We start from the raw sequence: 55,810 nt of genomic DNA, 5'->3' as shown, positions 1-55,810 counted from the left end.
GTCGCCGAGGACGCCGTGCCCACCGAGGTCCGCCGACGGGCGCTGCTCACCCAGGTGCAGGCGTACGTCCACCGGCACCTCGGTGACGCGACGCTCGGCCCACAGGTCCTCGCCGACGCCCACCACATCTCGGTGCGGTCGCTGCACCGGCTGTTCGAGGCCGAGCACACCACCGTGGCGTCGTACGTCCGGGGTCTGCGACTGGCCCGGTGCCGGCGTGACCTGTCCGACCCGGCGCTGCGCAACCAACCCGTACAGACCATCGCGGCGCGTTGGGGGTTCTCCGACAAAGCTCATTTCAGCCGGGCGTTCCGGGCGGCATACGGGGTGAGCCCGCAGGAACACCGCGACGGAGGCTCGCATCCGGCGCGGATCGTCAACCGGCCGGCATCAACGGTCAACTCACTGCCGGCAGACTGACACCAGCGCGTCCACCGTTCGATCGGTGGGCCGCCAACGGGGGCCGTGGCGCGGCGCCCGCCGCGAAAACGCGGCGGGCGGCCGCCCGGTGCACCCCTCATGCCTGAGGCCCCGGTCCCGCCACCTCCCCCCAGGATCGTTGGCGGGGCCGGTCAGGTCTTCTCCAGCAGCTCCAGGACCACCCGCTCGGCCTCCTCGCGTGGCGCCTGCGGGTCCACCGATGCCACCACCCCGTCGTGGTAAAGGTCAACGACCCGCGGATCCACGTAGGACGTCCTCGCCACCGTCGGGGTGTTGCCCAGCAACTCGGCCACCTCGCGCATCACCGCGACCACCGCCTTGCGCCGGGCGGTGACCGAGCGGGCCGGGCCGGCGGTGGCCAACTCGGTGGCGGCGAGCACTGTGGCGTGCCAGGTGCGGAAGTCCTTCGCGGTCATCTCCCCGCCACTGGCGTCACGCAGGTACCCGTTGACCTCGTCGCTGCGCACGTCGCGCCATTCCCGGCCGTCCCAGTAGCCGAACAGCCGGTCCGCCCACCGCCGACGACGGCGCAGATTGACCAGCACCTGGCACAACTCGGGGTCCTCGATCCGGCGTACCTGCTCGATGCCACCCTTCGCGGGGAACACGAAGACCACGCAGCCGCCCCGGGACCGGGCATGCTCGGGACGCAGGGTGGACACCCCGTACGTCGGGTCGTCGCCGGCCGCGTACTGGTCGCTGCCGACCCGGAACATCCCCATGTCCAGCAGTCGGGCCACCGTCGCCAGCACCCGGTCCCGGCCCAGCCCTCGGCCGTCCAGGTCACGCCCCACCCGCTCGCGCAGCACCGGCAGCCGGCGTGCCACCTCCAGCATGTGGTCGAACTTCGCCTCGTCCTGCTTCTCCCGCCAGCGGGGGTGGTAGACGTACTGCTTGCGCCCGGCCGCGTCGATCCCGATCGCCTGGATGTGCCCGTTCGCGTGCGGCGAGATCCAGACGTTCTGCCAGGCCGGAGGAATGACCAGCTCCCGCAGCCGGGCCAGGACCTCCGGGTCACGGACGGGATCGCCGGCCGGGTCGACGAAGGCCCAGCCCCGTCCACGTCGACGCCGCCCGTACCCCGGTCGACCCGGGTCGCTACGCCGCAACCGCACCGGAGACACGCACCAGCCTTTCCACCTCAGCCACGGCGGCCAGCACCGCGTCGAGACGCAGGGCCGCCATCGTCGGGTGGCTTCCTACCCCGTCCCACCTGGGCCAATCCCCGTCGCCGGCCCAGAGCACCCGGTGCCGGGGCCGGTCCGGTGGCGGCCCCCAGTGCGCCGGCGGGACCGGCCCGAAGAGCACGACCGAGGCGGTGCCGTACGCGGTGGCCAGGTGGGCGACCCCGGTGTCCCCGCTGACCACCAGCCGGGCGTGCGCCACCAGCGTGGCGAGCGCGCCGAGATCGGTGCGGCCGGCCAGCACGGCGTCGGACGGCAGGCCGGCCGCCTCGGCCACCCGTCCTGCCAGTGCCCCCTCGTCGGCCGATCCGGTGAGCAGCACCCGGTGCCCCTGCTCGCTGAGCGCCCGGGCCAGCGCGGCGAACCGCTCGGCGGGCCACCGCTTGGCGGGGACCTTGCTGCCGGGATGCAGCACTGTGACACCCGTGGGCAATCCTGCCGCCGCGGGCCGGCGCAGGTCGAGGTCGGAGCGGTCAGCCGCGATGTCGTACCAGGACAGCAGCCGGCACCACCGGTCCACCTCGTGCTCGTCGGCGGACCACCGCGGACCGTCGGTGTGGTCAGCCTCCGGGTTGGCGAAGGCGAACAGCCGGCCGGGCCGGGTGGCCGCGAGCAACCGGTGCGACTGCGGGCCGCGCCCGTGCAGGTTGACCGCGACCTGCGGGGCCGCCCCGACCCGGATGGGCCGGTCCAGCCCGGCCGTGTCCACCAGCCGGTCGACGCCGCCGACCAGGTCGACCAGCGGGGCCAACCAGGCGGGCGCGGCGAGCGCCAGTTCCCGGGACGGGTACGCGGCCCGCAGCGCCCGCAGCGCGGGCACGGCGGTAACCAGGTCGCCGACGCCGAGGGCGCGCAGCACGAGGATCACGGGTACGACGTCTCCTGCTCGGCGCAGACCACCAGCTCACGAACCGCGCAGCCGGGCGGCTGGTTGAGCGCGAACATGACGGCGGCGGCGGTGTCGGCGGGATCGTTGAGGATCGCGTCCGGCCCCGGCTTGTACTGCGGGTCGCGTTCGTCGAAGAACGCGGTGCGCATCCCACCCGGGATGAGCAGCGTGACACCGACCTGCCCGGCGAGCTCGGCGGCGAGGGCGCGGGTGAAGCCGACCACGCCGAACTTGGCCGCGCAGTACGCGGTGGCGTCGCTGACCGCCTTGACGCCCAGGGTGGAGGCGACAGTGACGATGCGCCCCCGGGACGTCAGCAGGAACGGCAGCGCGGCCCGGATCACCGCCGCCGTGGCCAGCAGGTCCACCGCGACGATCCGGTCCCAGGTCTCCCCCGGGACGTCCGCGAGTCGACCCGGCACGTCCGTGCCGGCCGCCGTCACCACCGCGTCCAGGCCGCCGGCCTGCTCGGCGAGGTGCTGGGTGGCCACCTCGGCGGCCCGCGTGTCGGCCAGGTCGCACTCGGTCCAGGACACCCCGTCGGCCGGCGGCTGCCGGTCCAGCACGATCGGTCGGCCACCGGACGCGGCCACCGCCGCGACCACCGCCGCGCCGAGCCCGCTCGCGCCGCCGGTAACCAGGACGGTGGGCCCGGCTCCGGGCCGCGTGGCGGTCATCGGACCCGCTCCGCGAGCGTCCGGACGATCATGTCGGTGGTGGAACGACCGTCCAGATAGGGCACCACCACCGTGTTTCCGCCCCACCGGCGCAGAACCTCCGCCTCCGGCAGGGTGGCCGAGGCGTCACCGCCGCCGGTGGCGTAGTCGCCACCCTTGACCCAGACGTCGGGCCGTATCCAGGACAGCGCCGCGTCCGGGGTCGGCTCGTCGAAGACGAGGACCGCGTCGACACAGCTCAGAGCGGCCAGCAGCCGACTGCGGTCACCCTCGGACATCACCGGCCGCTCCGGGCCCTTCAACCCGGCCACGCTGGCGTCGGAGTTCAGGCAGACGATCAGGCAGTCGCCGAGCTGCCGGGCGGCCTCCAGGGTGGCCACGTGCCCGGCGTGCAGCAGGTCGAAGCAACCACCGGTCGCCACCACCGTGCCACCTGCGGCCCGTACCTCACCCAGGAGCGTGGCGACCGCCGCGACTCCGACCCGGTCCCCACCGGGGCTGACCAGGGTGGCGTTCGCAGGGCCACCCCTCGTTCGCGACTGCGCGGATCGCAACCCGGACTCCCTCCTCGCGTTCGCCGCCGGAAGCGCCGCGGCCACTCCTCCACCCGCCACGAACCGGGACGCCTCGGCGACCGCCGCCTGCACCGCCTCGGAGACCAGGGCGCCCTGAGCCAACGCGAGGCTGGCAGCGGCCGCGAAGCGGTCGCCAGCTCCGCAGGTGTCCCCCTCCGCGCTGCCGGGGGTCGGCACCACCAGCGGCGTCGATCCGGCGTGGCAGAGCAGCGCGCCGTCACCGCCCAGCGTCACCGCGACCGCGCCGGCCCGCCAGCGCCGGCGGAGCCCCTGCGCACCACGCGAAGCGGTGGCCAGCCGGGAGGCACCGGGCAGCGCGGGAACCAGCTCCCGCACCTCCGACTCGTTCGGGGTGGCCAGGTGGACGCCGGGCACCGCCGCCGGACCGCGCGGATGCGGGTCCCACACCACCGGCGCGCGGGTCGCGGCCAACGCGTCACGAAGCGCGGGCTGCCGGGCCACCCCACGGCCGTAGTCGCTGACCAGCACCGCCGACGCTCCGGCGATCACCCGCAGCACCTCGTCGGAGGGCTGACCCGGCTCCCCGGACGCGCCACCGCGGTCGTGGCGCAGCAGCACCCGACCCCGAGCCCGTAGCCGGATCTTCTCCGGCGTCGCGCCGGAGAGAGCCAGGGGATACACCTGCACACCGGCGGCGGCGAGCAGCGTGCTCAGTCGGGCTCCGCCGGCGTCGTCGGCGAGCGCGGTCACCAGCACCACCTCGGCGCCCTGCGCGGCGGCGAACACCGCCGCCAGACCGGCGCCACCGGGTCGGTCGGTGGCCGCGGTCTCGTCGAGCACCGGCACCGGGGAGTCCGGGCAGAGCCGGTTCACCACCCCTTCCACGTCCCGGTCGAGCAGGGTGTCGCCGAGCACCACCACGGGTCCTCTCACGCTTGCCTCCTCATCCTCACGCGTCGACCTGCTGTCCGGTCCCACCGTCGAGCACCACTTCGACCCCGGTACGCACCGACCGGGCCGGCGGAGCGGGCTCGGTCGGGTCGTGGTGGACCGCCGCCGGGTCGGCGACCGCGGCCAGGGCGGCGGGCAGTTCCTGTTCGAGGTACTCACAGAGCAGGTGGCTGGTCACGAGGTGCAGTTCCTGGACGACCTGGGTGTCGGGGGACGCGACAGCCAGCACCTCGTCACAGGCGTCGGCGAGGGGATTGGGCGTCGCCCCGGTGAGCGCCCAGCTCGTCAGGCCGGCCTCCCGGGCGGCCAGCGCGGCGGTGATCAGGTTGGCGCTGCTGCCGCTGGTGCTCAGCAGCAGCAGGACGTCACCGGGACGACCATGCGCGCGCACCTGGCGGGCGTAGACGTCGGTGTAGCCGTAGTCGTTGGCGATGGCGGTGAGCGCGCTCGTCTCGGCGTGCAGCGCGATCGCGGACAACGGCTGCCGGTCGTGGTGCAGCTTGCCGACCAGCTCGGCGGTGAGGTGCTGGGCCTCGGCGGCACTACCGCCGTTGCCGGCGACCAGCAGACGACCCCCGCCGGCCAGCCGGTGGGCCAGGTCCGCACCCCAGCGGGCCAGCTGCGACTCACACCGCCGGTACGAGACCAGCGCCGCGGCGAGGTTCGTCAGGTGGGTGTCGAGCAGGCTTCCCGCCGGCATCAGGCCACCACCCGGGTCGGGCGACGCACGGCGGCCACCTCGCTGTAGACCTCGACCAGCCGCTCGGCGGTGGCCGCCCACGAGTACCGCGTCCGGGCCCGCTCGCGCGCCGCCGTCGCGTACGCGAAGCGCCTGATCCGGTCGTCGAGCAACCCCTGGATCGCGGCGGCCAGCGCCTGCGGGTCCCGCGCCGGCACGAGGTCACCGGTCGTCCCGTCGACGACGGTGTCCCGGATGCCGCCGACGGCGGTGCCGACAACCGGCACCCCACAGGCCATCGCCTCCAGCGGGGTCAACCCGAACGGCTCGTACCAGGGCGCGGCGACCAGCAGGTCCGCCGAGCGGTACCAGCGGCCCATCTCCTCCCGGGGCACCGCGCCGACCAGGTGCACCCGGTCGGCCACCCCGCACGACTCGGCCAGTGCCCGAAGCCGCCGGGCGTACGTGTCGGTCTCCAGCAGCCCCTCGGGCGGGCCGCCGACCACCACGCACTCGGCGTCCGGGACCAGGGCCATCGCACGGACCACGGTCTGGAAGCCCTTGCGTTCGACCAGTCGACCCACGGTCAGGATCCGGGCCCGACCCGACTCGCGGTCGGCGGCCGGCCCGAGCGGGGCGAACGTGGCGAGGTTGACTCCGGAGGGCACGACGGTCATCCGGGACCGGGGCACGCCCATCCGGACCAGTTCGCCCACCTCGTCACGGCACTGGGCGACGATCCGGTCCACCGAGCGGCCCAGCTCGCGCTCGTAGGACACCCGGCGGGCCGGGCTGGTGTCCTGCACGCCCTGGTAGCGGCGCTTCACAGTGCCCAACGCGTGGTACGTCTGCACCACCGGCACCCCGGTCTGCCGGCCGGCGGTCAACGCCGCCAGGCCGCTCATCCAGAAGTGCGCGTGGATCACCTCGGGCACCCAGTCCCCGCCCCGCCAGCGCTCGATCAGCCAGGCACTGAACTCCCGCATGTGCGGCAGCAGCGCGTCCTTGGCCACCGGCTCGGCCGGCCCGGCGGAGACGTGCACCACGTCGTACCCGTCCGGGCTTCGGACGGTCACCGGCAGGTCCGGCGCGTCCCGCCGGGTGTAGACCCGTACCTCGTGCCCGGCGGCGGCGAGCGCGGCGGACAGCTCCGCGACGTGCGTGTTCTGGCCGCCGGCGTCCTCCCCTCCGAGGACGGCGAGCGGGCTGGCGTGCTCCGAGATCATCGCGATCCGCATACTTCCTCCTCCAGCAGCCGGTCCCAGTCAGCGAGGAAACGGTCGAGGCCGTACCTGTCGCGTGCGGCCGTTCGCGCCGCCGCGCCGGCCTGGCGCGCGGTCGCCGGTTCGGCGATGAACCGGCGGGCGGCGTCGAGCAGGGTGTCCGTCCGGGTGGCGAGGGCGCCCGCCTCCGGGGGTACCGCCATCACCGCCTCGGTGGTGGCGAGCGCGACGACCGGCATGCCGATCGCCATCGCCTCGATGAGGCTGAGCCCGAGCGAGGTCCACCGGCACAGGTGCAGGTACGCGCGCCGCCGGGCCAGCTCGGCGTGCATCCGGTGCTGGGGTACGTCGTCGTGGCTGGTAAGCCGGTCGGCGGGCAGCCCGAGGTGGTCGGCCAGGCCGGCGACGCCCATGCCGAAGACGTCCAGCGGCGCGATCTCGGCGAACTGGGGCAGCAGGTCGGTGCCCGTGACCCGTCCTCGCCGGATCGGCTCGTTGATCACCACGGCGAGCCGGTCGAGTTCGCCGGTGTAGGAGACGGTGGGGGCGACGATGCCGTGGTCGACCACTGTGGTGCGGGTGGCACCGGTGTCCCAGAAGATCTGGTTGAACCCGGTGACGTGGGCGATGAGCAGGTCGTCGCGGTCGGCCATGGGGTGCCGTGTGTTGGGCACGTCGCCCTTCGGGGTGTTGTGTTCGACGTAGATCGCCGGGAGGTCGCGGCCGGGGCGGCGGCGCAGCCACGCCTCGGCCCGGTCGATCTCCTCCGGCCGTTGCAGGATGACCAGGTCGATGTCGGCGCCCGGCAGGTCCTCCGGGGCGACCTCGACCGCACTGTCCGGCCAGGGGTAGGTGCGGGCCCGGCCGAGGCCGTAGGGGCCGCGGTCGGGTGTGGTGGGGATCAGGTAGCGATGGCTGCCGTGCACGAACGACGTGGTCCACGAGCCGTGCACGTGCCAGAGCAGGATGTTCATCGGCCGCCACCACCACTGACGGCGAGCATCCGCAGCGCGTCGACCACCTCGTCCGGGTCGATGCCACTGAGGCAGGGGTGCCCGGGGACCGGGCAGCTGGCGGCACGGGTGTCCCGGCAGGGCGCGGCGGCGTCGCCGAGCCGAACGGTGGGCACCCGGTACGGCCCCCACTGACCGAACGGGACGGTCGGCGCGAAGAGACTCACCACCGGCACTCCGCTCGCGGCGGCCAGGTGCGCGGGCCCGGTGTTGCCGACCACTACCGCGCTGGCGTCCGCCACGATCCCGGCCAGCCCGGCCAGGTCGGTTCGCCCACCCAGGTCGGTGCCGCCGGCCGCCGCGACCCGGGCGGTGACGTCACGCTCGTCGGAGCTGCCGGTGACCAGCACCCGGTGCCCGGCGGCGGTCAGCGCCCCGGCGATCCGGGTCGCCACCTCGGGCGGGCAGGCCCGGCTCGACGCGGCCGAGCCGGGGTGCAGCACCACGTACCCCGGGTCGCCGAGGTCGGCCGGGCGCGGCGGCACGGCGTCCCGTCGGAGCCGGAGCACAGGTTCGTCGCCGTCGGGCAGCCGGTGACCGGCGGCGACGGCGAGGGAGAGGGCACGTTCCGGTTCGGGGACGCCCACCGGCACCCGGTGCCGGACGTCCAGCAGCGAGCCCGGGTAGTCGTCGCTGATCGCCGCGATCCGGCCGACACCCGCCATCCGCAGCAGCAGCGCCAGCGGCAGGGCGGACTGGTGGAACGAGGTGAACACCACCGCCTGGTCCGCGCCGATGGCGCTGAGGCGGGCGGTGAGGCTCCGCACCGCCTCCGGGTCGACCGGCCCCGGCGTGGGGTCGATCCAGGGCAGCGGATGCTCGATGATCTCGTCGACGCCGGGCAGCAGGTCGGCGGCGGCGCGGCCACGCGGCCCGCACAGCAGCACCACCCGCTGTGCCCCCGCCGCGACGGCACGGATCGCCGGCCCGGTGACCAGCACGTCCCCGGCCGAGTCCGACCGGACCACGAGCGCCGTGCGCACCGGGTCACCGGTCGGGGTCGCCGGTCGTACGGCCTGTTGGCGGCGCAGGATCTCGTCCACCGCCGCCGGCAGGTCGGTGGCCACCCACCCGGCGGCCGCGATCTCCTCCGGTCGGGTCACCGGGGTCGGCACCAGCACCCCTGCCGCCCCCGCAGCCAGGGCGGCACCGACGTCCCGGCCGATGTCGCCCACCAGCACACACCTCGACGCGGTGGTGCCCAGTTCCCGAGCGGCGGCGTACACAAGGCCGGGCGCCGGCTTGCGGCAGCCGCAGCCGTCGGCGTCGTCGTGCGGGCAGACCAGCCACGCGTCGAACCGACCCAGCAACTCCTCGACGCGGGCGTGCACCGCCCGCATCTGCTCCCCGGTGAAGTAGCCCCGGGCCAGCCCCGACTGGTTCGTCACGACCGCCAGGCGCAGCCCGGCCGCCCGCAGCCGGTCCAGCGCCGCCCGCGCCCCCGGCACCGGCCGCACCTTCTCCGGGTCGCCGTTGTACGGCACGTCCTCGATCAGGGTGCCGTCGCGGTCCAGCAGCACCGCGTCGTACAGGACGGGTCGGGGGCTTCCGATAGTTGTGCGACTGGACCCGGCGGAACCGGCGCGGTCAGCAGCGGCGTAAACCGGGGCTGACCTGCGCTGATACGGATCCTCCTGGTCCTGTCGCACAGCCGGCGGGTTCCCTGCGCCCCGAGGAGTAAACGTCGTCGTCGAGGGGGTGGGCCAGCGCCGCCAGCGGTGCCCCGCGTCGGCCTTACCCGCCGTGCCGGAGAAGCTAACCCGCCGGCCGTTAGCCGGTGCCTGCCGGGGGTATGAAAGCCCAGTGGCGATTGTGGAGAAAGTGATCGACGCTCCCCCGCAGCAGGTGTTCGACGTGCTCGCCGACGGGTGGACGTACAGCGACTGGGTGGTCGGGACGACACACGTACGCGACGTGGACGACGCCTGGCCCCGGGTGGGCAGCCAACTGCACCACAAGGCCGGGCCGTGGCCGTTCTCCCTGCAGGACGCGTCGACGGTGCTGGTCTGCGAACCACCGCACCGGCTCGTGCTCAAGGCCGGTCTCTGGCCGGCCGGGGAGGCGATCGTGGCCTTCACGCTGCAGCCGGTCGGCGACAACGCCACCCGGGTACGCCTCGGGGAGGACTTCGCCGCCGGCCCGCTGCGCTGGGTCCGCAACAAGGTCAACGATCTGGTGCTGCACCTGCGTAACCGGGAGACGCTGGACCGGCTCGCCGACATCGCCACCCGGCAGAAGGCGTCCCCGTGACGCAGACCGTGGTGGTGACCGGGGCGAGCGCCGGTGTCGGTCGGGCCGTCGCCCATGCGTACGCGGACCGGGGCGCCCGGCTGGCGCTGCTGGCGCGGGGCGAGGCGGGCCTTGCCGCCGCCGAGCGGGAGTGCCGGCTCCGGGGTGCGACCGACGTGCGCGCGTACCGGGTCGACGTGGCCGACGCGGGCGCGGTGCAGCAGGCCGCCGACGACGTGGTGCACCGGTGGGGCGGCATCGACGTGTGGGTCAACAACGCCATGGCGTCGGTGTTCGCGCCGGCCTGGGAGATCCCGGCCCGCGAGTTCCGCCGGGTCACCGAGGTCACCTACCTGGGCACGGTGCACGGCACCCTGGCGGCGCTGCGGCACATGCGGGCGCACGGGCGGGGCACGATCGTGCAGGTGGGCTCCGCGTTGGCCTACCGGGGGATCCCGTTGCAGTCGGCGTACTGCGCCAGCAAGCACGCCGTCCAGGGTTTCAACGACTCGTTACGCGCCGAGCTGCTGCACGACTGCCCGGGGGTGAAGCTGTCGATGGTGCAGCTGCCCGCCGTCAACACGCCACAGTTCTCCTGGGTCCGCACCCGGCTGCCCCGGCATCCGCAGCCGGTGCCGCCGATCTTCACGCCGGAGTTGGCCGCCCGGGCCATCGTGTGGGCCGCCGACCGTGGCACCAGGGAGCTGAACGTGGGCGGCCCGACGTGGCGGGCCCGGCTGGGCGACATCCTGTTCCCCGGCCTGCTGGACCGGAAGTTGGCCCGCGACGGTTACGACAGCCAGCAGACCGGGGAGAAGATCGACCCGGCCACCTGGCGGGACAATCTCGACCATCCCGGCGACGAGGACACGGACCAGGGCACCGCGGGCGTGTTCCACGACCGGGCACGCGACCGCTCGGCCGCGCTCTGGGTGGGCACCCACAAACCGGCCCTGTCCGGTGTCGCGCTCGCCGCTGCGGGACTGACCCTCGCGGCCGTGGCGCGTCGCTGGCGCTGACCGACCCCGGAAACGCTGGCCGGCCCTCTCGGGCGCTGAGCTGGCAACGCCGCGACCGGCGAATCGATGGGCGGACAACGGCCGGGCGGCGCCATCCGCAACGCCCGGAAGGGGTGCCTCTTCAAACCGAATGTGCCAACTGGATACCCTCTTCGGTAAGCCCTGTCCGCGAACCGAGGATGTCCCGCATGATCGAGCCTGTGCAGCTGCCGTCGCCGTGGCAGGACGCACGTCTGACCGTCGTCGTGCCCACCTACAACGAGGCGGGCAACCTGCCCACGCTGGTGGAGCGACTTCTCGCACTGCCGCTGCCTGGTCTGCGCATCCTCGTCGCCGACGACAACTCCCCCGACGGCACCGGCGACGTGGCCGACAAGCTGGCCATCGAGCATCCGGACCGGATCGAGGTCGTGCACCGCGCCGGCAAGGAGGGCCTCGGCCGCGCGTACGTCGACGGGATGGGACGGGCGATCGAGGGCGGCGCCGAGTACGTGGCGCAGATGGACGCCGACCTGTCGCACCCGCCGGAGGCTCTGCCGGGCATGCTGGGCGCGCTGCTCTCCACCCAGGCCAGCGTGGTGATCGGCTCCCGCTACGTGCCCGGTGGCGAGCTGGACGAGAACTGGCCGTTGTACCGCCGGGCCCTCAGCGGCTGGGCGAACCTCTACGTGCACACCCTGCTGCGGGTGCGCATCCGGGACCTGACCGCTGGCTTCAAGGTCTGGCGTGCCGACGCGCTGCGCGACATCGACCTGAACCGGGTGCAGTCCAACGGATACAGCTTCCAGGTGGAGATGCACTACCTCGCCACCAAGCTGGGGCACACCATCCTGGAGGTGCCGATCCGCTTCGAGGAGCGGCAGGAAGGCCTCTCCAAGATGACCACCGCGACCAAGGTGGAGAGCGCCCTGATGCCGTTCCGCCTGCGCAGCAAGCACCGCAACATCACCCGCTGACCCCCCATCCCCACCTCGGGGAGGCTGTGGGCGGGGTCCGGGCGGGGGTTAGTCGGGATAGACGGCGCGGTGGGCCGTCGCGATGGCCGCGGCGTAGGCACGCCCGGTGAGGGCGCGGTCGCGGGCCAACGCCGCGCGGGCGGCGTTCGCACCGGGAGCGCCGTGCACGCCGCCGCCGGGATGCGCTGACGCGCTGGCCAGGAAGAGCCGGTCCACCGGAGTGTCCGCCCGGCCCAGGCCGGGGATCGGACGCAGGAAGAGCTGTTGGTACGCGGCAGCGGTGCCGCCGCCGAGGGTGCCGCCGACCAGGCTCGGGTTTCCCTTCTCCAGCTCGGCCGGCCCGGCCACGTGCCGGCCGACGATGAGCTGCTTGAAACCCGGGGCCGCCTCCTCCAGCACGTCCTCCATGCGCTGCACGTGCCCGGCGACGTCCTCGGCCCGCCAGTCCCGGCGGAACGGCAGATGGGTGTACGACCAGAGCGACTCGGTGCCCGGCGGGGAGTGACTCCGGTCGGCCACGGACATCTGCCCGACCAGCAGAAACGGGTCCCGGGGCAGTTCACCTCGGGCCAGCTCGCCCGCGTAGTGGGTCAGCCCGTTCAGGTCCGCGCCAAGGTGCACGGTGCCGGCCCCGGCCAGCTGCTGGTTCGTCCAGGGCATCGGCGCGGACAGCGCCCAGTCGACCTTGAGTGTCGAACCGTCCCAGCGGAAGTGCGCCAGGTCCTCCACCAGCCGCGACGGCAACGCTGCCGCGCCGACGAGGTCGAGGTAGAGCGCTGGCGCCGGCACGTCGGCGAGCACGGCCCGGCGAGCACGCCACAGCGTGCCGCCCCGCGTGCGTACGCCCATCGCCCGGCCCCGGGCGGTGAGCACCCGGTCGACGTGGGCGCCGTAGAGGATCGCGCCGCCGCGCTGTTGCAGCCGCGCCACCAGCGCGTTGGTGATCTGCTGCGCGCCGCCGGCGGGCACCGGCCAGCCGACCTGCTGGCCGAGCATGGCCAGCAACCAGCCGTACACCCCGGAGCCGGCCTCCTCCGGGGACAGGTCGGTGTGCAGGGCGCAGCCGGCCAGCAGGGCCGGCCCGCCGGGGCCGTCGAAGAGTTCGTCGCCGAGCTTGCGCACCGGCACCACGAGGCGCCGGGCCAGCCGCAGCGCGCCGGCGACGCGCAACTGACGCAGTAGACCGAGCCCTCCGCGGACCGGCGGGAACGGCGTGGTGATGGTCTCCAGCATCGGCTCGGCCACGTCGAGCCAGTCGGTGTACGCGTTGAGCCAGCGCTTGCCGTCACCCGGGGCGAACTGCTCCAGCGAGGCGGCTGTGACGTCCGGGTCCCGGTTGATCACCGCGGCCCGGCCGTCCGGCAGCAGGTGCGCCAGCACGTCGGGCGAGTGCCGCCAGGACAGCCCCTGCTGACCCAGGTCCAGGCCGGCGAGCACCGGTGAGGCGTACCCGAGGGGGTAGAAGGAGCTGTAGAGGTCGCTCAGATAGCCGGGCGCGGTCACCTCGGCGGAGCGGACCGCGCCGCCGGGTGTCGCGGTGGCCTCCAGCACCACCACCTCCCAGCCGGCGTCCGCCAGCAGGTTCGCCGCCACCAGGCCGTTGTGACCGGCACCGATGACGACGGCGTCCGCGCTCTGCGCGACGGTGGTAGTCATCCGATCCGCCTACCCTGCGCGCAACCGGGCGAAACGCGTTTGCCTCGGCGAGGCCGGGGCATCCAGCGCCGCATGTACACGGTTGCGCAGTTGGTGGGTGGGGTGTGGGGCGCTGGCGGCGACGGCGGTGAACTGGTGGTGCGTGACCCGGCGGACGACTCGCCGGTCAGCACCGTGCCGGTGGCCACCGCCGACGAGGTCGGCAAGGCGACCCAGGCGGCCCGCAACGCGGCGGCCCAGTGGGCGGCGACCGCTCCGGCCGAGCGGGCGGCGGCGCTGCACCGGGCCGCGGACGCGGTCGCGGCGGCCACCGAGGAGCTGGCGGAGGCGGTCACCGCGGAGATGGGCAAGCCGTTGGCGGACGCCCGCGGCGGCGTCGAGGCGGGCGTCGGCACCCTGCGACAGTACGCGGAGCTGGCCCCGCTGCGCGGCGGGCGGACGCTGAACGGCGAAGCCGACGCGCTGGACTTCCTCACCCCGCAGCCGCGCGGTGTGGTCGCCGCGATCACCCCCTGGAACGACCCGGTTGCGGTCTCCTGTGGGCTGCTCGGCGCGGCCCTGGTGACCGGAAACGTGGTGCTGTACAAGCCGAGCGAACGGACGCCGGCGACGGGTTGGCTGCTGGCGCGTGCGCTGGACCAGGCGCTGCCGGCCGGTGTGCTGTCACTGCTCACCGGTGGCCCGGAGGTCGGTGCGGCGCTGGCGGCGCAGGACGTCGACGTGGTGGCTCACGTCGGGTCCACCGCGACCGGGCGGGCGATCGCCGCCGCCGCGGCCCGCACCGGCGCCAAGGTGCTCCTGGAGAACGGGGGCAGCGACCCGTTGATCGTCGACGCGGGCGTCGACCCGGAGTGGGCGGCCGGTCAGGCCGCGATGGGCGCGTTCGCCAACGCCGGGCAGATCTGTGTGGCGGTGGAGCGGATCTACGTGCACCGGGAGGTAGCCGGGGACTTCGTGGCCGCGCTCGCGCGTCACGCCGAGGCGCTGCGCGTCGGGCCGGGTCGGGACCCGGGCACCGAGCTGGGCCCGCTGGTCGACCGACGGCACCGCGACCACGTGCACGGGCAGGTAGCGGCGGCGGTTGCGGCCGGCGCTCGGGCGCTGGTCGGCGGCGAGGTGCCGGACGGGCCGGGGGCGTTCTACCCGGCCACTGTGGTCACGGACTGCCGGCACGACATGCCGCTGGTGCGGGAGGAGACGTTCGGGCCGGTCGCGCCGGTGGTGGTCGTCGACTCGTTCGACGAGGCGCTGCGCTGTGCCGCGGACTCCCCGTACGGGTTGGCCGCCACGGTGCTGACCGCGTCGATGAGTCACGCGCAGCGGGCCTGGCGCGAGCTGCCGGTGGGCACTGTGAAGGTCAACGCGGTGTTCGGGGGCGCGCCGGGTGGCGCCGCGCACCCGCGCCGGGCCAGTGGGCAGGGCTTCGGGTACGGCCCGGAACTGCTGGACGAGTTCACCGCCACGAAGGCGGTGCACATCGAGGCGCCGGGCGGCGGGCACTGGTGAACGGCACGGACGGACGCAGGGGTGGTGCGTCCGCCCGTGCCGTCGTCTGTGCGGTCAGTCGCCGCGAGCCTTGCGGGTGGCCCGGTCGTTGGCCTTCTCGATGGCCTTGACCAGGTCCGGCTTGGTCATGCTGGACCGACCGGGTACGTCCAGTTTGCGGGCCACCGACATCAGGTGGTCCTTGGTGGCGTTGGCGTCCACCCCACCGGCGGTGGGTGCTCGCCGTTCCGGCCCGCCGCCAGCGGCCTGCTGGTCGCTCGGGCCCTTGCGGCCCTTCGGCTCCCAGTGGTCGCCCACCTTCTCGAACTGGTGCTTCACCGCAGCGAAGGCGGTGCGGTGCGACCGCTGCCCCTCGCCGTAGGTCTCTACCGCCGAGTCGTGCGTCTTCTCCCACGTGCGCTGCGCCTTCTCCGGGGAGCGCCGCAGCGTGCTGGGCAGGTCTTCGCGCCCGGGCATCTCGTCCTCCTCCGTGTCGACAGGGTCACCATGACCGTTCCCCGGTGCCGCGGCGGCAAACCATAGGCGCTACTGGCGGGGCGCCGGGTGAGTTTCTCGATTTCCCGATCCGGGTATCGGGGGCCAGGCCCGACCGGACGACCGGTCATCCGGTGGCCGGGGCGCAGGGAGCGGGCATGACGACCACGGAGCCCGGTACGACGCGCGAGGGCGCACACGGCACGCGGGTTCCCCGCCGGATGCGGCAGCTGAGCTGGCGGACCTGGCGCGGGGTGCTGGTCCGCAGCGTGCAGAACTTCGTCAACGACAACTGCTCGGACTGGGCCGCCGCACTGACCTACTACGGGGTCCTGGCGGTCTTTCCGTCCGCCATCGTGATCGTGGCCCTGGTCGGTCTGGTCTCCAGCGGCGAGCAGACCGTCGACACCATCGTCGAGCTGGCCGGTCAGGTGGGCGCCGGGTCGGTGCTCAGCGACGACGAGGACGGCGTGGTCGGGGTGATCCGCACGGTGGTGCTCGACCAGAGCAACCCCAAGCTGCTGCTGAGCTTCGGCCTGCTCGGTGCGCTGTGGTCCGCGTCGGGTTTCATCGGCGCGTTCACCCGGGCCTCCAACGCCATCTACGGGGTGGACGAGGGCCGGCCGGTCTGGAAGCTGCGGCCGTTGCAGATCGGTCTGGCCGCGATCACCCTGGTGCTGCTCGCGGTGGTCGCCCTCGGGTTGATCGTGAGCGGCCCGGTCACCGACGCGGTCGGCGATCTGATCAACGCCGGTGGTCTGGCGCGCACGGTGTGGAGCGTGGCGAAGTGGCCGGTGCTCGCCATGATCATGATGTCGCTGCTGTCGCTGCTGTTCTGGATCGCGCCGAACGTGCGTCAGCCCCGGTTCCGCTGGCTCACCCCGGGTGGGGCGGTGGCACTGGTCTCCTGGGCGGTGGCCTCCTTCGGTTTCGGCCTCTACGTGACCAACTTCAGCTCGTACGACACCACCTACGGCAGTCTCGGGGCCGCCATCGCGTTCCTGGTCTGGCTCTACCTGTCCAATTCCGCGCTGATGCTGGGCGTGCAGATCAACGCCGAGGTGCAGCGCGGTCGGCAGTTGCAGGCCGGCGACCAGGACCCGGAGGAGCCGGTGCTACCGCCCCGAAAGCCCGCCGACGACTGAGCCGGTTCGGGACCGGTCGTCCGGTTCTGGGCCGGACCATGGGCCCGTTCGTGGCCCGGTGCCGGTTTAGCGGGCGGGGTGCCGGGTAGCGCAGAAGGCATGGAGCGTGGCAACAGCAAGCACGGACCGAGGATCGACGAACAGATGAGCCAGGAGGTCAGCGGCCTCGTGCAGGGGCCGGGGACCGGTGGCTCTCGGGTCGATGAGGCGCGGGTGCCGGAACCGGCTGGCGAGGACCAGCCGGAGGTCACCACCGCGCCGGCCGGCGAGACACGCACGGGCGCCCCGAAGGGGATGAGCTCCACGGACGTCGAGCAGCGCAGCCGGCTCGGCCGGTTCATCTCGATGAGCGCGCTGCCGGGCGACCGCCTGGTGCTCATTGCCAGCGCCCGGGAGAACGAGGCGCCCGACGACATCGTGGCGGCGCTGGAACGGCTGCCCGAGGGCACCGTCTACCAGACGGTCTCCGAGGTGTGGGCCGCGCTCGGCAACAAGAACGAGACAACTCGCTGGTGAGAAGGATCGCCCCCCGATCCGACAACCATTGGCGACTGAAGGAGGTTCTCTGATGAGTGGCGTAACCGAACATGTCGACGTTGCCGTGCCCGTACGCACCGCGTACGACCAGTGGACGCAGTTCGAGGAGTTCCCGCAGTTCATGGAGGGCGTGCAGGAGGTCCGGCAGCTCTCCGACACGATGACCCACTGGACGGTGGACATCGCCGGGGTGAAGCGTGAGTTCGACGCCGAGATCACCGAGCAGCTCCCCGACGAGCGGGTCGCCTGGCGCTCGACCGGTGGCACCCAGCAGGCCGGTGTGGTGACCTTCCACCGGCTCGACGAGGACAAGACCCGCGTCACCCTCCAGCTCGAGTTCGAGCCGCACGGGGTGGTCGAGCAGGCCGGTGACAAGCTCGGCATCGTCGACCGGCGCGCCAAGGGCGACCTGGAGCGGTTCAAGACCTTCATCGAGCGGCGCGGTCAGGAGACCGGCGCCTGGCGTGGGTCGGTGGACCGTCCCCAGCCGTGACCCTGAGCAGTGACCCTGAGCAGTGACAGCGATGGCCGCCAGAATCCTGGCGGCCATCGCCGTGTCCGAGCCTTGTCGCACACCACCGTTTGCGATCATCGCGCCCGGGTACGGCTGAAGACATGACCGACGACAACATCAGGGTGTGGCGGGACGAGGAACGGCTTCCGTTGGAAGAGCTGGAGCAGGCCGTGGCCGGCTCCAGCATCGACGGGCAGGCCGACGACGTGACCGGCAACGACGCGGGGGAAGAGGCGACGTTCGGCCACGGGCCGGCAGCGGACGACCGTAAGGGACAGGCCCAGGGCAACAGCCGCGAGGACACCGATCCGGAGCGCCGCTACCGCCCGTCCACCACCGGACGGACCGGCCCCGACGTCGGCTGACCCTCCCCGCCGGTCTGCACGGGCACCGGGTGTGCGGTGGGCCGGCCGGTCGAGCGACGAGCGCCCCACTCGTACAGCACGATCAACGCCAGCGCGAGCACCAGCAGGGCCGAGCCCAGCACCTGCACCGACGTGTTGCCGATCAGGACACCGAGGCCGGCCGGGACGAGCGCGGCGCCGATGCCGGACGCGCCGATCTGGAGCCCGATGGCCCGGTCCGCGTGCGCCGCGCCGACCCGGTCGGCGGTGGTGAGGGTGAGCAGTGGGAACACCGGCGCGGCGGCGAACCCGACCACGACCAGGCCGGCCACCGCCAGCACGGCCGGCCCGGGAACGGCGATCAGCAACGCGCCCACGGCCATCCCGGCCAGGCTGGCGCGCAACACCAGGCCGGCCCCCAACCGCTCGGCCACCACCCCCTGCACGACCCGGCCGACGAAGAGGCTGCCCCAGTACGCGGAGACGCAGCCGCCGGCCACCGCGGCGCTCAGCCCACGCCCCTCGGTGAGCAGCAGGAACGCCCAGAGGCCGGCGGACACCTCGATGGCCACGTACAGCGCGAAGGCGACCGTCCCCGACCAGACCGCCGGCAGTCGCAGCGTCGCCCGGACCGGAAGCCGGACGATCGCCGGAGTCTCGGCGGGTGTGGCGTCGGCCGCCTCCGTGCTGGCAGGTACGCGACGTTGCCAGGCTCGCACGGTGAGCGCGAAGGCGATGGCGAGGAGGATCTGGGCTCCGGCCACGATGCCGTAACCCCAGCGCCAGGCCAGGCCGCCGCTCAGCACCGCGGTCATGATCAGCGGACCGATCGCCACGCCCAGGCCGAAGAAGGCGTGCAGCCAGTTCATGTGGCGCGGCCCGAAGGCCCCGGCGGCGTACGCGTTGAGCCCGGAGTCGACCGCGCCGGACCCGAGACCGAGCAGCAGCGCACAGCCCACCAGCACGGCCAGCACGGGGCTCACGGAATAGCCGGTCAGCGCCAGGCTGGCCAGCAGGGTGCTCCCGGCGAGCAGCGCGCCCACGCCGACCCGGGCCAGTGTGAACCCGGCCAGGACGCTGGAGGTGAGATAGCCGACGGTGCCGGCGGTCAGCACCCACCCGACCGCCTCGGTCGGGACACCGAAGTCGCCCCGGATCGATGGCCAGGCGACGCCGAGCAGGCCGTCGGGCAGGCCGAGGCTGACGAACGCGAGGTAGGCCAGCAGGAGCAGCGAGGCACGGGGCCGCGGAGGCGTGGTGGACACGAGACACCATCCTGCCGCAGGGGCACCTTAACGCCGTCGGCACCCGAGCGCCCCCGGCGCAAAGAAGTCGTGTCCGGACGGTCGAGAAAACGGACAGCTCATCCAGAATCGGCCGATCGGAGGACGGCAACCCGGCGTGTTCGCGTAAGAATTTCGGGATGCATCAAGGCTCCGGAATCCTCTCCACGCGTCAGCGCCGGCTCGCCTGGCTCGGCTTCATGCTCGCCGCGCTGCAGGCACCCGTGTCCGCCTGGCTCGTCGCTGACGAGTCGTGGCTGTTCAGCCTCTGCGTCGCGTTGATGGTGGCCATCGTGATCATCGCTGACGACGCGGCGCGGCGACGCCCCGCCAACGCGACCGGCGATTAGCCCCCGGTGACCGGTCGGGCCTCGTGCCCCGGCCGGCCCCGACTGCGGCGGCGCTCCTTCATCTCCGCCTCGTAGAGGTGGCGTCGCCCGCCCACCAGCTCGTCACGGGCCTGTTGGTCCACCTCGCGGAACAGCGCGTGGTAGCCGTCGTCGAAGTCCTCGACGACCTGGAACGTCCACCGCCCGGCGATGACGTTACGACCCAGCAACTCGGTGTCGATCCGCTCGGCGAGCTGCTGATGCCCGGCGGCGCGAAACTGCTCCACCGCGTCGTCGAGCATCAGGTCGGCGTGCCCGATCAACTGGTGCAGGGAGTACAGGTGCCCCCGGGCCCGCTCCACACACTCCAGCGCCTCGCTGAGCTTGCCGAGCGCGGCGACCGTCTCGTCGCTCACCCCCGGTGGCCGCTGGTGCTGCTCGTCCGGTCCGTCCGCCTGCTGTCCCATCCGTGCCTCCGTGCCGTGTCCCGTGATCCGTGGGTGTTCTCCTGCTGCCCCGTCTGTGCCAGATCAACCCCCGCGGTCAGCACTGGTCGCCCCAGTGGCGCAGCCGACATCCGCCGAGCGGCCGAGGTCGACCCGGTCACCGGTCGGTTAGCCTCGGTCACCATGCGTGTGCCGTTCAACCGGGTCGCCTCCCGTACCGCCGTCGACTCGGCGCGGTCCACCCTGGCCGCCCTCACCGTCTCCATCGGCACTGTCGGGCTGACCGCCGCCGCGGCGCGACCGGGGCTGCTGGCCCTCGTCGACCAGCACGCGGCCGCCGTCCGGGACAGCCTCGACGGGGACCGTCAACCGCTGACCGCCGCGGCGCTCGCCGGCTATGCCGAGGGGGTCCGCGAGGCTGCCCTGGAGCACGGGTGGACGCCGCCGGGTGGGCCGGTCGACTGGAGCGAGCCGGAATGGCTGCTCACCCGACTGCTCGCGGTCTGCGCGATGGCCCGCTCGCTCGACGGGGCCTGACGCGCGCGGGGAGGGCACCCCGCGCCGTACGCGGAACACCCTCCCCACCGCCGTACCGTTACGAACCCTTACGAGCGGTACTGCTGGGCTTCGTCCACCCGAGGCATCGCCTGGGTGCGGTCGCCCCCGCGGTCGGCCATCTGCCGCTCCACGTCGCTCCGTCCGGCCGCCGTGGCCTGACGCTGCTGCTGCACCGCCCGGGCCTCCTGGGCGGCCCGGTCCAGCCAGCCGTCCCAGCGCTTCTGCATCGGCTTCACGAGGCCGCCACCGACGCCGACGATCAGGATGCCAGCCACAGTGGCGAGCACCGCGATCAGCACCGGAGTGGTCACCGTGGTGGCGATACCCACCTGGTTCAGCGCGGCGATCACGCCGAGAGCGATGATGAAGATCGCCGTCAGGTCGGCCAGGACCTTGCCGTACGAGAGCCCGCCCAGCGCCCCGGTGACCAGATCCCGGACAGCGTTGGCGATCGCAGCCGCCACCACCACGATGACGATCGCGATGAACGCACGTGGCAGCCAGGACACCACGCCGCTGATCAGGTCACTGATCGCGTTGGGCCCCCAGACTCCGAAGGCGAACTGCAGCGTGAACAGCAGTACGGCGTAGTACGCCAGTCTGGCCAGAATGTCGCTGGCGTCGTACTTCGTTCTCTCCAGGGCCCGTTTGATGCCGCCACGTTCGACGGCCTGGTCGAAGTGCACCCGTTCCAGCACCGTATCCACGATCTTGAGGACGGCTCTGGCGATGAGCCAGCCGACCACGAGGATGACGATGAAGGCCACTGCCTTCGGGATGAAGAGCAGCACCGACCTCCAGGTGTCGGCGATGGCATCGCCGATGTCGGCCTGCCGGACCGCGAGGGTTTTCAGCATGATGTCCCTCCTGTCGCATGGACTGCGCCGGGCGCATACCCGGCTACCGGTGCGGCACTCCGCGCAGAGCGCCGCGTTTTTTGCGACAAGCTGCCGAACAGGGGCCCTGAACTGCCCGAACGGCCACCGCGACCTGGGGCGTGACAGCCCACGGCCATGATCGGATGCCTTTTCCGGTCGGCCGACTAGGCTGCGGACATGCCAGGAACGGTCGGGCGAGTCCCCATGCCAGCAACCCCGGGCCCGGGTGCACCCACCGGCTCCGGTGCGGCCGCTGCCGTGCTCGCCCACGACTGGGCCGACACCCCGCTGGGCCCGCCCGAGAGCTGGGACATGGCGATCCGGGTCGTGGTCGAGCTGATCCTCGCCTCGCCGATGCCGATGGCGCTGGCGTACGGCGACGACCTCGTGCTGCTCTACAACGCCGGTTACGCCGAGTTGCTGGGCACCAAGCACCCGAGCGCCCTCGGCCGCCCGGCAGCGGAGGTGTTCGCGGAGATCTGGGCGCTGCCCGGCGTGGGTGAGGTGATCGAGCGCAGCTACCGGCAGGGCGAGCCGTTCCTGGAGAAGGAGTCCACCCTGCCGTTGGTTCGTGGGTATTCCCCGACCGTGGAGCAGGCGGTCTTCACCCGGGGCTACTCGCCGGTGCGCGACAGCGCCGGGCAGATCGTCGGCGTGTTGGCGGTCGCGGCCGAGACCACCCACGTCACCGAGCAGTTGCAGAGCCTCAGCGAGGTGGCTGCGGCGCTCGCCGGCACGCTCACCCTCGACGACGTGGCCCGGGTGGCGCTGCGCTACGCGATCACCACGTTCGACCCCGACCAGGTCTCGTTCGCGGTCGACGAGGGCGGTGGCGGTTGGCGCATGGTGCGCCGGGTCCGTGGCGAGTTGCTGGACGAGGCCGACGAGCGACTTCCCCCGCTCTGGCGACGCGCTCCGGCGGACTGGTCGGCCCCGGTGGTGCAGGCGGCGCGCTCCGGCGGCCCGTCGTTCGTTCGGGACGGGCAACCGCTGCGGGAGACCGCTGTGGACCGCCACGACCAGAAGATCCGCTCGATGGCGGCCCTGCCCCTGGGCACCTCGGTGGTGCGCGGCGGGCTGGCGGTCGGCTACCAGGTCCCGCACACCTGGTCGCCCGCCGAGCGGGCACTGCTGGCCGCCTCGGCCGAGCTGATCGGCCAAGCCGCGGAGCGGGCCCGCCGCTTCGAGACCCAGCACGGCACGGCCCAGTTGTTGCAGCGCAGCATGTTGCCGGAGCACCTGCCAGACCTGCCCCGGCTGCGGATCGCGGCCCGTTACGACCCGGGGGTCGACGGCAACGCGGCCGGCGGCGACTTCTACGACGCGTTCCTGCTGCCCGACGGCACGCTGGGCGTGGTGCTGGGCGACGTCGCCGGGCACGACGTGCAGGCCGCCGCGCGGATGGGGCAGGTCCGGGCCGCGCTGCGCGCGCTGGCCCTGTCCGACCCGGCACCGGACGCGGTGCTGGCCGGGCTGGACCGGCTGGTGACCAGCCTGGGCGTGGAGGCCGGCACCCACGAGCTGTTCGTCACCGTCGTGTTCGGGGTGATCGACGCGGAGCGGCGGCAGCTGACCCTGGCCAGCGCCGGCCACCCCGCCCCGCTCATCCGCCGGGGCGACCCGGAGGGCCGCTCCCACGCCGAGTACGTGGACGTCCCCGCCGGGCCCCCGCTCGGTCTGGGCGGCCGGCCGGGCACCACGACTGTCGAGTTCCGCCCGGGCGACACCCTGCTGCTGTTCAGCGACGGGGTGGTGGAACGTCGCCGGCAGAGCCTGACCGCCGGGCTGACCACCCTCAGTGACGCCGTCGCGAAGGCCGGCAGTGGCGACCCACGCGCCCTCTGCGCGGTGGCCACCGCCGCGGTTCCGGGCGGCACCGAGGACGACGTGGCCGTGCTGGCGGTCGAGCACGCACTCAAGCCGAGTCGCTCGGCGAGCATGGAGGTGCCCGCGGAGCCGACCGCCCCCAGCCGGGTCCGGCACTGGATGACCGGCCAGCTCACCGAGTGGCAGGTGCCCGAGTCGGTGATCGGTGCGGCGGTGCTGTGCACCAGCGAGCTGACGACCAACGCGCTGCTGCACGCCGGCACCGCCGCCCGGGTGGAGATCGACCTCAGCCCCGAGCGGCTGCTGGTCTCGGTCGCCGATTCCGGCACCCGGGGCACCGTGACCCGGGCCCGCACCGACACGTTGAGCAGTCGTGGGCGCGGGCTCGGTCTGATCGAGGAGCTCAGCGACGCCTGGGGCACCGACCCGTCGGTCCGCGGCTCCACGGTCTGGTTCGAGATCCTCACGCCGCCAGCCGCGCATTCCTGAGAGCCCGAAGGGTAGGAGGACGCCCATGCGTACCGACGAGCCCGCCGGAGTCTTCTTCGACGTCGATGGCACCCTGGTAGACACCACCTATTTGCACACCGTGAGCTGGTGGGAGGCACTGCGGCAGACCGATCAGCCGGTGCCGATGGCGATGGTGCACCGGTCGATCGGGATGGGTTCCGACAAACTCCTGGATCACCTGCTCGGCCCGGAGCGGGACCGCGACGCCGACACGAAGCTGCGCGACGCGCACGACACCCTCTATGCCGAGTACTGGGAACGACTCACGCCGCTGCCCGGGGCGGCGGACCTGCTGCGCGCCTGCGCCGAGCGAGGGCTGCGGGTGGTGCTCGCCACCTCCGCCTCGGAGCCCGAGGTCGGCGCGCTCCGTCGGGCACTGGGCGTTGACGACGTGATCGACACTGTCACCTCCTCGGCGGACGCGAAGCAGAGCAAGCCCGCACCGGACATCCTGGTCGCCGCGTTGGAGCAGTCCGGGTTGGCCGCGGAGCGGGTGGTCTTCGTCGGCGACTCGGTGTGGGACGTCGTCGCGGCCGGCAAGTTGAACATCCCCTGCGTGGGGTTGACCTGCGGCGGCACCAGTCGGGGCGAGCTGGCCGGCGCCGGCGCGGTGGCGGTGTACGACGACCCGGCCGCCCTGCTGGGCGAGTTGGCGGACTCGCCGCTCACCCGACCCCGGTGAGGATCACTCGGGTTCACCCACCCGTCCGCGCATAGCGACCGGCCCTGCGGGGCATGGTCTGTCACCACCTGCCCGCACCTCGCGGGTGCGGGCTGAAAGGTGGTGCCGTGGAGCCGGTAGATGTGGCGTTCGCGCTGGTGGGCCTCGGCGCTCTGCTCGCGGGCATCCTCCCGCGGGTCTTGGAGCAGCGTCCACTGTCCATGCCGATCGCCTTCCTCGCCCTCGGCATGCTGGTGTTCCTGCTGCCGGTGGGGCTACCGACACCGGATCCGCTGGCCCACCCGGAGTTGACGACCCACCTCACCGAGATCGGGGTGATCGTCGCGCTGATGGGCGCCGGGCTCAAGATTGACCGGCCGTTGAGTTGGCGACGGTGGTCGTCCACCTGGCGGCTGTTGGCGATCGCGATGCCACTGTGCATCGCGGCGGTGGCCCTGCTCGGCTGGTGGTGGGCGGGGTTGGTGCCGGCCGCCGCACTCCTGTTGGGTGCCGCGTTGGCCCCGACCGACCCGGTGCTCGCCGCCGACGTGCAGGTGGGCGAACCGACCGACGTGGAGGATTCCGAGGACGAGGTCCGCTTCGCGTTGACCTCCGAGGCCGGTCTCAACGACGGCCTGGCGTTTCCGTTCGTGTACGCCGCGATCGCCATCGCCTCGACGAGTCTCGCCCCGAGCGACTGGTTCGCCGAGTGGTTCACGGTGGACGTGCTCTGGAAGGTGGGCGTCGGCGTCGGCGGTGGGCTTCTCATCGGTTGGCTGCTGGGCAAGTTGTTCTTCCGCGCGCCCAGCGAGTTGCGGCTGGCCCGCCACGCCGAGGGCTTCCTGGCGCTGGCCGCCACGTTCCTGGCGTACGGGCTGGTGGAGGTGGTCGGCGGGTACGGCTTCCTGGCGGTGTTCGTGGCCGCCCGGGCGATCCGGGCCGCCGAGCGGACCCACGAGTTCCACTCGGTGCTGCACGACTTCGCCGAGCAGGTCGAACGGCTGCTCACCCTCGTGCTGTTGCTGCTGCTCGGCGGCGCGATCGTGGGCGGTCTGCTGACCCCGCTGACCTGGCCGGCGGCCGCCGTCGGGCTGGCACTGGTGTTCCTGATCCGACCGCTGATCGGCTGGTTGTCGCTGCGCGGTGCGCCAGGACGGCCGGCCGAGCACTGGGTCATCTCGTTGTTCGGCATCCGCGGCGTCGGCTCGTTCTACTACCTCGCGTACGCCACCACGAAGGCCGACTTCCCGCAGGCCGAGCTGCTCTGGGCAACCGTCGGGCTGGTGGTGCTCGTCTCCGTGGTGGTGCACGGCATCACGGCGACTCCGGTCATGCAACTGCTGGACCGGGAGGGCGAGCGGACCTCCGACCCCGCCGAACGGCACACCGACGACCCCCGGCCGGTCGCGGCGGCGGGGCACGCCTAGCCCTGCGTCAACGCCCCGGGGCCAGTGTCCTACGACAGCGGCCCCGGGGCCCGGGCATGCCGCTCAGGTCAGGCGGGCGACCAGGGCACGACCGAGGTCCCGGCCGGAGCGCCAGGCGCTCTGCACCCGGGGCTTGCCGAACGCGTCGCCGGCCAGACCGATCCCGTCGGGGTCCAGGTGGTAGGTGTCGCCGCCGGCGTCGCTGGTCGGCTTCGCGTACGTCCAGCGGTGCACGTGCACGTGGGCGGCCTGCTCGGGCAGTCCCAGCAGGTCCCGGACGGCCTGCTCGATGGCCGGGCCGGCCCCGGTGGGTTGGGCCAGATGCCCGGCGGCGAACTCCGGCACGGTGTGCGCGACGAGCACCGGCGCGCCGTCGCCGCGTCGGTCGCCGTCGTCGCAGACGAGGTTGAGGACCGGGTGGTCGTTGACGAACGCGCCCCGGAAGTCCGGCCAGCGGCGGGTCGGGAACCGCAGCACCGCGGCGAGCGTCGGCGACCAGCGTTGCGCCTGCACGAGCTGGGTGGCGGCCGTCAGGGCCGGGTCGAGCAGCAGGGCGGCCTGCGGGCCCGGCATGGCCAGGGCGACCGCCGCGCACGACTCGCCGTCCACTGTCGGCCCGGGCTCCACTGTGAGCACCAGCCTGTCGACGGTGACCGGCACCTCGCTGGCCAGGTGTTCGACCAGGGAGCGCAGCCCACGCGGGGCGGCGAAGCGCATCGGCCCGGGCACCTCCTGGCGGCCGGCCCGGTCGTAGGCCTGGAACGTGTCGGTCCATTCGCGGACCAGCCCGGCGGCGCGCCACTGTTCGACCAGCTCGGCGAAGTCCGGGTCGCTGGCGGTGAAGTACGCGGCGCCGATGTCCGCGGGCCGGCCCTCGAAGCGTTTGCTGGCCATCCGGCCGCCACGGACGTGGCCGCGCTCCCGGACCTGCACCGGCACCCCGGCCCGGGTCAGCTCGACCGCACAGGCCACCCCGGCGATGCCCGCTCCGACCACCACCACGCGCGTTCGGTCCACACTCATCCGGTGATCGTAGGTGGCGGCGGCGGCGCATGAACCACCACCGACGAGGGTACTGGCACACCTGTTCGAAGAAAGGATGATGACAATGACGGACCGCCGCAACGAGCAGGCCGACCAGAATGCCGCGATCAAGGACCCGGACGAATGGGTCACCGGTGACGAGCCGCCCACCGCGGCTCAGGAGTCCTACCTGAACACGCTGGCCCGCGAGGCCAACGCGGATCTTCCGGACGACCTGACCAAGGCAGAGGCGTCCAAGCGCATCGACGAGCTCCAGGCCGAGACGGGCCGGGGCCAGTAGTCACTGGTCGACTCCGCTTCCGCGACCATGGCGTGTCCGCGAGTCCTGGACACCGCGAGATCAGGGAAGCGGAGTCGATCACGCCCCGGACCAGCACCGTGGCCGGCGGTCATCTGCGGGTCAGCCGGTGCAACTCCACCTCGGCCAAGTGGCCGGCACTGATGGTGGCACTGAGGTAGGTGGCGTGCGGTTGCGAGCGCCGGTCGGTGGGTGAGCCGGGGTTGAGCAGCCGCAGCCCGCCGGGCGCCTCGGTGTCCCACGGAATGTGGGAGTGCCCGAAGACCAGGAGGTCGGCATCGGGGAACCGGGCCGCACACCGCTTCTCGCGACCGGTCCGTGGCCCGGTCTCGTGCACCACTGCGACGCGCAGGCCGTCGAGTTCGACCCGGGCCACCTCCGGCAGCCGGGCGCGCAGCGCCGGCCCGTCGTTGTTGCCGTACACCCCGATCAGCCGGCGCGACCGCGCGGTCATCGCGTCGAGCAACGCCTCGTCCACCCAGTCACCGGCGTGTACGACCACGTCCGCCGCCTCGATCGCCGCCCAGAGCGGCCCGGGAAGGTCCCGGGCCCGCTTCGGTACGTGGGTGTCCGCCGTGAGCACCAACCGCATGCAGGCATTCTCCCCCGTGCCGCGGCCGCCCGCCCGGGGACGCGACTGCGTGAACGCATCGAAACCCGGCCAAGCTTTGACGAAGTACGGGTCAGCGACGCGGCGGGGTGAAATGCGCCGGGGGCATCCCACACTCGCGCAACGTCGGGTCCTGCTCGACGTCGGTGAGCACACCGGCGGCATTGATCAGGCCGATGTGTGAGAACGCCTGCGGGAAGTTGCCCAACTGCTCCCCGGTCTGCTGGTCGATCTGCTCGGCGAACAGGCCCAGGTCGTTGACCCGAGCAGCCAGCTCGCGGAACAACGCGTGCGCCCGGTCCCGCTCACCGGCCAACGCCAGACAACTCACCAACCAGAACGAACAGATGACGAAGCCCGCCGGGTCGCCGTCCCAGCGCCGCAGCAGGCCGTCGTGCGACAGCCGCCGCTCCACCGCGCGGACCGTCGAGCGCATCCGCGGGTCATCGGCTCGCAGAAAACCCACCAGCGGCATCACCAGCACCGACGCGTCCAGCTCGTCGGAATCGAAAATCCCGGTGTACGACTGGAGCCGGTCGCTCCACCCCCGCTCGAGGATCGCCGCGCGCACCTCGTCCCGGGCCGCCGTCCAGCGGGCCAGGTCCTGCGGGCCGCCGAGCTGGTCGCCGAAGCGGACCGCCCGGTCCAGTGCGACCCAGCACTCCACCTTGGAGGACACGTGGTGGTGTTGCACTCCACGCTCCTCCCACATCCCGGCGTCCGGCTGTTTCCAGTCCTGCTCGGCCTGATCGGCGAGCACCCGGAGCAGGTGGTAGACGTCCGTGTCGAACGGCTCCAGCTGGTCCCGCATCAGCCAGGCGGCGTCCATGGCCGCGCCGTAGATGTCGTTCTGCCGCTGCCGCCACGCGTCGTTGCCGGTCACCACCGGCGGGCTGTCGCGGTAACCGCCGAGCTGGTCCAGCCGATGCTCGGTGAGGTCCCGCTCCCCCAGGACCCCGTACATGATGGGCACCGGCTGGTCGCTGACCCGGCCCATCGCCCGGCCCAACCAGGCGAACTGCCGCCGCACCTCGTCGAAGCACGCCGACCGCCACAGCGCCCGCAGGGTGTGGCTGAAGTCGCGCACCCAGACGTAGCGGTAGTCGTAGTTGCGGTCCCCGCCGAGCTTCTCCGGCAGCGAGGTGGTCACCGAGGCCACCACCGCGCCGCTGGGCCGGTACGTCATGCCCTGCACCACCAGCCCGCTGCGCCGCACCTCCTCGGCGTAGAGGCCCTGGTAGTCGTGCTCGGCGGCCCAGGACCGCCAGCCGGCGACGGTGTCGGCGATCGTCTGGTCGGCGTCCGGCACCTCCGGCAGTGGGGCGTCGTAGGTCGGGGCGTACCCGAGTGTGAAGTTGTGGGTCGTGCCGGCGCGGACGGTGAACGTCGCTGCGGCATCGCCCTCGTCGCCGCACGTCAACCGCACGCTGCCGCGGAACGTGAGCCGCGCGGCCCCGGCGATGGCCTCGAGCATGTCCTCCCGCTCGACCAGGTACGCGATGGTGCGCCCGTACTCGAAGCGCGGCCGGTAGTGCACCCGCATCGGCACCGCACCGGAGAGTCCCTGCACGCTGCGGACCAGCACCTGTGGCGGGTGCATCCCGATGTCGTGACCTCGCGAGCCGGGCTCGAAGGCGAGCGCGTCGGTGAGCGCGACCTCTCCCTGCGCGGTGCGGAAGACGGTCCGCAGCACCAGGGTGTCCTCCAGGTAGCTGCGTTCGACACTGAAGTCGGCCTCCGGTCGGATCGACCAGTGCCCCGCGTCGTCGTCGAGCAGCCGCCCGAACACCGACGGGGCGTCGAACCGGCCCGGGCACCACCAGTTCACCGAGCCCGCAGCGTCGACCAGCGCCGCGCTGCGGCCGTCGGCGAGGAACCCGTAGTCACTGATCTGTCCGCTCTCCACCTGACTGGCTACCCGGGCCGCCCGCGCACACTCCTCCCGTTCGGGCACGGCACTCACCGTGCTGGCTGGCGTTACCGCTCGGCATGGGCGGGAACCCGGGAAGCTGACGAGGGGGGATGCTCATGACGTCAGCTTCGGGGCCGACCGCCGCATGGCGGCCCGGCGCACAGGGTGGCGACCTGCTTCCAACCGGGCCGGCCGGCCGTTTGGCGACACCGGCCGGTGACGGTCACGGGCCGCAGGCCGGACCGCCAACCGTGACTATCGGCTCGTACCCGGACTATCCGGCCGCACAGCGGGTCGTCGACTATCTGGCCGACAACCGGTTCCCGGTGGAACACAGCGCCATCGTCGGCACCAACCTCACCCTGGTGGAGTCGGTGCTCGGGCGGATGACCACCGGCCGCGCCGGCCTGCTCGGCGCCGGCACCGGTGCCTGGTTCGGTCTCTTCATCGGCCTGCTGTTCGGCATCTTCACCGTCGGCAACTGGCTGGCAGTGATCCTGGTCGGGCTGGTCATCGGTGCGATCTGGGGCGCCGTGTTCGGCGCTGTCGCACACGCGATGACGGGCGGGCAGCGTGACTTCACCTCGGCCAGCTCACTGCGGGCCGGCCAGTACGCGGTGACGGTCGACGCGCAGTTCGCCGACCAGGCCCGCCAGTTGCTGGGCCGGATGCAGATGCCCAACCCGGCCGCGAACAACCGCTGAGCGACGATCGACCGGCCGTCCCGGCAGTACGCCGGGGCGGCCGTTCAGTCGTGGTACGTCAACTCGCCGGCGCGGATGTCGACCTCGACGCGGTTCTCCGGCGGTGCCAGTGGGCAGGCCCAGCGGTCGTCGTAGGCACAGCTCGGGTTGTAGAGGTAGTTGCCGTCCAGCCGGACGCGGTCGCCGGGCAGCAGCTCGACGCCTCGGCCGAAGGTCCCCTTCACCGTGTCGGTGAGGTAGCGGCCTCCCCCGTAGGTGTCCCGCCCGCAGGTGCCGTCCCGTAGCGGCACGAACAGGCCGCCGCCGTACGCCTCGATCCACCACAGGGTCAGCGGCCCCCACGGTGTCTCGGCCACCGCGACCCGTCGGTACGCGACCACCCCGTCCGGACCGCCGGTGTCGATCCGCAGCTCTCCGCTGGCCGCCCGCAGCGGCGCCTCCACCACGGCGTCGGGGTTGGGCGGGAAATAGCGCACCCCGGAGAAGCCGACCCGTTCCGCTGGTGGGATCGGGCTCTGCGGGTGGGTCGCGAAGAGTTCGTCGCGCCCCGCCCGGAACCCGGTCAGGTCGACGTCGGACAGGTACAGCCGGGCGACCCGCTCCCGCCAGTCGGCCAGCTCCAGATCATCCACGCCACCGAGCCTATGCCGTCACGCGGCGGCACTTCAGCGTGGCGGCCAGTTGGTCAGGACGGCGTCGAGGGCGTCCAACGTCCGGGACCACGAGTCGTCCGTCGGACGCGGGGTGTGCCGGAAGCCGCCGGTCTGCTCCAGGCTGACGAACCCGTGGAACGTGCTGTGCATCATCCGTACCGCGTCGGTCTGGTCCGGCTCGGAGAGCCGGTAGCCGCGCAGGATGGCCCGGGTCATCTCGGCGTGCCGGACACCGGCGCTCGCAGCGGCCGTCTCCGGGTCGAGGTCGATCTGCATCGCGGCGTACCGACCGGGGTGCTGCCTCGCGTAGTCCCGGTAGGCGTTGGCGAAGGCCACCAGCGCGTCCTTGCCGGCCCGGCCGGCGAGTGCGGTGGCTACCCGGTCGGCCAGCTCCGCCAGGGCCAGCAGGGCGATCCGGACCCGCAGGTCCCGCCCGTTCCTGATGTGGAAGTACAGGCTCGCGTCCTTGACCCCGAAGTGGCGTGCGAGCGCGGCAACGGTCACGTTCTCCACGCCCACCTCGTCGGCCAGGTCGGCCGCGACCAGGGTCAGGCGCTCGGCGGTAACCCCTGCACGTGCCATGCACCACACCCCAAACCTAGCTGCAATAATCGTTTGCCTAGGAGAGCTAGGGTACTACCTATGTTAGAGCCGACCGAATCCGCCATCCGCAAATCCTTCGTCAACTGCACCCAGGGTGAGGCGAAGCGGATGGCCGTACCGAACGATCTCGGGACGCGCCCCTGGGACGACCTCGACTTCTTCGGCTGGCGGGACCAGGCCGCACCGCAGCGGGCCTACCTGCTCGCCGAGCCCGACGGCAGGCTCGTCGGCGTGGCGCTGCGGGCGGCGACGCACCAGATCGGGCGCGTGCGGCGCAGCATGTGCTCGCTCTGCCTGACCACACACCTCGGCGACGGCGTCTCGTTGATGACCGCCCGTAAGGCCGGGCCGGGTGGGCGGCAGGGCGACTCCGTGGGCACGTACATGTGCTCCGACCTGGCCTGCTCGCTCTACGTGCGGAAGAAGAAGCACGCCGGGCCGCCGATGCCCGACCCGCTGCCCCTGCCGGAGAGGATCGACCACGTCCGGGCCGCCCTCGCGGCGTTCCTGCGCAAGGTCAACGAGTGATCTGAGGGTCGGTGGCCAGGCGGGCGTGCAGGTGCTCGTCGTAGCGGCGGCCGTCGCCGTAACGGTACGACTCGCGCAGCGTCCCCTCGGCCGCGTAGCCGGCCCGGTCCGCGACGCGGCAGGAGGCCGGGTTGGCGACCGCGTGGCACAGCTCCACCCGGTGCAGCCGCAGGTCGGTGAACGCCCAGTCGGTGAGCCGGACGACGGCCCGCACCGCAACCTGACGCCCTCGCGCCGCGGGCATCGTCCAGTAACCGATGGACGCGTCTCCGTCGCGGATGTGGTGCAGTGACACCGAGCCCAGCAGTTCGCCGTCGGTCGCGGCGGTCACCGCCATCGAGACATGGCCACCGGTGGACCAGTCGGCCCGGCGGCGAATCCAGAGCAGCGCGACCTCATCATCGATCGGGTCGCCGCCCTGCGGGTTCCACTGGGCGATCGCCGGGTCGCGCAGGGCGTCGCGGACCGCCGGGGCGTCCTCATCCCGCCAGGGGCGCAGCAACAGGTCGGCGGCGGTGAGTTGCACGTGTTCCACGAGGCCGGAGTCTGGCACATCACGTCACCACCGCGCCGCCGGTTTAGCGTCAGCTTCCTTCAAAGCTGCACAACCGGGTGCCCACACGGCCGAGAACGTGATCCAGGAGACGCCTTGCGGCACTAGTTAAATTTTGAAGGAGTGCTATCGTCATGGGCATGACCGAGAGCCTGGACAGCACCCGAGAGGCCGCCTGGCGCGCCTACATCGAGGCCAGCCAGCGTCTCTACACGCAGCTGGAAGAGGACCTGCGCGCCGAGAGCGATCTCAGCTTCGCCGACTACCACGTGCTGGTCCTGCTCTCGGAGGCACCGGGGCAGCGGCTGCGGATGGGTGAGCTGGCCAGCCGGCTCATCTTCTCGCCCAGCCGGCTGACCTACCAGATCTCCTCCATGCAGCGCCGGGGCATGGTCAGCAAGGAGCCCTGCCCGGACGACCGACGCGGCAGCGAGGCGGTCCTCACCGCCGCCGGGCTGCTCGCCCTGCGGGATGCCGCACCCCACCATCTGGCGTCGGTGCGCACCTACCTGATGGACGACCTCGACGACGCCGAGGTCGCCTGCCTCACCCGGGTCTTCGGCCGGATCGGTGACCGCCTGCGGGCGTCCCGGGCCGGCTCGACCACCCACGCCACGAGCTAGGAGCCCTCGATGCCCGCGATCACCGTTGACAACGTCCTCGTCCTTCCCCGCCTGCCCCGGCTGGAGGGGTCCACCACCTTCCGCCCGGTGCGCAAGGTGACCACCGCGCCCACCGGCTTCGAGGGTGAGGGCTTCCCGGTCCGTCGCGCCTTCGCCGGGGTGTCGACCACCGACCTGGACCCGTTCATCCACCTCGACCAGATGGGCGAGGTCGACTACGCGCCGGGCGAGCCGAAGGGCACCCCCTGGCACCCGCACCGCGGCTTCGAGACCGTCACCTACATCATCGACGGGGTCTTCGACCACCAGGACTCGAACGGCGGCGGTGGCACCATCACCGACGGCGACACGCAGTGGATGACGGCGGGCAGCGGGCTGCTGCACATCGAGGCGCCGCCGGAGCACCTGGTGATGAGCGGCGGGCTGTTCCACGGCACCCAGCTCTGGGTCAACCTGCCCCGCTCGGCCAAGATGAACCCGCCCCGCTACCAGGACATCCGTGGTCGGGAGTCGGCGCTGCTCACCACGCCCGACGGCGGTGCGCTGATCCGGGTCATCGCCGGCGAGGTCGCCGGGCACCGGGGCCCGGGGTCGACCTTCACCCCGATCACCATCACGCACGTCACTGTGCAGCCGGGGGCGCAGGTCGACCTGCCCTGGCAGCCCGACTTCAACGCCCTGGTGTACGTGCTGGGTGGTCGTGGCACGGTCGGCACCGACCGGCGGCCGGTGCGTACCGGTCAGCTCGCGGTGCACGGCCCGGGTGACGCGCTGCGGTTCAGCGCCGACACCACGCAGGACAGCAACACCCCCGCGCTGGACCTCTACATCATGGGCGGCCAGCCGATCCGGGAGCCGGTGGCACAGTACGGCCCGTTCGTGATGAACACCCGGGACGAGCTGCTCCAGGCATTCGAGGACTTCCAGGCCGGCCGGCTCGGCGTGATCCCCACCGAGCGACTGCCGCACACCGGCGGTCAGGGCACCCGGCCCTGACCCCGCGTCACCACTGAGATCGGCGCCGACGCCCCCGGTTCACCACGGGAGCGCCGGCGCCGCCTCAGGAGACCGCAAAAATCCCAGCGACGCCCAGAATCACCATCACCAACACCGCTACCAGCGCACCCCGCTCGCTCTCCACCGCCGGCTCGCGGTACTCGGTCACGGGATTCGTCGTGTCGCGGGGCATGGTGTGGCCTCCTCGGCTGTTGTCACGTCGCTTCCGATGGCGTTGACCAGGGGCCGGTCTGCCGGCCCGGCATGCGGACCCGCGTCGGGGGTCCTACCGTGAGGACGTTGCCGACCTCCAGGGGGGCTGGACGTTGCCGTTGCAGGACTGGTTCCTCACCGCTGAGGAACGCGCCAACCCGGTGTCTGGGTTACCCGTCTGGACCAGGGGAAACCTCGCCGAGCCGTTGATTCACGGCGCCGCTTACTTCGACCGGCTGGTCGATGAGGTGGAGGCTCTCGGCCCCGGCGACCACCTGTTCTTCACCGACTGGCGGGGCGACCCGGACCAGCGGCTGCGCCCGGACGGCCCGACCGTGGCCCAGCTCTTCGCCCAGGCCGCCCAACGCGGTGTGGTGGTCAAGGGGCTGATCTGGCGCTCACACCTCGACGTGCTGGCCTACAGCGAGGCGGAGAACCGCGACCTCAGCGAGACGATCTCGGCAGCCGGCGGCGAGGTGCTGCTCGACCAGCGGGTCCGGCGCGGCGGGTCGCACCACCAGAAGCTCGTGGTGCTGCGACACCAGGGCGCACCGGAACGGGACATCGCGTTCGCTGGCGGCATCGACCTGTGCCACAGCCGCCGCGACGACGCCGATCATCATGGCGACCCGCAGCCGGTGCAGATGTCCCCCCGCTACGGGCCCAACCCGCCCTGGCACGACGTGCAGCTCGCGGTGCGGGGTCCGGTGGTGGGCGCTCTGGACACCCTGTTCCGGGAACGCTGGACCGATCCGATGCCACTGGACTCGGAGAACCCGATGGCCTACCTGCGGGATCGGCTGCGCGGTGCCGACCTCCGCCCTGACCCGCTGCCCGAGCAACCGGCCGACCCGCCGCCGTGCGGTCCGCACCAGATCCAGGTGCTGCGCACCTACCCCGCCGTCCGCCCGCGTTACTCGTTCGCGCCCGACGGCGAACGGACCGTGGCCCGGGGTTACACCAAGGCGGTACGCCGCGCCCGCCGGCTCATCTACCTGGAGGACCAGTACCTCTGGTCCGCCGAGGTCGCGGATCTGTTCGCGCACGCCCTGCGGGACAACCCGGAGCTGCACCTGGTCGCCGTGGTGCCCCGCCACCCGGACGTGGACGGCAGGCTGGCGCTGCCACCGAACATGGTCGGGCGGGAGCAGGCGCTGTCGCTGTGCGAACGGGCCGCACCGGACCGGGTGCACGTGTTCGACGTCGAGAACCACGCCGGCGACCCGGTCTACGTGCACGCGAAGGTGTGCGTCATCGATGACGTCTGGGCCAGCGTGGGCAGCGACAACTTCAACCGCCGGTCCTGGACGCACGACAGCGAGCTGTCCTGCGCGGTGCTCGACGACACCCGCGACCAGCGGGAGCCCACCGACCCGGCCGGCCAGGGCGACGGTGCGCGGACCTATGCCCGGGACCTGCGGCTGCGGCTCTGGCGCGAGCACCTGGACCGTGACCCGGCCGGCGCGGACGACACCGACCTGCTCGACCCGGCCGACGCGGTCGCGGCTGTCACGGCCGCCGCCGACGCACTCCAGCGGTGGTACGACGACGGCCAGGTGGGCGAGCGACCGCCCGGACGGCTGCGCCCGCACCGCCCCGAGCGGTTGCCCTGGTTCACCCGGGCCTGGGCGTTGCCGGTGTACCGGCTGGTCTACGACCCGGACGGCAGGCCACTGCGGGCGAGGCTGGCCGGCACGTGGTGAACCGCTCGGGCCGGCTCCGGCGCCGTGGCGACGGTCGGGTGCACGCTCAGCCCACCGGGGTAGGCGAACGAGGAGCGCGGCGAGTAGTAGCCGAAGCCGATGGTCAGTGGGTTGTCCGGGCGGAGCGCGTACGTCGGGTGCCCCGGCTGGAGGAACTCCACTGACTCGATCTCGAACGGGGCGACCGGCTCGGCGATGAACGGGTAGACCGAGCTGAGGAGCTGGCCGTCCCGACGGGTGAAGTAGCGGTGGTGCCCACTGCTGATCGCGTGGCCGGTCTCCCCCACCCGGCACCGTGCCCGGATCAACGGCGTCCGGTCGATCGTCGTCTCGGAGAGCAGCTCCTCACCGCTCACCTCGATCCGGGTGCGGCCGGTGAGCACCGGGGCACCGCGGGCGGCAGCGTACTCACGGACCAGGCGACTGGAGGCCACGTACTGCGTCCACCAGCCGCCCGGGCTGAGGCCGTCGGGGGCGTCGACGCCCAGCAGTGAGACGCCGAGGTAGGTCAGCGTGTACGCGCCGAAGCCGGAGGTCTGCGTCTCGTCTTCGACGATGTACTGGTTGAGGAACACCTGGCGGTCGGGGCGGGGGCAGAGGCCGGGCGGGACCAGTGCGGCGACCGCGTCCGGGTCCGCCGGCAGCCAGCTGAAGTAGAGCGTGCGACTGTTCACGACGAGCTGGGGAGCGGCTGGATCGAGCACGGTGCCTCCGAACCGGGTGTGTACACCGACGCTACGGCCGGTCCCACCGGCGGGACAAGGACGGATAGTCGACACTGCTGCCCCATTGTCGGATTTCATGTTGACCGCTCGGCGCGGGCCGAGGGCCGTTCGATCGAAACCGAGGGATGACCGGGCGGCAAGGCATGGCCGGAAAATGGGTAAGGACCCTCACAGTCCTCTCAACTTCCGCCGCGTTCGCCCCTTTTGTGGTTCGACACACCTTAAGTACATCAGCCTTTCGGCTAGATTTCCGCGAGACGATCAGGTTAAGGTGGGTCCCGAACGGCCCACAGGAAGCTAAACCAAAGCGTCACACCTTTTTTGTCCGCGGACGAGGTGCAGGGAGGACCACCCATGACCGCTTCAACGATCACCGAGCAGCCGAACACCGCTGCCAAGGCGAGCACCAAGCTTGACCCGCGCGCCCTCACCGACAGTGCCGCCGACCTGCTGAACGCCATGGCCGCGCTGCCCGCCAACCACCCGTCGCGTGCCGCCCTGCGCGACCGCGCGATCGAGGCCTGGCTGCCGCTGGCCAACCACCTGGCCCACCGCTACAGCGGGCGTGGCGAGCCGACCGACGACCTGGCCCAGACCGCCGCGGTCGGCCTGATCAAGGCCATCGACAAGTTCGACCCCTCCCGCGGCGTCGACTTCGCCGGCTACGCGATCCCCACCATCATCGGCGAGCTCAAGCGGCACTTCCGGGACCGCACCTGGGACATCCGCGTGCCCCGCCGGCTCCAGGAGCTGCGTCTGGCCATCTCCGACGCCAACAGCTCGCTGCTGCAGACCCTCGGCCGCTCGCCGACGGTCGCCGACATCGCCGCCCACCTCAAGCTCACCGAGGAAGAGGTGCTGGAGGGCCTGGAGGGCGCCCGCGCGTACAACGCGGTGTCGCTGTCCACCCCGACCGGCGACGGCGAGCGCGCGACCGAGCTGGGCGACATGCTGGGCGGCGAGGACAGCGAGTTCGAGCTGGCCGAGCTGCGGGTCGCCCTCGGCCCGGCACTGGCCACCCTCGACGAGCGCGAGCAGAAGATCCTCACGCTGCGCTTCTACGGCAACCTGACCCAGTCGCAGATCGCCGACCAGATCGGCGTCTCGCAGATGCACGTCTCGCGACTGCTGACCCGGGCGCTGACCAAGCTGCGCGGTCAGCTCGACGGCACGTACTGATCAGTCCACGACAGGAGGGCCGGGTCCATTGGACCCGGCCCTCCTCCGTGTCCGCATTGTCACGCGAGCGTGACAGCGCGGACCGGTCCGGTCAGCGGCTGACCGGCTCCCGCCACATCGGCCAGAACGGCGTGCCGTCGGGCACCCGGAACGGCTCCCCGGCCAGGTAGCCGTTCTTCGCGTACAGGTCCCGGCTGCGCGGGCTGCTCGCCTCCAGGTACGCCGGCATCGCGTTGGCGTCCAGCCAGGCGTGGTGGTGCCGCATCAACGCGGTGCCCAGCCCCTGACCCTGCCGGCCCGGCTGGGTCGCCAGGAAGGCCAGGTGGTGGTGCTCCGGATGCGGGTGGTGCGCGGCGAACAGCTCGTCGAGATGCTGGAACCGGTCGGTCCACTCGCCGCAGGCGGCAGCCAGCCGGGCGTCGTAGTCCACCGGCGGCGGAGCCGGCTCGCCGACCGACGGGAACCACACCGCGACGGCGGCCCGGTCCTCGGTGGCGTGGACGAAGCCGTGCCGCATGGCGTGCCCGACCAGGATCTCGAAGTCCCCGGCCAGCACGGCCTCCCGCTTGCTCGGGTCGGGCACCAGCCAGCGCGTCACCTCCAGGACGGTGAACGCCTCGGCGATCCGGCCGGCCACCAGGCTGGTCTCGTCGGGTCCGAGTTGCTCGATGACGATGCTCATCGGTTCACCTCCACGCTGGCCGGCGCCTCTGGCTTGACCGCAGCGGCAGCGCTCGCCGCTCCGAGGCCGATCCGGGCGTACGTGTCCGGACGGCGACGGCGCAGCACCAGCGCCCAGTTGATGCCCAGGACGGCCACCACCGGGAACACGGCGGGCGCTAGCCAGCGCAGGGGGGAGTCCGGCGCGACGCCGAGCAGGTTGGCGAAGTTCGACACGGCCAGCCAGATGATCACGAAGAGCGCGAGGGTGGCCAGGACGGGTGCGATGACCCGCCGCCACAGCGTCTCGTCGCCGCCGGAACGGGCGAAGTAGGCGATCACCGCCACCGAGGTGGTGGCGATCAGCAGCAGCACGCCGAAGCCGCCGGTGGTGCCAACCCAGAAGAACAGCTTGACAACCGGATCCCAGCCGTTGACCGCGTACAGCAGGATGACCAGCAGGCCGAACACGCTCTGCGCCACCGAGGCGGCCTGTGGCGCGCCGCTGCGCGGCGAGGTCCGTCCGAACACCGCAGGCAGCACCCGCTCCCGACCGAGTGCGAACGCGTAGCGGGCCGTGGTGTTGTGGAAGGAGATCATCGCGGCCAGCACCGAGGTCAGGAAGAGCACCTGGCCGATGGTGACCGCGGTGTCACCGAGGTGCGCGGCGGCCAGGTTGAAGATCAGCCCGACGCTCTGCTCGCCGGCCTCGCTGACGATCTGATCCGGTCCGACGGCGACCGCCATGGTCCAGGAGGAGAGCGCGTACAGCGCGGCGACGATCACCACCGAGAGGTACGTGGCCAGCGGCACCGTCCGCTTCGGGTCCTTGCTCTCCTCGCTGAACACCACGGCGGACTCGAAGCCGACGAACCCGAGGACGGCCAGCACCAGCACCGCGCCGACCCCGGGCACGAAGAGGTTGTCGGGCGCGAACCCGGCGAAGCTGACCTCGCCGCCGGCCGGGTTGCCGAGCTGGCCCAGGTCGAAGATCAGGACGACCACGATCTCGGCGACCAGCAGCGCCGCCAGCACCCGGCCGTTGATGTCCACCCGCAGCAGGCCGAGTACGCCGACCAGTGCCCACGCCACCAGGGCGACGATCGACCAGTGCGGGTGCCCGCCGAAGATCCGGTCGAGCACCGGCTCGGCCGCCACGCCGATGGTGCCGTACAGCCCGACCTGGAGCGCGTTGTACGCGGTCAGCGCTACCCAGGCCGCAGCCACGCCGGCCGGTCGGCCCAGACCTCGGGAGACGTAGGCGTAGAAGGCGCCGGCGTTCTCCACCCGACGGGACATCGCCACGTAGCCCACCGAGAACAGCGCGAGCACCGCGGCGACCAGCAGGAAGGCCAGCGGGATGCCGGTCACGCCGATGACGCCGTAGCCGGTGGTGACGACGCCGGCCACCACGGTCAACGGCGCGGCGGCGGAGAGCACGAAGAAGATCACCGAGGGGATGCCGAGGCGGCCTCGGGCCAGAGATTCGGAGACGTTGCTGGGTCGGTCGACTGTCGATGTCGGTCGCATACGACTACTCCGGTTGTCGAGGGAGGGGTAGGGGGTTACCGGGGGGATCAGGGGAGGCCGCGCAGCACGGCGGCGCCGACGGCGGCCTCGGTGTGCCCGACGAGCTCCTTGAGGGGTGCCGGCAGCGCGGGGATGAGGACGTTCAGGCGGTGGTGGGCGCGCGGGCCGGCGCTCCACAGCACCTCGCGGGTCAGCCCCGTCGCCACGACCAGGCCGAGCAGCAGAGCATCCGGCACGCTTGGCGGGTCCGGCCGTTCCAGCAGGGCCCGCAGCCGGGTGGCCGGCCAGGCCACCGCGTTGAGGTCGATCGGCAGGTAGCTGACCGAGGTACGCAGCAGCCGACGGCTCTCCTGGCGGCGCAGCACGCCGGCGCGGGCCAGCCGCTCCCCCACCGAGGTGGTCGCGCTCTGGGCCAGGAAGCTGAGCCAGATGCGCAGCTCCTGGTGCTGGGACTCGCCGATCAGCTGGTCGAGCACGGTGTGCGCCAGCGCGTCAGCCGGCGGACGGCGGTCGATGACGGTGACCCGGCCGTCGGAGACGGTGATGTGTCCATAGAGGAGCAGCTCGCCGAGCAGCCCGGCGGCCAGCCCGAGCCCGGTCGCCGCCGGGTGCAGCTTGGCCTTGCCACGACTGTCGTTGTGTGCGATCAGGAAGAACTCGTCGGCGCTGAGCAACGGTCCTCCCCGCACAGGTGTGTCCACAGTGATCGCGACCGGGAAAGGATGCACCGACTGCTACTGCAACGCAACTCCCAGATTTGAAAGTTGCACTCCGTGCAGGCGCGACCTGCGGATCTTGTTCTGTCAGACTCGGACTGTGACCGCCGCTCCCCCCACCCGATCCGCCACCAGCCCGACCGTGCGCCGCCGACGCATCGCCAGGGAGCTTCGCCAGCTCCGGGAACGCGCGGGTATGACCCTCGACGTGGCGGCCCGTCAGCTCGACATGTCGAAGAGCAATCTCTCCCGCATCGAGACCGCCCAGATCGGCATCAAACCGCGCGACGTCCGGGCGGCACTCGCGCTCTACCAGGTGACCGGCTCCGACGCGGAGGCACTGATCGAGATCGCCCGAGGCGCACAGCAACGCGGCTGGTGGCAGAACTACAGCGACGTGCTGCCCGAGTGGTTCGAGTTCTACGTCGGGCTGGAGGCCGAGGCGGCGACGCTGCGCACGTACGAGGCCGAGTCGGTGCCCGGGCTGCTGCAGACCGAGGCGTACGCACGGGAGATCTTCCGGCGCACCGCCGGCGAGGACGGCCTGGAGCGCAAGATCGCCGCCCGGCTACGTCGACAGGAGGTGCTGCGTCACGAGGATCCGGTCCATCTCTCGGTGGTGCTCAACGAGGCGGTGCTGCTGCGCCCGGTCGGCGGCGCAACGGTGATGGCCGAACAACTGGTCCACATGACGCGGATCGCGCAGTTACCCAACGTGACAATCCAGGTACTTCCATTCGCGACTGGCGGCCATCCCGCGATGAGCACCCCGTACGTGATCCTCAACTTCGCCGATGCCGCCGACGCCTCGGTGGTTTACCTGGATAACCTCACGATGGGACTGGCTCTGGAGGATGGCGATCATGTGCTCGGGTATAGCCTTCTGCACGAGGAGCTGTGCCGGATGGCGCTCGATCCGACGGCGTCACTGACCCGTCTTGAGCATGCTTCTCGTAACTTTGCGTGACCGCTTCTGCGGCACGCCGACGCAGACGAGAGGTATCCCGGATGACCGCGCACGACCTGACCCGAGCGGACTGGCGCACCAGCACGCGCAGCAGTGGCAACGGCAACTGCGTGGAGGTCGCGACAGCCGACGGTCAGGTCGCCGTACGCGACAGCAAGGACCGCTCCGGCCCGGTGCTCGCCTTCGGGCCGTCGGCCTGGCGGGCCTTCGTGGGGGGCGTCGGCGAGGTCCGTCGGCGTTGAGGCAGCCACGCCGGTGCGAGACTGGGCCGTGCTCTCCGACGTAACCCTGGACCTGCCGGTACGCCCGGTGCTGCCGGCGATGGTCGCGGCGCTCGACGCGGCCGGCGCCGGCGTGCTGGTGGCCCCGCCGGGCACCGGCAAGACCACCCTGGCGCCGCTGGCCGTGGCCGACCGGGTGACCGGCCGGGTGGTGATCGCCCAACCCCGTCGGGTGGCGGCCCGCGCCGCCGCCCGGCGCATGGCCGAGCTGCTCGGCGAGCGGGTGGGCGAGCGTGTCGGCTACGCGGTCCGCGGTGAGCGCAAGGTGGGCCCGGCCACCCGGATCGAGGTGGTCACCACCGGCCTGCTGGTCCGGCGGCTGCACCACGACCCGGAACTGCCCGGTACGGGCGCCGTGCTGCTCGACGAGTGCCACGAACGACAACTCGACGCCGACCTCGCGCTGGCCTTCACCGTCGAGGCGCGGGCCACCCTCCGGCCGGACCTGTGGCTGCTGGCGATGTCCGCCACCCCGGACACCGACCGGTTCGCCGCGCTGCTCGGCGGGTCCGCCCCCGCCCCGGTGGTACGGGCCGATTCGGCGCTGTACCCGGTGCAGCGGATCTGGGCGCCGCCGGCGCGCCCGATCGCCCCGTCCGGGGCCGGGCCGGTGGACCGGGCCCTGCTCGACCACGTGGCCGCCACCGTCCGGCGGGCGCTGTCCGAGCGCGACGGCGATGTCCTGGTCTTCCTGCCCGGGGCCGGCGAGATAGCGGGGGTCACCGGCCGCTTGGCCGACCTGCGCGACACCGTGGCGCTGCTTCCGTTGCACGGCCGCCAACGCGGCGCCGAGCAGGACGCCGCCCTGCGTCCCGCGGACCGACGCCGGGTCGTGCTGGCCACCGCGCTGGCCGAGACCAGCCTGACCGTCCCGGGCGTACGGGTCGTGGTGGACGCGGGGCTGTCCCGGGTGCCGCGTATCGACCTGGCCCGCGGGTTGGGCGCTCTGGTCACCGTGCCGGTCTCCCGAGCCGCCGCCACCCAGCGGGCGGGCCGGGCCGGCCGGGAGGCCCCCGGGTACGTCTACCGGTGCTGGTCGGCGGCGACCCACGAGCGGCTGCCCGCCCGGGCCGAGCCGGAGATCGCCACCGCCGACCTGACCGGCTTCGCGTTGGAGCTGGCCGCCTGGGGTCGGCCCGACGGCGTCGGGCTCGCGCTGCCCGACGCCCCACCGGCCGCCGCGATGACGGTGGCCCGGGACACGCTGCACACCCTGGGCGCGGTCGACGTCGACGGCCGGATCACCACGCGGGGGCGGGCGATCGCCGCCGCGGGTGCACACCCCCGGCTGGCCCGGGCGCTGCTCGACGGCGCCGGGCGGGTCGGCGCCGACCGGGCGGCCGAGGTGGTCGCCCTGCTCGCCGAGGAGAGCGCGGCGGGCCCCGGTGACGACCTGGTCGCCGGTTGGCGTCGACTGCGAACTGGTGTCGACGCGGGCGCGACAGCCCGGTGGCGCACCGAGGTACGACGGCTACGGGCCGCCCTGCCCGCCGGCCGCACCGACTCCGTGGGCCGGGGTGGCTCGGGTGGGCTGAGCGACGATCTCGCCGCCGGGCTGCTCGTCGGTCTGGCGTACCCGGAACGGTTGGCCCGGGTGCGGCGACCGGGCGGTTCGGCGTACCTGATGACCGGCGGGACCGCCGCGGAGCTGGCGGTCGGTTCGGGGCTGGCCGGTGCCGACTGGCTGGCGGTGGCCGTCGCGGACCGCACCCCCGGCGCGCCGTCGGCGCGGATCCGCCGGGCCTCGCCGGTGGACGAGGCGACGGCCCGGGAGGCAGCCGGCCCGCTGCTGCGCACGAGTCGGGAGGTCGGCTGGTCCGACGGCGACGTGGTGGCCCGGGAGGTGACCCGGCTCGGCGCGATCGAGCTGGTGCAGCGGCGGCTGGACCGACCGGACCGCGCGGAGGTGGCCGCGGCGTTGCTGACCGGCCTGCGTCAGGAGGGTCTGGGGCTGCTGCCCTGGACCCCGGCGGCCCGGGCGCTGCGGGAGCGGCTCGCGTTCCTCCGACACCATCTTGGTGCCCCGTGGCCGGACGTCAGCGACGAGGCGCTGCTCGACGCCGCACCCACCTGGCTGGGACCGGAGCTGGCCGCCGCCCGGCGCCGCGCCGACCTGGCGCGGGCGGACGTGACGTCGGCGCTGCGCCGGCTGCTGCCCTGGGCGCAGGCCGCCCGCTTGGACGAGCTGGCCCCGGAGCGGATCGAGGTGCCGAGCGGTTCGCGGATCCGGGTGGACTACACCGACCCGACCGCGCCCGTGCTCGCGGTGAAACTCCAGGAGACGTTCGGCTGGTCGGTGGCGCCACGCGTCGGCGACGGGCGGGTGCCGGTGCTGCTGCACCTGCTCTCCCCCGCCGGCCGGCCGGTGGCGGTGACCGCCGACCTGCCGTCGTTCTGGCGCACCGGCTATCCGCAGGTCCGTTCCGAGTTGCGCGGGCGCTATCCCCGGCACCCGTGGCCGGAGGATCCGGGAACGGCGACGCCCACCCGCCGCGCCACACCACGGCGGCGCTGAGCGCCGGCCTATTCCTCCACGACGTCGGCCACCACGACGGTGACGTTGTCCGGTGCACCGGCGTGCAGTGCCAGATCGATCAGCTTGCCGACGCACTCCGACCGCTCCGGGTAACCGGTGAGCACCTCGGTGAGGGTGTCCGGACGGACGACGTTGGACAGACCGTCGCTGCACAGCAACCAGCGGTCGCCGGCCCGGGGCACCATCGTCGCGTACGACGGGGAGATCTCGTCGCCCTGCAACGCCTGGGTGACCACCGCCCGCCGCGGGTGGCTGCTGGCCTGGTCCGCGGTGATCACGCCCTGGTCCACCAGCATCTGGACGAACGTGTCGTCCCGGGTGACCTGCTTGAGCACGCCCTCGCGGAACAGGTAGGCCCGGGAGTCGCCGACGTGCGCGAGGGCCAGGCAGCTGCCGGTACGGGCGAAGAGCAGGGCGGTCAGCGTGGTGCCCATGCCCTGCCGCTCGGAGTCCTCGGCGACCGCCTGCCGGATCCGGGAGGTGGCCAGCGCGATGCCACCCTCCAGCGCGGCCACCAGCGCGTCCTCGGGAGTCTCCACATCCAGCGGGGCGACCGCGTCGATGGTGAGGGCGCTGGCCAGGTCACCGGCGGCCATCCCGCCCATGCCGTCGGCGACGGCGACGAGCCAGGTGCCGGCGTGCAGGGCGTCCTGGTTCCCGCTGCGGATCAGCCCACGGTCGCTCGTTCCCACGGAACGCAGCTTCAGGGTCATGGGAGGCAGCCTGCCAGGCGAAGGGCGCAGTTGTCTCTAGGAGATCAGGACGACGGCGCGTGGCGCGGCCAATCTCACGTCCGGATGGCGGCGCGTCGGGGGACGCCGGTCGGGCTGACCGCCCTCGTCGGATGCTGAAACCCATCCAACCAGATCAATTGACATGGCGTACCGGCACTGGAAACATCGAGCCGACACCTGGGAGCGCTCCCAGGTCATTTCCGCCCCACCGTGCCACCACCAATGTCCCACTTTCCGTCCCGGAAGGACTCCCCGTGACGCCATCCCGACGCCGCCTCCTGCTGGCCGCGGCGACCACCCTGGCCCTCACCGGCGCGGGCGCCGGCGCGGCCCACGCCGACCCACCACCGGACGCCCCCGAGCAGATCGACAACGGCGACTTCAGCGCCGGAGTGAGCCCCTGGTTCTCGTTCGGCACCGGCCCTCTCGCGGTCACCGACGGCCGGCTCTGCACCACCGTCACGGGTGGGCTGGCCAACCCCTGGGACGCCGGCATCGGCCAGGACGGGGTGCCGCTGATCGCGGGCGCCGAATACACCCTCGGCTTCGCCGTCTCCGCCACCCCGGGCGCCGCGGTCAAGGCCGTGCTGCAACTCGGCAGTGCCCCCTACACGACGTACGCGGCCGTGGACGCCAGCGCGACCGGCACCGCCCAGCGGGTCGAGCAGACCTTCACCGTCCCGGACGACAACCCGAACGCACAACTGATCTTCCAGGTCGGCGGCTCTCCCGAGACGCAGACCATCTGCCTGGACGACGTCTCGCTGCGCGGCGGTGAGCCGCCCGAGCCGTACGAGCCGGACACCGGCCCACGGGTGCGGGTCAACCAGGTCGGCTACCTGCCGGGCGGCCCGAAGGACGCCACCGTCGTCACCGAGGCCACCGAGGCGCTGCCCTGGCAGCTTCGCTCGGCCGCCGGCGCCGTCGTGGCCAGCGGCAGCACCACCGCCCGTGGCGTCGACGCCGCCTCGGGGCAGAACGTGCAGACCGTCGACTTCTCCAACTACCGCACCCCCGGCACCGGGCTCACGCTCACCGTCGACGGCGAGACCAGCCACCCGTTCGACATCTCCGGGACCCTCTACGACCAGCTGCGCTCCGACTCGCTGCAGTTCTTCTACGCCCAGCGCAGCGGCATCGCCATCGACGGTGACCTGATCGGCGACGAATACGCCCGCCCCGCCGGCCACCTCGGCGTGGCACCCAACCAGGGCGACACCAACGTGCCCTGCCAGCCGGGCGTCTGCGACTACTCCCTGGACGTGCGCGGCGGCTGGTACGACGCGGGCGACCACGGCAAGTACGTGGTCAACGGCGGCATCGCCACCTACCAACTGCTCAACACGTTCGAGCGGACCAGGACGGCGGCCACCGCGGCCGGCGGCGCCGCGCTGGGTGACAGCACCCTGCGCGTCCCCGAGCGCGGCAACGCCGTGCCGGACATCCTCGACGAGGCCCGCTGGGAGCTGGAGTTCCTGCTGCGCATGCAGGTGCCGGCCGGCAAGCCGCTCGCCGGCATGGTCCACCACAAGATCCACGACCAGAACTGGACCGGGCTGCCGCTCGCCCCGCACGACGACCCGCAGCCGCGCGAGCTGCACCCGCCGTCGACCGCGGCCACCCTCAACCTGGCCGCCACCGCCGCCCAGTGCGCGCGGCTCTTCGCCCCCTACGACGCGGCGTTCGCCAGCCGCTGCGGCACTGCCGCGAAGACGGCCTACGCCGCGGCCAAGGCCCACCCCACGGTGTACGCGAGCCCGACCGACGGCACCGGCGGCGGCGCGTACGACGACACGAACGTGACCGACGAGTTCTACTGGGCGGCGGCCGAGCTGTACCTCACCACCGGGGCGCAGACCTACGTGACCGACCTGACCGCGTCGCCGCACCACACCGGTGACGTGTTCGACCCGCGCGGCTTCGGCTGGCAGAGCGTTGCCGCGCTGGGCCGCCTCGACCTGGCCACAGTGCCGAACGGGCTGCCCGCCGCCGACCTGGCCCGCGTCCGCGCCTCGGTCACCGCCGCCGCCGACAGCTACCTCGCGGAGCTGCGCCGACAGGCGTACGGGCTGCCGATGCCCGGTGACGCCAACAGCTACTTCTGGGGCGGCAACAGCAACGTCATCAACAACGCCGTGGTGCTGGCCACCGCGTTCGACCTGACCCGCAACCCCGTCTACCGGGACGGTGCCGTTCAGGCCATGGACTACATCCTCGGTCGCAACGCCCTGAACATCTCCTACGTCACCGGGTGGGGCGAGCACGCCGCGCAGAACCAGCACAGCCGGATCTTCGGCCACCAGCTCGACCCGAACCTGCCCCGACCGCCCGCCGGCTCCCTCGCCGGTGGCCCGAACGCCGCCCTGCAGGACCCGTTCGTGGCGCAACTGCTCGCCGGCTGCAAGCCGATGTTCTGCTACGTCGACGACATCAACTCGTACTCGACGAACGAGGTGGCGATCAACTGGAACTCGGCGCTGGCCTGGATCTCCTCGTTCCTGGCCGACCAGGGTGACGCCGGCGCGGTGCCGGCCACCACCTGCTCGGTGAACTACACCAACTACGGTGCCTGGCAGGGCGGCACCGGGTTCACCGCCCAGCTGACCATCCGCAACACCGGTGCCACGGCCGTCAACGGCTGGAGCGTGCGGTTCGCGTTCACCGGCGACCAGCGGGTCCGCGAGGCGTGGCTGGCGAAGGTCACCCAGGCCGGCTCGACGGTGACCGCGCGCAACGAGTCGCACAACGCCAAGATCGCACCCGGCGGCACTGTGACGTTCGGCTTCAACGCGACGACGGCCGGCGGCGCCAACCCCGCTCCCGGCCTGATCACGGTCAACGGCGGAGCCTGCAGCCTCTCCTGACCCACTGCTGGTGGCCGCCCTCCCCGGGCGGCCACCACGCTCGCATGATCACGCGGCCGGCGGGTCAACCGCCGGCCGCGTTGTGCTTCGCGACCAGAGTGGAGAGTTCGTCCAGCGAGTCGATCCGGAACAGGCACCGTTCGGACACGGCCGGCATGTCGAGGATGTGCCCCCACGGTGAGCGCCGGATCAGGCACGTCTTCATCCCGGCCTCCTGAGCCGGGCGGGCGTCGTTGTCGGGTCGGTCGCCGACGTACAGAATCGACGACGCGTCACCGCCGCCCTCACGAACGACCCGCTCGAAGAAGGCCGGTGACGGCTTCGCCACCCCCCAACCGTGCGACGTGCCGATCAGGTCGACAGGTAGGTCGAGCGCCCGAAGGGTCGACTCGGCGTGCGCTGGCTGGTTGCCGGCCAGGCCCACCACCAGACCCTGCTCCCGCAACGAGGTCAGGCACGGTCGTGCGTCCGGGTAGAGGTCCTCTTCGCCGAACGACTCCGGCTGACCGGCGGCCGCGCGGCGCTCCAACTCGACCGCGAGATCGAAGTCCGGCCGGAAGGCCCGGAACGTCTCCTGATAGTCCAGGCCCCGGGCGATCACCGCACCGAAGACCGCCGAGAACGTGTGCCGTGGAACGCCAAGCCAGTCGGCCCAGGCGGCGAACTCGTGGGACTCGTCGAGAATCGTCCCGCCGACATCGAAGAAAATCGCATTGATCACGTGCATCCCCCGTCACTGTCGTTGTCGGTGGATCATAGGCAGCGGCACGACCGGCCACCAGGACTCCATGATCACTTGATGGTGAGCAGCTGGAACAACTCGACTTCCGCTACTGACCACCATGTGATCGAGGGCAGGCGGCGGTGTGCCGCTCCGCACGAGCGTTCGGGGCGAGCGGGCCTCCGGCTGGCGCTGTCGAGCTGATGACGCAAACGATTCACCGGGCGCGCAGCAAAACCGATGGATCGGACGCGCCGAGTGAGCCATGGTGACGCCATGGATGACGGCGAACTGGCCGGGGCGGAGCGTCGGGTGTGGGCGGCGATGCCGGTGGGAACGCGGACCGCGCTGACCGGACTGTCCAGCGCAGACCTGAGCAGTCTGCTGTTGAGCGTGGCCCGCGACCGGGCGGCGACCGCGCGTCCATCCGACGCGGTACGACGGTGGCGCCAGGACCGCTTCGTCCGCCCCGCCCGCACCGACCCGCGCGCGCTCGCACGGGTGGAGGCCCGGATGTGGCAACTGCTGCCCGCCGACGTCGCCGGAGTGGAACTGTCGCCGGTCGTACCGGTCGGCACCTGCTCGGCGGTCGCACCGGTCAGCCAGAACAGGATCGTCACCACGATGCGCGCCAGCGAGGTACTGAGCGATCCCACCAACGCCCTCGCCATCGAGGCGGCCGTACGTCGCCGCCGACAGAGCGAGGTGCACCTGGCCGCCGCCCATCGGGTGCTGAGGGCGCAGGATTTCGGCAACGACGCGTCGGCTCACTTCCGGCTCTTCGCCCTAGTGTCCAGCGCCCGCGACACTGGTTCGGGCGGCACGCAGGCCCGGTTGCTCGTCCGACACCTCACCTACTGGCGGGCCGTCCTCGCCGAGCTGGCGCCGGCCGTCGCGCCTCAGCTGCACGTCACCACCTTCGACGATCGGACCGTCCGAGAGCGGCTGGCCGACACCGTCCGACCGGCACTCGACGGGGGTGCGGTGCCGCTCGTGGATGAACCGGAGCGGTCTCGCGGTCGCGGCTACTACACGGGGTGCGCCCTGCGGATCACTGTCCTGGGCGGCAGCCTGGAGGTCGGTGACGGCGGCCTCACCGACTGGACCGCCCGGCTGAGCGGTGACGCAAAGGAACGCTGCCTCGCCACCGAACGCCTCGTCGACTCCATCAGCCGTTGAGCCGGGCCGGGCGACGACCACCTTGCCCACCGTCCGAGCGGCCACTCATCTCCACCGCCGGAAGCCGCCGAGCTTGGCCTGCTGACCGAACCCGAAACTGTCGTACAGCTGTTCTATTCTCGTTCCATGTTGGAGGAGTTGACGCATGCGGAGACGGCGGTCGCCAACTGCCTCGACGCACCGGCGTGGGCTCTTCCGGAGCACGACCTCGTCGCGGCACTCGACGCCGCGCACCGACTCGAGCAACGCCTGGCCGCGGTCAAGCTGGACCTCGTGCGGGAGCTGGACGGTCGAGGCACCGGGACCACGCAGGGCGCATCCTCGACGGTGGTGTGGCTTCGGGACCGGCTGCGGCTCAGCGTCTCCGCCGCTCGCCGGCTGGTCGATCTCGCCGGTGCGTTGGACGCCGGAGCGCCAGGCGTGCGCGCTGCTCTGGCCAGCGGTGATATCAGCGTCGAGCAGGCCCGGGTCATCGGCGACACGGTCAGCACGGTGCACACGGCCGCCGGCGCCGAGGCGGCCGGGAAGGCGGCCGGCGTCCTGGTCGAGTGGGCCGGGCAGTTCGAGCCGACCCTGCTGCGCAAGCTGGGCACCCGCATCCTCGATCACGTCGCCCCGGAGGTCGCCGAAGCCGCCGCCCGGGCGGCGCTGGAGGCCGAGGCCCGCCGAGCCAGCCGGGATCGCCATGTCACGCTGTCCGAGCTGTCGGACGGCCGGCTGCGGCTGGCCGGCAGCCTGGACGCTGAGGCGGCCGGCCTGCTGCGCGCCGCGATCGACCCCCTGACCGCACCGTCCGGTCCGGACGATCCGCGTTGTCCCGGGCAACGCCGGCACGACGCGCTCGCCGACCTCTGCCGGCTTGCCCTGCGCACCGGCGACTTGCCCGAGCACGGCGGCGACCCCGCCCAACTCGTCGTCACCACAAGCTTCGAGACGTTGGCCCGGCAGCTCGACGCCGGCACTCTCGACACCGACCTTCGGCTCACCCCGGAGACCGTTCGCCGGCTCGCCTGCGACGCGGCGATCCTGCCCGCCGTCCTCGGCGGCGCCGGCCAGACGCTCGACGTGGGCAGGCAGCGTCGGCTCGTCAGCGGCCCCCTGCGACGCGCCCTGGTCCTGCGCGACCGCGGCTGCGCCTTCCCGGGCTGCGACCGCCCGCCCCGCTGGTGCGACGCCCACCACATCCACCACTGGGCCGACGGCGGCAGCACGAGCCTGGCCAACGCCGTGCTGCTCTGCGCCCACCATCACCGACACGTCCACCGTGGCGAGTGGACCGTCCGGCTCGGCGGCGACGGTCGGCCCGAATTCGTCCCGCCGGCCTGGCTCGATCCCGACCGGCTCCCCCGCCGCAACCAGTACCACCGGCGAACGTGACCCATCACTGGTCCGACCCCGCCAAACAAGCCTGCGCCGCCGAACAAGCCTGCCCGCCGAAAAGGTCGACGCCGCCGGACAGGCGCGCAGCGCGAGCAGGCGCGCAGCGCGAGCAGGCGCGCAGCGCGAGCAGGCGCGCAGCGCGAGCAGGCGCGCAGCGCGAGCAGGCGCGCAGCGCGAGCAGATCAAGAGCCGGCAGGCGACCCGGAGGGGCTGTGACGGGCACCGCACTGTGCGGGGCATCGACGAGCAGGTGGCGGCTCTAGGGTCGGTGGATGGGCACCACGGCGGAGGTTCGCGGCCGTTGGCGGTCGCTGTCGCCGCTGCCGCCGCCCGGTCGGCTGCGCACCCTGTCGCTGGCCACCCTCGCCAACACGGTCGGCACGGGGCTGTGGGTGACGGGTGCGGCGCTCTTCCTCACCCGCGCCGTGGGGCTGACCCCGACCGAGGTGGGGCTCGGGCTCACTCTCGCCGGCCTGGTCGGGCTCACTGCCAGCGTGCCGCTCGGCGGGCTCGCCGACCGACGTGACCCCCGGAGCCTCCGCGCCGTCCTGCAACTGGCGCAGGCGGTTGTCGCCGCCGCGTACCTGCTGGTCGACTCTTTCCCGGTCTTTCTGCTGGTGGCCACACTGGACGCTCTGCTGATCTCCGGCAACCTCGCCGTCCGCGCCGCGCTGGTCGCGGCGGTGGGCGGCCCCGAGGGCCGGGTGTACGCCTTCGCCACCTTGCGCGCGGTGGCCAACCTGGGCGTGGCGCTCGGTGCGGGGCTGGCCGCGTTCGCGCTGGTGGCGGACACCGGGTGGGCGTACCGACTGCTGGTGCTCGGCAACGTCGGCACCTATCTCGTCTCGGCGGCGCTGATCATGCGGCTCCCGGCGTACCCGCCGGCCCGGCGACCACTGCGGCAGCGAGCCGGCCGGGCGTTGCGCGACGGGCCGTTCCTCGCGGTCGCCGGCGCCTCGGCGGTGCTCTCCGTGCACCACGTGGCGTTGACGCTGGTGCTGCCGCTGTGGGTGGTCGCGCACACCGATGCGCCTCCGGTGACGGTTTCCGCCCTCCTGCTGGTCAACACGCTGCTCACCGTGCTGCTCGCCGTACGGCTCAGCGGGAGCGCTCGGCACGCGGCGCCGGCGGCGACGACGATGCGCCGGGCGGGGTTGGTGCTCGCGGCCGGGATGCTGCTCTGGGCCGCGACCGCCGTCGTGCCCACCGCGGTGGCGATCGGCCTGCTGCTGGCGGCGACGGTGATCTACACCATGGGCGACCTGTGGCACGCCGGGGCCGGGGCGGCGCTGGCCTACGACCTCGCCGCCCCGGACGCCCTCGGCGCCTACCAGGGGGTCGACGGACTGCTCGCCGGGCTGGTCCGCGCTGCCGGCCCGGCCCTGCTGACCTGGTTGATCATCGACGGTGGCCCGGTCGGCTGGCTGGCGCTGGCGGGGTTGCTCGCGCTCACCGGCCTCGCCGTACCGCCGCTCACCCGCCGCGCCCTGGCCGACCGCGCCGACCGCGCTGACCGCACCGATCGCGCTGACTGGTCACCGCACCCGGTCTGACCGTCAGCCGATCTCCTCGTCGACGAAGCACCATCGCCAGGCCTCGCCCGGCTGCGCCGAGCGGATCACCGGGTGGCCGGTGGACGCGAAGTGCTTGCTCGCGTGCTGGTTCGGCGACGAGTCGCAGCAGCCGACCTGCCCACAGCTCAGGCAGGTGCGCAGGTGCACCCAGTAGGTCTCGCCGATGGCGACGCAGTCCTCGCACTCGTCGGGGGTGCGCGCCTCGGCGGCACCCGCCTCGGTCAGGTGCTGACAGCTCACTTCCCTGCCTCCCTCAGCAACGACTCCTCCAGGTCCAGATCACGATAGGCCTGCACCAGCACCTCCTCAGGGATCCGACCGGAGTCCCGGGCAGCCCGGAACACATCCCGCTCGGCGTCGATCATCTCTTGTCGCAACCGACCGTACGCCTGCGACGGGGTCTCCCGCTCGGTGCCACCGAGCCGTTCCCAGGCCATGTTGGTGCGGTCCTCCACCGCTCGGCGCAGCCGGTCCACCACCGCGTCAGGTGCGCTGTCGGCCAGCTCGTCGAGACGCTCCTGGGCAGCCCGGCTGGCCTGCTGCTGCACACCGGCCGCGGACAGCGCGTCCTGCACCGGGTCGTCCTGCGGCAGCTTCAACCGACGGGCGACCAGCGGCAGCGTGGCGCCCTGGCCGACCAGCGTGAAAACGATCACCGCGAAGGCCAGCCAGATGAGCAACGCCCGGGGGTACGGCTCGCCGTCGGCCAGGGTCAGCGGCAGCGCGAGCGCGGCGGCCAGGGTCACCACGCCGCGCATCCCGGCCCAGCCGATGATGATCGGCAACTTCGGCGACGGCCTGGGGTCGCGTCGGCGGACGCGGGGCACCAACCGGGCCAGGTAGGTGGCCGGGAAGAGCCAGATGAACCGGGTCAGGAAGACGGCGGCGAGCACCGCGAATGTGGTGATGACGAGCGAGCCGACCGGTTCGTCGAGGTCGTGCAGCACCTCCCGCAGCTGGAGCCCCACCAGCAGGAAGACCAGGCCCTCCAGCAGGAACCGGACCAGCCGCCAGAACGCGCCGATCTGCAACCGGGATGCCGCCGACAGCAGCTGCGGCAGCTTGTGCCCGAGCACCAGACCGGTGACGACCACCGCGACCACACCGGAGGCGTGCAGGTGCTCGGCGGTGAACACCACCGCGAACGGGATGATCAACGACAGCGCGTTGTCCAGCAGAGGGTCGGTGATCCGCCGGTGCAGGAAACCGAAGACAAACGCGCCGAGCGCCCCGATCAGGATCCCGCCGCCGGTGGCCCGCAGCACCTCGACGGCGACCTCGGCCGTGCCGACCGCAGATCCGATGGTGGCCATCGTCGCGACCCGCAGCAGCACCAGCGCGGTGGCGTCGTTGACCAGGCTCTCCCCCTCCAGGATGGTGACGACCCGGCGGGGCAGGCCCACCCGCCGGGCCACTGCCGTGGCGGCCACGGCGTCCGGCGGGGCGACCACCGCGCCGAGGGCCAGGCAGATCGCGAACGGCAACTGCGGCAGCAGCAGGTGCAGCACCAGCCCGACCACGAACGCGGTGAACAACACCAGGCCGACCGCGAGCAGCAGGATCGGCCGGATGTTGTTCTTGAACGCCGGCACCGAGGTCTCCAGTGCGGCCACGTAGAGCAGCGGCGGCAGGATGCCGATCAGCACCAGCTCGGGGTCGAGTTCCACCTGGGGGAAGCCCGGTACGAACGAGAGCGCCAGACCGAGCACGACCAGCACGATCGGCGCGAGCAGGCCGAGCCGGCGGGCCAGCGCGGCACCCAGGGTGGCGATCGCCAGGAAGACGACGACCGGAAACAGGCTTTCCATGGGGTACGAGCCTAGGGGTCCGTCGGTTGAGCCCTCGATCAGCCGGCCGGGCGCAACTTCGGCAGCACCTCCGCGCCGAACGCGTCGATGAAGCCGCGCTGCTCCTGCCCGACGTGGTGCAGGGCGATCTGGTCGAAGCCGAGTTCGACGTACTCTTCCAACCAGCCGACATGCCGACCCAGGTCCGCGGACACGTTGACCACCTCGGCGACCCGCTGCGCCGGCACGTCCGCGGAGACCACGTCGAAGTGCTCGACGGTCTCCAGGTCCCAGCAGACCGGCGGGGCGAAGACGTTGCTGCGCCACTGGTCGTGGGCGATGGCCTCGGCCTGCGCCTGCTCAGACGCCCAGGAGACGTGCACCTGCAGGTGCAGTGGCCCGCGCCCACCGGCGTCCCGGTACGCGTCGATCATCTCGCGCAGGTGTGCCTTCGGCGCGTTCACGGTGATCAGCCCGTCCGCCCACTCGGCGCACCAGCGGGCGGTGGCCACGCTGACGGCGGCGCCGACCAACGCGGGCGGCTGCTCCGGGCGGGTCCACAGCCGGGCTCGGTCCACCCGGACCAGGCCGTCGTGGCTGACCTCCTCGCCGGCCAACAGCGCGCGGATCACGTCCACGCACTCG

Annotated in this window: 57 protein-coding genes (2 of these 57 running past the window's edge); 28 read left to right on the top strand and 29 right to left on the bottom strand. The window is 72.6% G+C overall.

Annotated elements, in window-relative coordinates; translation table 11 throughout:
* Positions 1–420, top strand: the 3' end of a protein-coding gene (locus tag KBX34_RS02800) for a helix-turn-helix domain-containing protein (protein WP_088947335.1). The gene continues 615 nt to the left of window position 1, outside the view; the window shows 420 of its 1,035 coding nt (coding positions 616–1,035); its start codon lies off the left edge, out of view; its stop codon occupies positions 418–420.
* 152 nt (positions 421–572) lie between these two features.
* Here the strand turns inward: KBX34_RS02800 and KBX34_RS02795 are convergent, their stop codons facing one another.
* Genes KBX34_RS02795 through KBX34_RS02760 form a run of 8 tightly spaced genes read right to left on the bottom strand, consistent with a single transcriptional unit; the run spans position 573 to position 9,242 of the window.
* Positions 573–1,556, bottom strand: a complete 984-nt coding sequence (locus tag KBX34_RS02795) for a DNA topoisomerase IB (protein WP_210923079.1) — start codon at positions 1,554–1,556, stop codon at positions 573–575.
* On the bottom strand, positions 1,540–2,493 hold the full coding sequence (locus KBX34_RS02790) for a glycosyltransferase family 9 protein (protein ID WP_210793103.1): 954 nt from the start codon (positions 2,491–2,493) through the stop codon (positions 1,540–1,542). The genes KBX34_RS02795 and KBX34_RS02790 overlap by 17 nt, the downstream gene beginning before the upstream one ends.
* On the bottom strand, positions 2,490–3,191 hold the full coding sequence (locus KBX34_RS02785; RefSeq protein ID WP_099852115.1) for an SDR family oxidoreductase: 702 nt from the start codon (positions 3,189–3,191) through the stop codon (positions 2,490–2,492). The genes KBX34_RS02790 and KBX34_RS02785 overlap by 4 nt, the downstream gene beginning before the upstream one ends.
* A complete protein-coding gene (locus KBX34_RS02780; RefSeq protein WP_210793104.1) occupies positions 3,188–4,660 on the bottom strand; it encodes a PfkB family carbohydrate kinase in 1,473 nt (490 codons plus the stop codon). The genes KBX34_RS02785 and KBX34_RS02780 overlap by 4 nt, the downstream gene beginning before the upstream one ends.
* Positions 4,661–4,676: 16 nt before the next feature.
* Positions 4,677–5,381, bottom strand: a complete 705-nt coding sequence (locus KBX34_RS02775) for an SIS domain-containing protein (protein WP_088951612.1) — start codon at positions 5,379–5,381, stop codon at positions 4,677–4,679.
* Positions 5,378–6,595 (bottom strand): glycosyltransferase, encoded by a 1,218-nt coding sequence (locus KBX34_RS02770; protein WP_210923077.1) that lies wholly within the window; start codon positions 6,593–6,595, stop codon positions 5,378–5,380. Before KBX34_RS02770 ends, KBX34_RS02775 begins: the two co-directional genes overlap by 4 nt.
* Entirely contained in the window at positions 6,580–7,554 is a 975-nt protein-coding gene (locus tag KBX34_RS02765) for a glycosyltransferase (RefSeq protein WP_088947329.1), read from the bottom strand. Before KBX34_RS02765 ends, KBX34_RS02770 begins: the two co-directional genes overlap by 16 nt.
* Positions 7,551–9,242, bottom strand: a complete 1,692-nt coding sequence (locus KBX34_RS02760) for an HAD-IIIA family hydrolase (protein WP_210923075.1) — start codon at positions 9,240–9,242, stop codon at positions 7,551–7,553. The genes KBX34_RS02765 and KBX34_RS02760 overlap by 4 nt, the downstream gene beginning before the upstream one ends.
* Before the next feature lie 154 nt (positions 9,243–9,396).
* On the opposite strand from KBX34_RS02760, the gene KBX34_RS02755 reads away from it, so the two are divergent.
* The 3 genes from KBX34_RS02755 (at position 9,397) to KBX34_RS02745 (ending at position 11,797) form a co-directional block, all read left to right on the top strand.
* Positions 9,397–9,843, top strand: coding sequence for an SRPBCC family protein (locus KBX34_RS02755; RefSeq protein WP_088947327.1), 447 nt, complete (start codon positions 9,397–9,399; stop codon positions 9,841–9,843).
* On the top strand, positions 9,840–10,841 hold the full coding sequence (locus KBX34_RS02750) for an SDR family oxidoreductase (RefSeq protein WP_210923073.1): 1,002 nt from the start codon (positions 9,840–9,842) through the stop codon (positions 10,839–10,841). Before KBX34_RS02755 ends, KBX34_RS02750 begins: the two co-directional genes overlap by 4 nt.
* Before the next feature lie 188 nt (positions 10,842–11,029).
* A complete protein-coding gene (locus tag KBX34_RS02745; RefSeq protein ID WP_210923072.1) occupies positions 11,030–11,797 on the top strand; it encodes a polyprenol monophosphomannose synthase in 768 nt (255 codons plus the stop codon).
* Positions 11,798–11,845: 48 nt separating this feature from the next.
* Here KBX34_RS02745 and KBX34_RS02740 read toward each other — a convergent pair whose 3' ends face one another.
* Positions 11,846–13,453: an NAD(P)/FAD-dependent oxidoreductase gene (locus KBX34_RS02740; RefSeq protein ID WP_210923070.1), complete on the bottom strand. Its 1,608-nt coding sequence runs from the start codon at positions 13,451–13,453 to the stop codon at positions 11,846–11,848.
* Positions 13,454–13,525: 72 nt separating this feature from the next.
* Here KBX34_RS02740 and KBX34_RS02735 point away from each other — a divergent pair, with 72 nt between their 5' ends.
* On the top strand, positions 13,526–14,959 hold the full coding sequence (locus tag KBX34_RS02735; RefSeq protein WP_210923068.1) for an aldehyde dehydrogenase: 1,434 nt from the start codon (positions 13,526–13,528) through the stop codon (positions 14,957–14,959).
* Between the two features lie 54 nt (positions 14,960–15,013).
* On the opposite strand, the gene KBX34_RS02730 is transcribed toward KBX34_RS02735, so the two are convergent.
* A complete protein-coding gene (locus KBX34_RS02730) occupies positions 15,014–15,415 on the bottom strand; it encodes a ChaB family protein (RefSeq protein ID WP_099852103.1) in 402 nt (133 codons plus the stop codon).
* Positions 15,416–15,591: 176 nt separating this feature from the next.
* On the opposite strand from KBX34_RS02730, the gene KBX34_RS02725 reads away from it, so the two are divergent.
* The 4 genes from KBX34_RS02725 to KBX34_RS02710 all read left to right on the top strand — a co-directional run bounded on the left by KBX34_RS02725 (position 15,592) and on the right by KBX34_RS02710 (position 17,994).
* Positions 15,592–16,578, top strand: a complete 987-nt coding sequence (locus KBX34_RS02725; protein WP_210793111.1) for a YihY/virulence factor BrkB family protein — start codon at positions 15,592–15,594, stop codon at positions 16,576–16,578.
* Positions 16,579–16,677: 99 nt separating this feature from the next.
* Positions 16,678–17,094 (top strand): DUF2795 domain-containing protein, encoded by a 417-nt coding sequence (locus tag KBX34_RS02720; RefSeq protein WP_210793112.1) that lies wholly within the window; start codon positions 16,678–16,680, stop codon positions 17,092–17,094.
* Positions 17,095–17,146: 52 nt separating this feature from the next.
* On the top strand, positions 17,147–17,608 hold the full coding sequence (locus KBX34_RS02715) for an SRPBCC family protein (RefSeq protein WP_088947319.1): 462 nt from the start codon (positions 17,147–17,149) through the stop codon (positions 17,606–17,608).
* A 122-nt stretch (positions 17,609–17,730) separates the two neighbouring features.
* The gene (locus KBX34_RS02710) at positions 17,731–17,994 is read left to right on the top strand and encodes a hypothetical protein (protein WP_088947318.1); all 264 of its coding nucleotides are present in this window, start codon (positions 17,731–17,733) and stop codon (positions 17,992–17,994) included.
* Here the strand turns inward: KBX34_RS02710 and KBX34_RS02705 are convergent.
* Complete coding sequence (locus KBX34_RS02705) at positions 17,949–19,238, bottom strand: sugar MFS transporter (RefSeq protein ID WP_210923066.1); 1,290 nt, start codon at positions 19,236–19,238, stop codon at positions 17,949–17,951. The genes KBX34_RS02710 and KBX34_RS02705 overlap by 46 nt on opposite strands.
* A 158-nt stretch (positions 19,239–19,396) precedes the next feature.
* Here KBX34_RS02705 and KBX34_RS02700 point away from each other — a divergent pair, with 158 nt between their 5' ends.
* Positions 19,397–19,606, top strand: coding sequence for a hypothetical protein (locus KBX34_RS02700; protein WP_088947316.1), 210 nt, complete (start codon positions 19,397–19,399; stop codon positions 19,604–19,606).
* Here KBX34_RS02700 and KBX34_RS02695 read toward each other — a convergent pair.
* Positions 19,603–20,052, bottom strand: a complete 450-nt coding sequence (locus KBX34_RS02695) for a hypothetical protein (protein ID WP_210923064.1) — start codon at positions 20,050–20,052, stop codon at positions 19,603–19,605. The two genes, KBX34_RS02700 and KBX34_RS02695, sit on opposite strands and share 4 nt — an antisense overlap.
* A gap of 162 nt (positions 20,053–20,214) precedes the next feature.
* On the opposite strand from KBX34_RS02695, the gene KBX34_RS02690 reads away from it, so the two are divergent.
* Positions 20,215–20,568 (top strand): DUF6401 family natural product biosynthesis protein, encoded by a 354-nt coding sequence (locus KBX34_RS02690; protein ID WP_088951611.1) that lies wholly within the window; start codon positions 20,215–20,217, stop codon positions 20,566–20,568.
* Between the two features lie 68 nt (positions 20,569–20,636).
* Here KBX34_RS02690 and KBX34_RS02685 read toward each other — a convergent pair whose 3' ends face one another.
* The gene (locus tag KBX34_RS02685; RefSeq protein ID WP_099852092.1) at positions 20,637–21,446 is read right to left on the bottom strand and encodes a hypothetical protein; all 810 of its coding nucleotides are present in this window, start codon (positions 21,444–21,446) and stop codon (positions 20,637–20,639) included.
* Between the two features lie 198 nt (positions 21,447–21,644).
* On the opposite strand from KBX34_RS02685, the gene KBX34_RS02680 reads away from it, so the two are divergent.
* The 3 genes from KBX34_RS02680 (at position 21,645) to KBX34_RS02670 (ending at position 25,892) form a co-directional block, all read left to right on the top strand.
* Positions 21,645–23,783 (top strand): SpoIIE family protein phosphatase, encoded by a 2,139-nt coding sequence (locus KBX34_RS02680; protein ID WP_210793116.1) that lies wholly within the window; start codon positions 21,645–21,647, stop codon positions 23,781–23,783.
* Between the two features lie 25 nt (positions 23,784–23,808).
* A complete protein-coding gene (locus KBX34_RS02675) occupies positions 23,809–24,486 on the top strand; it encodes an HAD family hydrolase (protein ID WP_088947312.1) in 678 nt (225 codons plus the stop codon).
* 107 nt (positions 24,487–24,593) lie between these two features.
* Entirely contained in the window at positions 24,594–25,892 is a 1,299-nt protein-coding gene (locus KBX34_RS02670; protein WP_088947311.1) for a cation:proton antiporter, read from the top strand.
* Between the two features lie 63 nt (positions 25,893–25,955).
* Here KBX34_RS02670 and KBX34_RS02665 read toward each other — a convergent pair whose 3' ends face one another.
* Entirely contained in the window at positions 25,956–26,894 is a 939-nt protein-coding gene (locus KBX34_RS02665; protein ID WP_210793151.1) for an NAD(P)/FAD-dependent oxidoreductase, read from the bottom strand.
* Positions 26,895–27,000: 106 nt separating this feature from the next.
* Between KBX34_RS02665 and KBX34_RS02660 the strand changes: the two genes are divergently transcribed.
* Entirely contained in the window at positions 27,001–27,216 is a 216-nt protein-coding gene (locus KBX34_RS02660; RefSeq protein ID WP_172861994.1) for a DUF3072 domain-containing protein, read from the top strand.
* Between the two features lie 109 nt (positions 27,217–27,325).
* On the opposite strand, the gene KBX34_RS02655 is transcribed toward KBX34_RS02660, so the two are convergent.
* Together KBX34_RS02655 and KBX34_RS02650 are read right to left on the bottom strand one after the other, a co-directional pair.
* Entirely contained in the window at positions 27,326–27,826 is a 501-nt protein-coding gene (locus tag KBX34_RS02655) for a metallophosphoesterase (RefSeq protein WP_210923062.1), read from the bottom strand.
* A gap of 91 nt (positions 27,827–27,917) precedes the next feature.
* On the bottom strand, positions 27,918–29,750 hold the full coding sequence (locus KBX34_RS02650) for a glycoside hydrolase family 15 protein (protein ID WP_210923166.1): 1,833 nt from the start codon (positions 29,748–29,750) through the stop codon (positions 27,918–27,920).
* 122 nt (positions 29,751–29,872) lie between these two features.
* Between KBX34_RS02650 and KBX34_RS02645 the strand changes: the two genes are divergently transcribed.
* On the top strand, positions 29,873–30,460 hold the full coding sequence (locus KBX34_RS02645; protein ID WP_141908734.1) for a general stress protein: 588 nt from the start codon (positions 29,873–29,875) through the stop codon (positions 30,458–30,460).
* A 44-nt stretch (positions 30,461–30,504) separates the two neighbouring features.
* Here KBX34_RS02645 and KBX34_RS02640 read toward each other — a convergent pair whose 3' ends face one another.
* Both KBX34_RS02640 and KBX34_RS02635 read right to left on the bottom strand, forming a co-directional pair.
* Entirely contained in the window at positions 30,505–31,092 is a 588-nt protein-coding gene (locus tag KBX34_RS02640; protein WP_099852079.1) for a DUF1684 domain-containing protein, read from the bottom strand.
* Positions 31,093–31,125: 33 nt separating this feature from the next.
* Positions 31,126–31,695, bottom strand: a complete 570-nt coding sequence (locus KBX34_RS02635) for a TetR/AcrR family transcriptional regulator (RefSeq protein ID WP_141908733.1) — start codon at positions 31,693–31,695, stop codon at positions 31,126–31,128.
* A gap of 60 nt (positions 31,696–31,755) precedes the next feature.
* Between KBX34_RS02635 and KBX34_RS02630 the strand changes: the two genes are divergently transcribed.
* Positions 31,756–32,244, top strand: coding sequence for an FBP domain-containing protein (locus tag KBX34_RS02630; protein ID WP_210923060.1), 489 nt, complete (start codon positions 31,756–31,758; stop codon positions 32,242–32,244).
* On the opposite strand, the gene KBX34_RS02625 is transcribed toward KBX34_RS02630, so the two are convergent.
* Positions 32,234–32,779: a GNAT family N-acetyltransferase gene (locus KBX34_RS02625; RefSeq protein ID WP_210923058.1), complete on the bottom strand. Its 546-nt coding sequence runs from the start codon at positions 32,777–32,779 to the stop codon at positions 32,234–32,236. The two genes, KBX34_RS02630 and KBX34_RS02625, sit on opposite strands and share 11 nt — an antisense overlap.
* Positions 32,780–32,937: 158 nt before the next feature.
* On the opposite strand from KBX34_RS02625, the gene KBX34_RS02620 reads away from it, so the two are divergent.
* Entirely contained in the window at positions 32,938–33,420 is a 483-nt protein-coding gene (locus KBX34_RS02620) for a MarR family winged helix-turn-helix transcriptional regulator (protein WP_088951608.1), read from the top strand.
* A 9-nt stretch (positions 33,421–33,429) separates the two neighbouring features.
* On the top strand, positions 33,430–34,416 hold the full coding sequence (locus tag KBX34_RS02615; RefSeq protein ID WP_210793121.1) for a pirin family protein: 987 nt from the start codon (positions 33,430–33,432) through the stop codon (positions 34,414–34,416).
* Between the two features lie 64 nt (positions 34,417–34,480).
* On the opposite strand, the gene KBX34_RS33960 is transcribed toward KBX34_RS02615, so the two are convergent.
* Entirely contained in the window at positions 34,481–34,609 is a 129-nt protein-coding gene (locus tag KBX34_RS33960) for a hypothetical protein (protein WP_255508778.1), read from the bottom strand.
* Between the two features lie 133 nt (positions 34,610–34,742).
* Here KBX34_RS33960 and KBX34_RS02610 point away from each other — a divergent pair, with 133 nt between their 5' ends.
* On the top strand, positions 34,743–36,332 hold the full coding sequence (locus KBX34_RS02610) for a phospholipase D-like domain-containing protein (protein ID WP_210793122.1): 1,590 nt from the start codon (positions 34,743–34,745) through the stop codon (positions 36,330–36,332).
* On the opposite strand, the gene KBX34_RS02605 is transcribed toward KBX34_RS02610, so the two are convergent.
* Positions 36,281–37,036, bottom strand: a complete 756-nt coding sequence (locus tag KBX34_RS02605; RefSeq protein WP_210923056.1) for a hypothetical protein — start codon at positions 37,034–37,036, stop codon at positions 36,281–36,283. The genes KBX34_RS02610 and KBX34_RS02605 overlap by 52 nt on opposite strands.
* A gap of 375 nt (positions 37,037–37,411) precedes the next feature.
* On the opposite strand from KBX34_RS02605, the gene KBX34_RS02600 reads away from it, so the two are divergent.
* Positions 37,412–38,236 (top strand): SigB/SigF/SigG family RNA polymerase sigma factor, encoded by an 825-nt coding sequence (locus KBX34_RS02600; protein WP_088947300.1) that lies wholly within the window; start codon positions 37,412–37,414, stop codon positions 38,234–38,236.
* A 91-nt stretch (positions 38,237–38,327) separates the two neighbouring features.
* Here KBX34_RS02600 and KBX34_RS02595 read toward each other — a convergent pair whose 3' ends face one another.
* The 3 genes from KBX34_RS02595 to KBX34_RS02585 are packed head-to-tail and all read right to left on the bottom strand — an operon-like array spanning position 38,328 to position 41,100.
* Positions 38,328–38,918, bottom strand: coding sequence for a GNAT family N-acetyltransferase (locus KBX34_RS02595; protein WP_088947299.1), 591 nt, complete (start codon positions 38,916–38,918; stop codon positions 38,328–38,330).
* Positions 38,915–40,426 carry an APC family permease gene (locus KBX34_RS02590; protein ID WP_210923054.1) on the bottom strand — a complete coding sequence of 504 codons (1,512 nt, stop codon included), beginning with the start codon at positions 40,424–40,426 and terminating at the stop codon, positions 38,915–38,917. The genes KBX34_RS02595 and KBX34_RS02590 overlap by 4 nt, the downstream gene beginning before the upstream one ends.
* 47 nt (positions 40,427–40,473) lie before the next feature.
* Positions 40,474–41,100, bottom strand: a complete 627-nt coding sequence (locus KBX34_RS02585; RefSeq protein ID WP_141908727.1) for a GPP34 family phosphoprotein — start codon at positions 41,098–41,100, stop codon at positions 40,474–40,476.
* 184 nt (positions 41,101–41,284) lie between these two features.
* Between KBX34_RS02585 and KBX34_RS02580 the strand changes: the two genes are divergently transcribed.
* The 3 genes from KBX34_RS02580 to hrpB are packed head-to-tail and all read left to right on the top strand — an operon-like array spanning position 41,285 to position 44,905.
* Complete coding sequence (locus KBX34_RS02580) at positions 41,285–42,109, top strand: helix-turn-helix transcriptional regulator (RefSeq protein WP_307871313.1); 825 nt, start codon at positions 41,285–41,287, stop codon at positions 42,107–42,109.
* A 41-nt stretch (positions 42,110–42,150) separates the two neighbouring features.
* Complete coding sequence (locus tag KBX34_RS02575) at positions 42,151–42,351, top strand: DUF397 domain-containing protein (protein ID WP_088947295.1); 201 nt, start codon at positions 42,151–42,153, stop codon at positions 42,349–42,351.
* Between the two features lie 28 nt (positions 42,352–42,379).
* Positions 42,380–44,905, top strand: a complete 2,526-nt coding sequence (hrpB, locus tag KBX34_RS02570) for an ATP-dependent helicase HrpB (protein ID WP_210923165.1) — start codon at positions 42,380–42,382, stop codon at positions 44,903–44,905.
* An 8-nt stretch (positions 44,906–44,913) separates the two neighbouring features.
* Here the strand turns inward: hrpB and KBX34_RS02565 are convergent, their stop codons facing one another.
* Positions 44,914–45,639 (bottom strand): PP2C family serine/threonine-protein phosphatase, encoded by a 726-nt coding sequence (locus KBX34_RS02565; protein WP_141908726.1) that lies wholly within the window; start codon positions 45,637–45,639, stop codon positions 44,914–44,916.
* A gap of 275 nt (positions 45,640–45,914) precedes the next feature.
* On the opposite strand from KBX34_RS02565, the gene KBX34_RS02560 reads away from it, so the two are divergent.
* Complete coding sequence (locus tag KBX34_RS02560; protein WP_210923050.1) at positions 45,915–48,524, top strand: glycoside hydrolase family 9 protein; 2,610 nt, start codon at positions 45,915–45,917, stop codon at positions 48,522–48,524.
* Positions 48,525–48,588: 64 nt separating this feature from the next.
* On the opposite strand, the gene KBX34_RS02555 is transcribed toward KBX34_RS02560, so the two are convergent.
* On the bottom strand, positions 48,589–49,245 hold the full coding sequence (locus KBX34_RS02555) for an HAD family hydrolase (RefSeq protein WP_145791459.1): 657 nt from the start codon (positions 49,243–49,245) through the stop codon (positions 48,589–48,591).
* A gap of 276 nt (positions 49,246–49,521) precedes the next feature.
* On the opposite strand from KBX34_RS02555, the gene KBX34_RS02550 reads away from it, so the two are divergent.
* The 3 genes from KBX34_RS02550 (at position 49,522) to KBX34_RS02540 (ending at position 53,357) form a co-directional block, all read left to right on the top strand.
* Entirely contained in the window at positions 49,522–50,424 is a 903-nt protein-coding gene (locus KBX34_RS02550) for a hypothetical protein (protein ID WP_210923048.1), read from the top strand.
* Positions 50,425–50,550: 126 nt separating this feature from the next.
* A complete protein-coding gene (locus KBX34_RS02545) occupies positions 50,551–51,801 on the top strand; it encodes an HNH endonuclease signature motif containing protein (RefSeq protein WP_210923046.1) in 1,251 nt (416 codons plus the stop codon).
* A 275-nt stretch (positions 51,802–52,076) separates the two neighbouring features.
* Positions 52,077–53,357 carry an MFS transporter gene (locus KBX34_RS02540; protein WP_210923044.1) on the top strand — a complete coding sequence of 427 codons (1,281 nt, stop codon included), beginning with the start codon at positions 52,077–52,079 and terminating at the stop codon, positions 53,355–53,357.
* Between the two features lie 3 nt (positions 53,358–53,360).
* On the opposite strand, the gene KBX34_RS02535 is transcribed toward KBX34_RS02540, so the two are convergent.
* The 3 genes in view from KBX34_RS02535 to KBX34_RS02525 are tightly spaced (at most 38 nt apart) and all read right to left on the bottom strand, a layout consistent with a single transcriptional unit that may run on beyond the window.
* On the bottom strand, positions 53,361–53,618 hold the full coding sequence (locus KBX34_RS02535; protein WP_088947289.1) for a UBP-type zinc finger domain-containing protein: 258 nt from the start codon (positions 53,616–53,618) through the stop codon (positions 53,361–53,363).
* Positions 53,615–55,186, bottom strand: a complete 1,572-nt coding sequence (locus tag KBX34_RS02530; RefSeq protein WP_099852051.1) for a Na+/H+ antiporter — start codon at positions 55,184–55,186, stop codon at positions 53,615–53,617. The genes KBX34_RS02535 and KBX34_RS02530 overlap by 4 nt, the downstream gene beginning before the upstream one ends.
* A 38-nt stretch (positions 55,187–55,224) precedes the next feature.
* Positions 55,225–55,810: the 3' portion of a TIGR03885 family FMN-dependent LLM class oxidoreductase gene (locus KBX34_RS02525; protein WP_099852050.1), read on the bottom strand. The gene runs 380 nt beyond the window's last position; only the last 586 of its 966 coding nucleotides appear in the window; its start codon lies off the right edge, out of view — the gene reads right to left on this strand; the stop codon is at positions 55,225–55,227.

Source organism: Micromonospora sp. M61 (assembly GCF_018070245.1).
Lineage (GTDB): Bacteria > Actinomycetota > Actinomycetes > Mycobacteriales > Micromonosporaceae > Micromonospora > Micromonospora zamorensis.
This window is presented reverse-complemented; position numbering and strand designations above follow the sequence as displayed.

Bases quoted from the DNA above. Each gene is read 5' to 3' on its own strand.
- KBX34_RS02785 (WP_099852115.1), bottom strand. From the start codon at position 3,191: ATGACCGCCACGCGGCCCGGAGCCGGGCCCACCGTCCTGGTTACCGGC.
- KBX34_RS02770 (WP_210923077.1), bottom strand. From the start codon at position 6,595: ATGCGGATCGCGATGATCTCGGAGCACGCCAGCCCGCTCGCCGTCCTC.
- KBX34_RS02765 (WP_088947329.1), bottom strand. From the start codon at position 7,554: ATGAACATCCTGCTCTGGCACGTGCACGGCTCGTGGACCACGTCGTTC.
- KBX34_RS02745 (WP_210923072.1), top strand. From the start codon at position 11,030: ATGATCGAGCCTGTGCAGCTGCCGTCGCCGTGGCAGGACGCACGTCTG.
- KBX34_RS02740 (WP_210923070.1), bottom strand. From the start codon at position 13,453: ATGACTACCACCGTCGCGCAGAGCGCGGACGCCGTCGTCATCGGTGCC.
- KBX34_RS02735 (WP_210923068.1), top strand. From the start codon at position 13,526: ATGTACACGGTTGCGCAGTTGGTGGGTGGGGTGTGGGGCGCTGGCGGC.
- KBX34_RS02730 (WP_099852103.1), bottom strand. From the start codon at position 15,415: ATGCCCGGGCGCGAAGACCTGCCCAGCACGCTGCGGCGCTCCCCGGAG.
- KBX34_RS02725 (WP_210793111.1), top strand. From the start codon at position 15,592: ATGACGACCACGGAGCCCGGTACGACGCGCGAGGGCGCACACGGCACG.
- KBX34_RS02720 (WP_210793112.1), top strand. From the start codon at position 16,678: ATGGAGCGTGGCAACAGCAAGCACGGACCGAGGATCGACGAACAGATG.
- KBX34_RS02715 (WP_088947319.1), top strand. From the start codon at position 17,147: ATGAGTGGCGTAACCGAACATGTCGACGTTGCCGTGCCCGTACGCACC.
- KBX34_RS02710 (WP_088947318.1), top strand. From the start codon at position 17,731: ATGACCGACGACAACATCAGGGTGTGGCGGGACGAGGAACGGCTTCCG.
- KBX34_RS02700 (WP_088947316.1), top strand. From the start codon at position 19,397: ATGCATCAAGGCTCCGGAATCCTCTCCACGCGTCAGCGCCGGCTCGCC.
- KBX34_RS02695 (WP_210923064.1), bottom strand. From the start codon at position 20,052: ATGGGACAGCAGGCGGACGGACCGGACGAGCAGCACCAGCGGCCACCG.
- KBX34_RS02690 (WP_088951611.1), top strand. From the start codon at position 20,215: ATGCGTGTGCCGTTCAACCGGGTCGCCTCCCGTACCGCCGTCGACTCG.
- KBX34_RS02685 (WP_099852092.1), bottom strand. From the start codon at position 21,446: ATGCTGAAAACCCTCGCGGTCCGGCAGGCCGACATCGGCGATGCCATC.
- KBX34_RS02680 (WP_210793116.1), top strand. From the start codon at position 21,645: ATGCCAGGAACGGTCGGGCGAGTCCCCATGCCAGCAACCCCGGGCCCG.
- KBX34_RS02675 (WP_088947312.1), top strand. From the start codon at position 23,809: ATGCGTACCGACGAGCCCGCCGGAGTCTTCTTCGACGTCGATGGCACC.
- KBX34_RS02660 (WP_172861994.1), top strand. From the start codon at position 27,001: ATGACGGACCGCCGCAACGAGCAGGCCGACCAGAATGCCGCGATCAAG.
- KBX34_RS02655 (WP_210923062.1), bottom strand. From the start codon at position 27,826: ATGCGGTTGGTGCTCACGGCGGACACCCACGTACCGAAGCGGGCCCGG.
- KBX34_RS02645 (WP_141908734.1), top strand. From the start codon at position 29,873: ATGACGTCAGCTTCGGGGCCGACCGCCGCATGGCGGCCCGGCGCACAG.
- KBX34_RS02635 (WP_141908733.1), bottom strand. From the start codon at position 31,695: ATGGCACGTGCAGGGGTTACCGCCGAGCGCCTGACCCTGGTCGCGGCC.
- KBX34_RS02630 (WP_210923060.1), top strand. From the start codon at position 31,756: ATGTTAGAGCCGACCGAATCCGCCATCCGCAAATCCTTCGTCAACTGC.
- KBX34_RS02620 (WP_088951608.1), top strand. From the start codon at position 32,938: ATGACCGAGAGCCTGGACAGCACCCGAGAGGCCGCCTGGCGCGCCTAC.
- KBX34_RS02615 (WP_210793121.1), top strand. From the start codon at position 33,430: ATGCCCGCGATCACCGTTGACAACGTCCTCGTCCTTCCCCGCCTGCCC.
- KBX34_RS33960 (WP_255508778.1), bottom strand. From the start codon at position 34,609: ATGCCCCGCGACACGACGAATCCCGTGACCGAGTACCGCGAGCCGGCG.
- KBX34_RS02600 (WP_088947300.1), top strand. From the start codon at position 37,412: ATGACCGCTTCAACGATCACCGAGCAGCCGAACACCGCTGCCAAGGCG.
- KBX34_RS02595 (WP_088947299.1), bottom strand. From the start codon at position 38,918: ATGAGCATCGTCATCGAGCAACTCGGACCCGACGAGACCAGCCTGGTG.
- KBX34_RS02590 (WP_210923054.1), bottom strand. From the start codon at position 40,426: ATGCGACCGACATCGACAGTCGACCGACCCAGCAACGTCTCCGAATCT.
- KBX34_RS02575 (WP_088947295.1), top strand. From the start codon at position 42,151: ATGACCGCGCACGACCTGACCCGAGCGGACTGGCGCACCAGCACGCGC.
- KBX34_RS02565 (WP_141908726.1), bottom strand. From the start codon at position 45,639: ATGACCCTGAAGCTGCGTTCCGTGGGAACGAGCGACCGTGGGCTGATC.
- KBX34_RS02550 (WP_210923048.1), top strand. From the start codon at position 49,522: ATGGATGACGGCGAACTGGCCGGGGCGGAGCGTCGGGTGTGGGCGGCG.
- KBX34_RS02545 (WP_210923046.1), top strand. From the start codon at position 50,551: ATGTTGGAGGAGTTGACGCATGCGGAGACGGCGGTCGCCAACTGCCTC.
- KBX34_RS02540 (WP_210923044.1), top strand. From the start codon at position 52,077: ATGGGCACCACGGCGGAGGTTCGCGGCCGTTGGCGGTCGCTGTCGCCG.
- KBX34_RS02530 (WP_099852051.1), bottom strand. From the start codon at position 55,186: ATGGAAAGCCTGTTTCCGGTCGTCGTCTTCCTGGCGATCGCCACCCTG.